Raw genomic sequence first — 57307 nt, 5'->3', positions numbered from 1 at the left:
GATCATCCGACGCGCCGTGCGACTTCATCCAGAAGAAGGTCGATAGCGTATAGAGCACGAGCGCAGCGCCGACGAACAGGATGCGCCAGATGCCGAAACGCGTGACGATCGGCCGGTCGATTGCGCGCGGCGAGCGGCGCATCACGTCGGCCTCGTGCGGCTCGAACGAGATGGTTAGGCCGAGCGCGACCGAAGTCACCATGTTGACCCACAGGATCTGCGGCGCCGTGATCGGCAGCGTGAAGGCAAACAGGATTGCCACCGCGATCACCGCGCCTTGCGCGATGTTGGTCGGCAGCATGAACAGCATCGCCTTCTCGATGTTGTTGTAGACCGTGCGCCCCTCCTTCACCGCCGCGGAAATCGACGCGAAATTGTCGTCGGCGAGGATCATCCCCGCCGCCTCTTTCGTCACCTCGGTACCCTTGATCCCCATCGCGACGCCGATGTCTGCCTTCTTCAGTGCGGGCGCGTCGTTGACGCCGTCGCCCGTCATCGCGACGATCTGCCGATTCGCCTGGATCGCCTTGACGAGCCGCAGCTTGTGCTCGGGACTCGCGCGCGCGAACACGTCGACGCTGCGCACGCATTCCTGCAGCGCCGCGTCGTTCATCGCCTCGATCTCGGTGCCCGACACCGCAGTCTTGCCGTCGCCGATGCCCAGCATTCTTGCGATTGCCGCCGCCGTGATCTTGTGGTCGCCCGTGATCATCGTCACGCGGATGCCCCCGCCGTGGCATTCGCGCACGGCCTCGATCGCCTCTTTGCGCGGCGGGTCCATCAGGCCCACGAGGCCGAGCAATACGAGGGTGCGCGGCAGGTCCTGCGGCCCGAGCGTCCCTGTGCGCAGGCCCGGGTCCGGCAGCCACGCGAGCCCGAGCACGCGCTCGCCTTGCGCGGCGAGCCGGTCGCCCTCTCTTGCGAAATGCTCGCGATCGAGCGGCATCGGCCCTTGCGCCGTCTGCTGCCGGTCGCAATGATCGATGATCACCTCCGGCGCGCCTTTGACCAGCAGCATCTCGCCGTCGGCCGAGCGGTTCAGCGTCGCCATGAACTTGTGCTCGGACTCGAAGGGAATCACGTTGACCCTCGGCGCGGCCGCGGTCTCGGCCGCACGGTCCATCCCCAGCTTGGAGGCGAACGGATAGAGCGCGCCCTCGGTCGGGTCACCCTCCACTTTCCATTTCCCTTCTTCCTCGAAAAGCTCCGCGTCGTTGCACAACAGCGACACGCGGCCCATCAGCTTCAGCACGTCCGGCGCGGCGCCGAGCGGCTTGCCATCGGCGCTGACCTGTCCTTCGCTGGCGTAGCCGTCGCCGGTGACGGAATAGCCCGCTTCCGCCGTCACGGCGGAGGTCACCATCATCTCCATCAGGGTCAGCGTGCCCGTCTTGTCCGAGCAGATGCGCGACACGGCGCCCAGTGTTTCGACCGCCGGCAGGCGGCGAATAATGGCGTTGCGCTGCGCCATCCGCTGCACGCCGATGGCGAGCGTGATGGTGATCAGCGCCGGCAGGCCTTCCGGGATCACCGACACCGCAATCCCCACGATGGCCTGGAACAGCTCGACGAACGTCATGTGTCCGAGCCAATGCCCATAGGAGAACAGCAGCACGCTGACAACGGCGATCACTGCCGTGATCACATAGCCGAATTTCTTGATCTGGCGCAGCAGCGGCGTCTCGAGCGCGCTGACTTCGGCGAGCATCTGGTTGATCCGGCCGAGCTCCGTCTGGCTGCCGGTCGTCACCACGACGCCGGTTGCCCGGCCCGACAGGACCATCGTGCCGCAGAACGCCATGTTCTCGCGGTCGCCGACCGTCGCTTTGGCCGGCACCGGCGCGGTGCTCTTCTCGGCCGGGAGGGATTCGCCCGTGAGAGCCGCTTCTTCCGTGTGCAGATTCCTCGCGTCGACGAGACGCATGTCCGCCGGGATTTTGTCGCCCGATTCCAGTAGCACGATGTCGCCAGGAACAAGTTCATCGGCGGGGATCAAGCGAACCGCTCCACCACGCATCACACGCGCCTCGGCGGACAGCATGTTGCGAATCGAATCGAGCGCCTTCTCGGCGCGTCCTTCCTGAATGAAGCCGAGCAGCGAGTTGAGAATCACGACGGCCAGAATGACCGTGCCATCGAGCCACAGGCCCATCATGAACTTGATGAAACCGGCCACCAGCAGCACGTAGATCAGGATATTGTGGAACTGCATCAGGAAGCGTACGACCGGCCCTCTCTTCTTGCCCTGCGGCAGGCGGTTCGGCCCATAGGTGGCGAGCCGCCCGGCCGCTTCCGCGGCATCCAGGCCCTGCGCGGGATCGACGTTGAACTGCCGTTCGATGTCACCGGCCGGCATCGCATGCCACGGCGTCGCACTCTCAACTGAGCTCATCCTCGTGTCTCCCGGTTCCAGTGATTTCGGGTCAGGGGGCCGCTCTCAATGATCTGAATCGTCCCCGGGTTGATCGGGTCTCGTCTCGTCCACCACTTCAGCGCCGAGTTCCTCCCTCGCGGCGGCGAGATCCTTCATCTGCTCTGGCGTCGCTTTCGGATAGGCGAGGTCGAGCTTCTCGACGGCCTCGACGATCGCGGCCGCGACGATGAGGCGCGTGAAAGGCTTGTTGTCGGCGGGCACGACGTACCACGGAGCCGCTTCGGAGGCCGTCGCGCGGATGGCCTCTTCATAGGCGCGCATATAGTCGTTCCAGTAGCGACGCTCGCGAACGTCGGATGCGGAAAACTTCCAGTTCTTGTCGGGATTGTCGAGGCGTTCCATGAATCGCTTCTTCTGCTCCCCGTACGACAGGTTCAGATAGAACTTGACTATGACCACGCCCTGGCGCGTCAGATAGTCTTCGAAGCGCGCGATGTCGGCGAGCCGCTCGTCCCATATGTCGTTGCCGACCCGTACCGGCGGAATCTTCTGCGCACGCAGCAGATGCTGATGCACGCGCACCACCAGCGCCTCTTCATAGTACGAGCGGTTGAAAATACCGATGTGCCCGCGCTCGGGCACTTTCCTCGAATAGCGCCAAAGGAAGTCGTGCGAGAGTTCCTCATCCGACGGCTGCTTGAACGAGATGACATCGCACCCTTGCGGATTGACGCGCGACATCACGTGCTTGATCGTCCCATCCTTTCCGGCGGCGTCCATGGCCTGGAATACCAGCAGCACGGCCCAGGAATCCTGCGCGTAGAGGATCTCCTGCTCCATCGCGAGCCATTTCGATCCGCGCTGGAGCAGTTGCTGCGCCTCTTCCTTATGCATTTTGAGTCCCAGCGTCTCGCCGGGATCGAAATTCTTCAGGAAGAAATCTTTGCCGCTCGTGACGCGAAACGGATCGGTGTATGCCCGCAGCGCGTTGAGTATTTCCGTGCGAACCATCGCTTGTTTCCCCACGACACCTGCAATCAGTTGCATCGCAACCGCGGTCGTACTGGTCACAACTCTTTCTGATAATAGGTCACACAAGCGGAAAACGTGCTCATCCGCAACGACGCTGCGCATTTGCATCGCGACGGAAAACGCGCGTCTTAATGCTGCAACATTCCGGACATCCGGGCCGGTCGATCACCCCCTGCCGATCCCGTCGGCCCCAGTCACGACAAGGCCGGCAGACGATAGGCATTACCTGTGCTTGTCCTTTACCGGACCGGACCCACAAAAAATGGACGAGCACGATGTCGAGCCACGAACACGAACACGGGGAACAGCGCGGTAGCGAGCGTTACCTGATCCGATACCTGAGCGGCTGGGCCCTCGTGGCTCTCGTCACCGCGCTCGACGGGTTCTGGGTCGCCGGCAACGGCTACACCGTGCCGGGCGACGGCGTCGCCAATCTCGCGCAAGCCGCCGCAATCTCGATGTTCATCGTGATCGGACTGCTCGCGTTCGCACAACTGCGCCGCTACGCGCCATTGACCCGAACGCTGCGCTGCCGTGAAATGGCAGTCACACTCGCCTGGCTCACCCTGCTGCTGACCTTCGTCGCCGCTTTCGACCTGCTGCAGTACCTGTGCGCAACCGTCGACGCGCCGCTCATCGACGAGCGTCTTCTGGCATTCGACAGCGCCTTCGGCTTTCACTGGCTGCGCGTTTATTCATGGGTGCGCTCGCATCCGGCGCTTCAACACATTCTTGAGATCGCCTACGCAAGCATGCTCGCGCAAGGGCTTGCGATTCCCATCATTCTCGGGCTTGCAGGCCGACGCGACGAACTGTCGGAGTTCGTGCTGCTCTTCATGCTGTCGGGCCTTCTGCTGCTTCTGATTGCGACTCCGCTTCCCGCCTCGAGCGCATTTCTGCATTTCGGCATTGCGGATCCCAACACGTCGGCTACCGTCTCGGACTTTTATCCACTGCGCGACGGCACGCTGCGGACATTCATCATGGTGCCAGCGCAAGGTATGGTGTCGATGCCGTCATTTCACACGACGCTCGGTATTGTCTTTATCTATGCGCTGCGTCGCATCCCGCGGTTATTGCTGTTTGCGGTTCCGCTCAACCTGACGATGATCCTGTCGACACCGACCCAAGGCGGTCACTATCTCGCCGATGTGATTGCGGGTCTGCTACTCAGTGCGCTTTCGATCGCAGCGCTCAAAGGCTGCATGCACCTGCTGGCGACGCGCAAATCCGCGGATGTCGTCAAGCGCGCCGTCTATTCCGGCGTCGCGCCGATCGATTCGCTTCCCTGATGCGCATAGCCCGGCAGCGCGCGGATCGCGCAAATGTCGCATCGACTGATGGAAAAGCGGCGCCCGGAAGAACGGGGCGCCGCCGTTTGAAACGCTGGAAGGAAGCGCCTTAGCCCGGCGCCCGCCCCAACACCTGCGAATCCGACGATGCCGCCGTCGACGGCTCGTCATGTCCGTGCCCATGCCCCGTCGTCGTGACCGCATTGGTGCCGCCGGGCCGACGCACGGACTTCGCATGCCGCTCGATCAACCGTTGCAGCAAACAGAACGCGCACAGCAGCGCGCCGATCACGATCCGCGTCCACCACGAACTGAGCGTGCCGTCGAACGTAATCAGCGTCTGGATGGTGCCGAGAATGCCGACGCCGAACAGCGAGCCGACCACATAACCGACACCACCGGTCAGCAGCGTGCCGCCGATCACCGTCGCTGCAATCGCATCGAGCTCCATGCCTTGCCCTTGCAGCCCATAACCCGACAGCACATAGAACGTGAACACCGCGCCGCCAAGCGCCGAACAGAAGCCACTCAGCGCATACACGCCGACCCGCGTGCGCGCGACCGGCAGCCCCATCAGCAGCGCCGAGCGCGGATTGCCGCCGACCGCATACACGTTGCGTCCGAAGCGCGTGAAATGGGCGACATAGATCGCGGCCGCCAGCGCCACGAGCGCGATCAGCACGTTCGCCGATACCGAACCGACGCCAACGTTGAGACGGAACGCGGAGATCGCCTTGAACGTCGGATCGGTGATCGTGATCGACTGCGTCGTGATCAGAAAGCACAGGCCACGCGCGAAGAACATCCCCGCCAGCGTCACGATGAACGCCTGCAGGCGGAAGTAGTGGATCAGCGCGCCCTGCACCGCGCCGAACACCGTGCCCATCAATAGCACGAGCGGAATGATCAGCCACACCGAAACGTGCATGTGCTCGGACAGCACGGCTGCGACGATCGTCGTCAGCGCGACGATCGAGCCCACCGACAGGTCGATGCCGCCCGACACGATGACGAACGTCATGCCGATCGCGACGATCAGCAGGAACGCGTTGTCGACGAGCAGATCGAGCAGCACCTGCCATGAGAAGAAGCCGGTGTACATCACCGAACCGAAGCCGAAAAGCGCGCAGAACAACAGGACCGTCACCGCGATCGGCAGCGTGCGCGGATCGACCACGCGGGCGAGTGCTTCGAGAAAGCGCGTCATCGTGCCACCCCGCGCGATTTGACCAGCGACGCGCCGAACGACACGGCGAGCGCGCGCGCCGCCGGCGACTGGATCACGCTGACCGCGAGCACGACGGCCGCCTTGACGACGAGTGTCGCTTCCGGCGGCACGCCGATCGAATAGGTCGTGTACGTGAGCGTCTGGATGATCAGCGCACCGAGCACCGTGCCCGCGAAGCTGAAGCGGCCGCCGAGCAGCGACGTGCCGCCGAGCGTCACCGCGAGAATCGCGTCGAGTTCGAGCAGCAGGCCCGCGTTGTTGCCGTCCGCGCTGCGCACGTTCGAACTGATCAGAATGCCGGCCAACGCCGCGGTCAAACCGGAGAAGCTGTACACCGCGAACACGATCGCCTTCGAGCGCAAGCCGACGAGCCGCGTCGCAACCGGGTTCACGCCGATCGCGCGAATGAACAGGCCAAGCGCCGTGCCCTCCACCAAAGCGGCGGTCGCCAGCACGGCTACCGCCGCGATCCATACCGAGCACGGCACGCCGAGCCAGTAGCCGCCGCCGACGAACAGATAGCCGGGCGCGCCGATCGGGATGATCTGCCCGGCGGTCAGAAGTTGCGCGATGCCACGGCCGGCGACCATCAGGATCAGCGTCGCGATGATCGGCTGCATGCCGACGAACGCGACGAGCACTCCGTTCCACATGCCGCTCAAAATGCCGACGACGAGCGCGGCCAACAGCGCCTGCACGATCAGCGCACCGCTCGGCACGGCCTGGGTCGCGAGTATCGTCGCGGCCGCGGCGCCGGCGATCGCGACCACCGCACCGACCGAGATGTCGATGCCGCGCGTCGCGATCACGAGCGTCATGCCGATCGCGACCAGCACGAGCGGCGCCGCGCGATTGAGGATGTCGATCGGCGCGCCGAACAGGTGACCGTCGAGCATGCGCAGCGCGAGAAAATGCGGATTGACCAGCAGGTTCAGTCCGCACAGCAATACCAGCGTCACGCATGGCCACACCAGCGGACGTTCGACGCCGTCGCGCGCGAACCAGTTCGATAGCTTCATTCGCCGCTCCCTGCGATGAGTCGGTAGATGTTGTCTTCGTTCGATGCCTTACCGGCCACCTCGGCGATCTTGCGGCGATCGCGCAGCACCGCGACGCGATGGCTGACGCGCAGCACCTCGCTGATCTCCGACGAGATGAACAGGATGGACAGGCCGTTCGCGCACAACGCGAGCAGCCGGTCCATGATGTCGAACTTGGCGGCGACGTCGATACCGCGGGTCGGCTCGTCGAGGATCAGCAGTTTGGGATCGGTTGCGAGCCAGCGCGCGAGCAGAGCCTTCTGCTGGTTGCCGCCGGACAGGAGCGCGATCGGCTGCTCGGCATCGGACGCCTTGATGCCGAGCCGCTCGATCCACATATCGGCGAGTTCGCGCGCGCGTTGCCGGCTGATCTTGCGCCACCAGCCGCGCCGCGCCTGCAACGCGAGCATGATGTTTTCGCGGATCGACAGCTCGGCGACGATGCCTTCCTTCTTGCGGTCTTCCGCGCAATAGCCGATGCCGTGGCGCACCGCGTCGTGCGGCGTGCGCAGCCGCACGGGACGCCCTTCGACGAGGATCGTGCCGCTGTCCGCGCGATCCGCGCCGAACAGCAGACGCGCGGTTTCGGTGCGCCCCGAGCCGAGCAGTCCCGCGAGGCCGAGTATCTTGCCGGCGTGCACTTCGAGATCGATCGGCTGTAGCGTGCCGCGACGGCCGACGCCGCGCAGTTCGATGAACGGCTGCGTGGCCGTTGCTTCTTCCGGGTGATCGTGCGCGACTTCCTGCAGATCGTCGGCGGCCTGCCCTTCGTGGGCTGCTTCGCGCAGACGCGCGCTCATGCGCTCGTGGCCGACCATCTTCGCGACCAGCTGATCCGCGGACAGATCGCGCGCCAGATATTCGCCTTCGCGCTCGCCGTTGCGCATCACCGTGATGCGATCGGAGATCGCATAGGTCTGTTCGATGAAATGCGTGACGAACAGGATCGCGATGCCCGATCGCTTGAGATGGCGAAGGATTTTGAATAGCTGCGCGACTTCGCTGTCGTCGAGGCTCGAAGTCGGCTCGTCGAGAATCAGCACGCGCGCATCGACGGACAACGCTCGCGCGATCGCGACCATCTGCTGCACGGCGATCGGATAGGCGTCGAGCGAGCGCGTGACGTCAAGCGACACGTCGAGGCGCGCGAGCGCTTCCTGCGCGCGGCGCTTGATGTCGGGCCAGTCGATCGCGCCGAAGCGGCGCGGCTGCCGGCCCGCGAAGATGTTCTCCGCGACCGACAGATTCGGGCACAGGTTCACTTCCTGGTACAGCGTGCGCACGCCGGCCGCCTCGGCTTCCTGCGGCGACGCGAATGCGACCACCTCGCCGCCGAGGCGGATCGTGCCCGCATCGGGTGCGAGCACGCCGGTGAGCACGTTGATCAACGTGGATTTGCCGGCGCCGTTCTGGCCCATCAGCGTATGGACCTCGCCGGGAAACAGGCGGAAGTCGACGTGTTGCAACGCCTTCACGCCCGGAAATGTCTTGCTGACGCCGGAAGTCGCCAGGATCGGTTCGCGCGCGCTCATGTCATTCTGTTGGCTTCGCGCACCCGGTGGCGTGCCGCGCTGCGGCTGGTCCGGCTGAGTCGGTTCGGTAGCGGATTGGGTCATGGACCTCGCTCGATCGGCTATGCATGGTTCGGCAGGCCCCAGCGGCATGCTCCCGCGGACGCAGGCTCCTGAAAAGAGACCGCCCGCTGCAGAAGGAAGCAGCCCGGGCGGTCAGGCACCACTGGAGAAACCTGTTCGATGCGTCCGTACTGCACATCTCCTTCGCGCCGCGGGCCGCGTCGGCCCAGGCGCCTGAACACCGCACACGCCGCGGCACTCGCGCGAGCGATGCCGCGGCGATGTTGCGCGTCGCGTCAGTACTTACGCGACGGCAAAGTTTGCGCAGCGACGCTCATCGGGAAGACAGTCTCCTGAGTCAGGATGCGCTTCGGCAGCGGCTTGCCAGCCACCACGTCTTTCACCGCCGTCATCAGCTGCGGTCCGAGCAGCGGGCTGCACTCGACGTCGACGTTGATCTTGCCAGCGGCCATCGCCTGGAAGCCGCCCTTGGTTGCGTCGAACGAAACCACCACGACGTCCTTGCCCGGATGCATGCCGGCTTCTTCCATCGCCTGGATCGCGCCGAGGGCCATGTCGTCGTTATGAGCATAGACAACGTTGATCTTGTTGCCGTAGGTCTTGATGAACGCTTCCATCACCTGCTTGCCGCCGGCAAGCGTGAAGTCGCCGCTTTGCGACGCGATGATCTTGAACTTCGGATCGCTCTTGATCACTTCGACCAGACCCGCGTGGCGGTCATTCGCCGGCGCGGAGCCGACCGTGCCTTGCAGCTCGGCGATGTTGATCGGGCCTTTATCGTTCTTGTAGTTCTCCGCGAGCCACTTGCCGCCGCGTCGTCCTTCTTCGAGGAAGTCCGAGCCGATCATCGTCACGTACAGCGACGGGGCCTTCACGTCGATGTTGCGGTCGGTCAGGATCACCGGAATCTTCGCGGCCTTGGCTTCGAGCAGCACCGGTTCCCAGCCCGATTCGACGACCGGCGAGAACGCGATCACGTCGACCTTCTGAGCGATATACGAGCGGATCGCCTTGATCTGGTTTTCCTGCTTCTGCTGCCCGTCGGAGAATTTGAGGTTGATACCGGCATCCGCCGCCGCCGACTTCACCGATTCGGTATTCGCGGTGCGCCATGCACTTTCCGCACCGACCTGCGCAAAACCGAGCGTTATTTTCTTGTCCTCGGCATGCGCGCCTGGGGTGGCCAGCGTTAGCACTCCGAGACTCGCGGAAAGCGCGAGCGCGCCCAGAGCGCGACACGCGGCACGTCGTGAATTCGCCATGACAGTCTCCAATCGTTGTTGTGTAGACGACCCAGCGGTCAGCCCGGCCCTCGTGGCCCTCACGGCGCATGGATCGTGATGTAGCGTACTGTGCGACGCGTTAACCGTCCAATCATATGATTCGCGCCCTCGATATCAATTTTGGTATAGCGCGTCGATCAGAGCATTGCCGCTCGGTGAGTCAGGTCGGCGTCACTCTCGGGGTGACCCAGCGAAACGTCAGATTGATGCGCTCGCCGCTCACGCGCGGCTCCTTCGGCACCCGATGACGCCACTGCGCCTGGGTGTCGCCCTTCATCACGAGCAGGCTGCCGCCCTTTAGCGAGAACGATTGCACGACGCCGCTGCGGTTGTGCTGCAGATCGAACCTGCGCGCGACACCGAGACTCACCGACGCGATCACCGGTTGCTTGCCGAGTTCGGGCTCGCGGTCCGCATGCCAGCCCATGCTGTCGGCGCCGCTGCGGTAACGATTCAGCAGCACGCTGTTAAAACGCGCGCCGCTGGTCGCCTCGGCGGCGGCCTTCAGTTCAGCGACGGCGGGCGTCCACGGTTGCGGCACGTTGCGGATACCGGAGTAGACATACACCGCATCCGGCTCGCCCTGCCAGGCGGTCAGACGCGGCAGTGCAACACGGCCCCCAGGCGTGCCCATCATGTCCTGGCGCCATTGCACTTCGTCGATCAGGCGGGCGAGCAGGCGTTCGGCGTCGGCCGTTGCGAGCCAGTCGGGATACCAGTCGACGTCGGGGGTCGGCAGGTCGTTGAAAAGATCGGTGTTCATCGGAATGCCTGGATGCAAGCGGACGAGTAAAAACCTTGGCTATTATGGCGACGACGGCTCACGCGCTGATTCACGCGCATTGCTCTTTCATTCGACGCGGCTCCGCGCGTTCCCTCCATTCTTTTGCAGGGATCACTTCCATGACACTTTCCGATCAGGCGCTCGCACAGCTCTTTCGCGATGCGCGTACGCACAACGGCTGGCAGAACAAACCGATCGACGACGCCGTGCTGCGCGAGTTGATGGAACTCGTCCTGCTCGGCCCGACCTCGGCCAATTCGAGTCCGGGCCGCTTCGTGTTCGTCAGGACGCCGGAGGGCAAGGAGAAACTGCGCCCGGCGCTGTCGGCCGGCAATCTCGAGAAAACGATGGCAGCGCCGGTCACGGTGATCGTCGCCATGGACATGGCCTTCTACGAGCATCTGCCGAAACTGTTTCCGCATGCGGATGCGCGCAGCTGGTTCGTCGGCAACGAGCGGTTGATCGCGGACACGGCGTTTCGGAATTCGACGCTGCAAGGCGGCTATCTGATTCTCGCGGCGCGTGCGCTCGGTCTCGACACCGGGCCGATGTCGGGCTTCGATCAGGCCAAGGTCGACGCAGCGTTCTTTACAGGTACGACGGTGAAGTCGAACTTCCTGATCAATCTTGGCTATGGCGATCCGTCGAAGCTGTTTCCTCGCAGCCCGCGTTTTTCGTTCGACGAAGCGGCGCGGATAGCGTGACGGTGCGTTGATGATGGATGGCGCGGCGGGTGTCGTGCCACCCGTTGAATCGAATCGCGTCAGGTTAGCAGCGCGATATAAAACACCACGGTGCCGATCAACGCGCCGACGAAGCAGAAGCCCTCTTCGGCTTCGTCGCCATTCGAGCGCAGCCACGCGCCGACCGCGCCGAACAGCCCCGCGATGCCGAGCGCGACGCACACCATCACGACATCGAACAACGCGCTTTTGCCGAGCTCGGAAAAATCGAAGCCGCGCACGGCGATGTAAAGCGCAATCGCCATCAGCGAGATGCCGACGAGCGGCAACATCACATGGCTACCCTCGTATCCGACATGATGCGGATGATGAGCATGATGCACGTCGTCCGCGTGATGCCACAGGTGGCCCGATTTGAGCAGCTTCATGGTGTGCCTCCCCCCGCCGATCTTTCCCGGCGACAGAACCAGTCATGGCCGAAGCGCCCTGCGCTGCCCCGGCAACAAGCTGTTTGCTTTCAAGCATACTCCACACATGGACACAATTCAAAGCCCATTTAATTCGTTTGCATAGGCATTAAATGCGTCGCGCGTGCTCTTGTAAGTATCTGCTGAGCACGGAACGCGCCTGCCCCGGCGAAGCCGTGTCGTGGCTCGTCCCGGCGCCTTCCGGCGGGCGTGCCGTGCGGTGCCGGAGCACGAATTTTGCAGCCACGGCAAGGGACCGAACATGTCGGTAGAATGATTCGCCGCGTTCGCTAACCGTCGCGCACGCAAGCACTGCCCGCCAATGGATCGCCGCCGCGCTGTCGCTGTGATGCCGGCCCTTTGGCCCCCTTCCCGTCCTGATCCTCTTTATGCGACGTTCATCGTTTCTTGTGCGCATCATCCTGATTGGCATCCTGCTGCATATCTACGTTGGTTTGCGCCTGATTCCAGACATGCCGACCGACTCGGCCGGCCGCGGACTGTGCGTGCTGTGGCTCGTGCTGTCGATCTACCTGATCCCGGTCGGCATGATGGCGCGCGGCTTCAAGCGCCAGCCGCTCGGCGACCGGCTCGCATGGGTCGGCCTGCTCGCGATGGGCTTTTTCTCGTCGCTGCTGGTGCTGACGTTCGCGCGCGACCTGATGCTGGCGTCGCTGCTGACGATCGACGCGATCTGGCCGAACACGCTTACGATCGCGCATTGGCGCACCGGGTCGGCGGCGGCCGTGCCGCTGCTCGCGCTGCTGTCGACGCTGATCGGCCTGTTCAACGCGCGCCGTCGCGCGCGCGTCGTCACGATCGAAGTACCGATCGACGATCTGCCTGCCGAACTCGCCGGCTTCACGATCGTGCAGATCAGCGACATCCACGTCGGCCCGACGATCAAGGGCCGCTATGTCGACGCGATCGTCGACGCGGTGAACCGGCTCGAGCCGGATCTGATCGCGGTGACGGGCGATGTCGTCGACGGCAGCGTGCCGCAGTTGAGCCGGCATACGCAGCCGCTGTCGCGGCTCGCCGCGCGGCACGGTGCGTTTCTCGTGACCGGCAATCACGAGTACTACTCCGGCGCGAACTCGTGGATCGCCGAATTCCGCCGGCTCGGCTTGCGGGTGCTGCTGAACGAACACGTGATCGTCGATCATGACGGCGCGCGCGCCGTGATCGCCGGCGTCACCGATTACTCGGCGGGTCATCATGACCCCGCGCACCGCAGCGACCCGGTTGCGGCGCTCGCCGGCGCGCCGGGGGACGTGCTGATCAGGGTGCTGCTCGCGCATCAGCCGCGCTCGGCCGAAGCGGCCGCGGCGGCCGGCTTCACGCTGCAGTTGTCGGGTCATACGCACGGTGGTCAGTTCTTTCCGTGGAATTTCTTCGTGCGGCTGCAGCAGCCGTTTACGGCGGGCCTCGCGCGTCTGGACGGACTATGGGTTTATACGAGTCGCGGCACGGGCTATTGGGGACCGCCCAAACGACTCGGCGCGCCTTCGGAGATCACACGGTTGAGACTCGTACCGGGCGAACCCGATTGAACTCAACATTCGCAGTCCGGAGCAATTAATTGCAGCCTTTCAGCATTAGGGCTATGGCAACACTAAATGCACACTCCGTGCCGCTCGCGGCTTGACTGATCTTTGCGCAGCCCCCTAAAATTCGCGCAATTCTTCTAACCGGAATCACGATCTTGGACAGTAGCAGCTGTACGAGCCGAGTATCGATTTGCCCGCTCGCCTGAGCCGCAGGATTTCCGCGTCAGTCTTTTCTGTCGCCGTCCTGCCCTCGGGCTCGATGGCGCACGTCGCTCCCATTTCATTGTCATTCGCGTACTGCCGGTAAAGCACCGCGTGGCGCGATGCCATGCCGATACCGCACGCTCCGGCCGCTGCACGCGTGTGCGCGCGTATTTCGTCCCGCCCGCATGAACTTGCCCTGCACGAGGTAGACGATCTGATGTTCTCACGCGTAGGCTTCACACTGCGACAGCGCCCACGCCAACCTTTCTGAACGATGACACTCGAATTCTTCCTGCGTCTGATGACCGCTTTTGCTTGCGGCGTCGCGATCGGCCTCGAACGACAGATCCGCCAGCGCACTGCCGGCCTGCGCACGATCACGCTCGTGGCAAGCGGCGCGTGCCTGTTCGTCACGCTCGGCGTGCTGACCGGCAACGGCGTCAGCGGCATTACGCAGATTGCGGCCTATGTGGTGTCCGGCGTCGGCTTTCTTGGCGGCGGCGTCATCATGCGCGACAAGGGCTCGATCCAGGGGATCAACACCGCGGCGACGCTGTGGTGCTCGGCGGCCGTGGGTGTATTGAGCGGCGCGGGACATTACGGACCGGCGCTCGCCGGCACCGCGGTCGTGCTGCTGGCCAACACCGTACTGCGTGAAGTGAGCCGGATGATCAACCAGACGCCGGTTTCAAACGCCGACCTCGTGCGCGAGTACGTGCTGACGATCGTCTGCCGCGAAGCCGACGAGATCCACATTCGCACCGCGATTTCCAACTCGATGTACTCGGCGCCGCTGTCGTTCCAGAGCCTGACGAGCGAGGATGTCGAGGACGAGCCGGCGCGCATTCGCGTGACGGCGACGCTGACGATGCATCCGAAAGATCAATCGAAGCTCGAACAGATGGCGAGCCGCCTGAGCATGGAAAAGAGCGTGTCCAGCGTCAGTTGGACCGCGCGGGAAGCGGAACCGACACCCGAGTGAAGCGCTGTGCGCAAGTCTCCTCTGTTCGCGCGCATCGTCTACACTTAGCTTGCAGCAGATTCAGATAGTGTCAATTCCGCGTCCCGAACGCGGACCGTCCCATAACCTTCGACTAAGCTCTGTCACCGTGATTTGTTCACACTCAACCAGGGAGTCTCGAATATGGAACACGGCATCATTGCATGGCTCATCATCGGCGCGATCGCTGGCTGGCTCGCGGGCGTATTGGTCAAGGGTGGCGGCTTCGGCCTGATCGTCGACATCATCGTCGGGATCATCGGGGCGTTCATCGGCGGCTGGCTCGCGGGCGTGTTGCATATCTCTATTGGCAGCGGCTGGATCGCCTCGATCATCACCGCGGTGATCGGCGCGGTCATTCTGCTGTTTATTATCCGGCTCGTGCGACGAGGCTCCTGAGCGCAGCGTCCGATTTCATCAAGCGCCAGCGGGCTCGTGCCGCTGGCGCTTTTTTGTTGCCTGTTTCTGCTGTGTTGATCGCAGCGATTGCGGGTGCCGCGGGCGTTGCAGATCAGCCCGGCAGCATCGAGCCCGTCTCGCGCAGCCGCGTATGCCATGCAAATGCCTGATCGAGGCAATGCGGCGTCTGCCCTCCCCAACGCAACGCATCGCGGTAGTAGTCGCGCAACAGTTCGCGATACCGCGGGTGTACGCAATGCTCGATGATCAGCGTCGCACGTTCGCGCGGCGCGAGGCCGCGCAGATCGGCGAGACCTTGCTCGGTGACGACGACGTCGACGTCGTGCTCGTTGTGGTCGCAATGCGGCACCATCGGCACGATGCTCGAAATGCGGTCGCCTTTCGCGGTCGACTTGGTCGCGAACACCGCGCACGACGCATTACGCGCAAAGTCGCCCGAGCCGCCAATGCCGTTCATCATGTGCGTGCCGCCGACATGCGTCGAATTGACGTTACCGTAGATATCGAATTCGAGCGCGGTATTGAGCGCGATCAGACCGAGCCGCCGAATCACCTCCGGATGGTTGCTGACTTCCTGCGGACGCAGCACGAGCCGGTCGCGATAGCGCTCGATATCGCCGAACACCTGCGCCTGCCGCGCGGCCGACAGCGTGATCGACGCGCCGGACGCAAACGCGACCTTGCCGGCGTCCATCAGATCGAACGTCGAATCCTGCAAGACTTCTGAATAGATTTCGAACACATCGAACGGCGAATCGACGAAGCCCGCCAGCACCGCGTTGGCGATCGTACCGATACCGGCCTGCAGCGGCGGCAACTGCTTCGGCATACGGCCACGCGTGACTTCGTGCTGGAAAAATTCGATCAGGTGTCCGGCGATCAACGCGGTTTCCCGATCCGCGGGGAGCACCGTGGACGGGCTGTCGGCCATGTCCGTGATCACGATCGCCGCGATTTTCTCGGGCGGAATCTCGATAGCGGGAGTGCCGACGCGATCCTGCGCGCGCACGATCGGCAGCGGCTCGCGATGCGGCCGGCGCCCCGGAATCCAGATGTCGTGCAAGCCTTCGAGCTCGAGCGGCTGCGCAAGATTGATCTCGACGATGACCTTGTCCGCGAGAATCGCGAAGCTGGCCGAATTGCCGACTGAAGTTGTCGGCACGATACCGCCGCTCTCCGTGATCGCGGCGGCTTCGATGATCGCGACATCGAGCTTGCCGAGCTGGTTCGCGCGCAGCATCTCGACGGTCTCGGACAGATGCTGGTCGACGAACATCACTTCGCCGCGATTGATTGCGTCGCGCAGCGTCTTGTCCACCTGAAACGGCAGACGGCGCGCGAGCACGTGCGCCTCGGTCAGCATGCGGTCGACGTCATGACCGAGCGAGGCGCCCGTCATCAGCGTGATGCGCAGCGGCTCGCCCAACTGGCGCGCACGCTCGGCAAGCGCGACCGGCACCGCCTTCGCGTCGCCCGCGCGCGTGAAGCCGCTTGCGCCAACGCGCATGCCGTCGTGAATCAGAAGCGCCGCGTCGGCGGCCTTGGTGATTTTTTCGCGCAGCGCGGCGCAGCGAATTCGGTCTTCGTACATGAAAGGGAGTCTCTCCATAGTCGCCAGCTCCGTCTACTGGTGCGCACGTCTGCGGTGTGCTTCGCTCAATAGGCGGTTGCCGCACCCGCTGCGGCGTCTCGATCGGACGGCGTCGCGAGCAGGTGTTGGGTCGCGTGACAGGGTCCGCGACAGGTTGTTGCGCGTGAAGCAGCCGGACTCAGCTGCCGAAGAAGATGTTGCAGAAGCTCATCGGCCCAACGCATTCGTCGGCTTTCGCTTTCGGCGCTTCCGCATGCTTGCGCGCGGCACCCTTATCGGCGCGCTGGCTATCCGCCTGCGCAACCTGCTGGTCCGGCGCGGCCGGCGCCGTCTGTGCATAGGCGGCGGCAGCGGTGGACAAAGAACAGGCGATCAGGACCAACTTCAACACTTTCATCTCACTCTCCAGGACTTACGGCTACTGCGACCACTACTGCGAAGCAGTGACGCAACTATATGACCGTCACCTAAGCGGATTAACGGGGCCGCCTGGAAGGGATCTTTCCATCTGGCAGAAAGATCCACGAAGCATGGCTCAGCGACGATTGAACGGCGCGTCTTTGTCGAGCAACGCGCTACGAATGAAGTGCAGACAGCTCAGGATGCGCTGCAGATTGTGACGCCGGTCGCGCTCGGCATGCACGGTCCGCAGCATGTCTTGCGCGAGCCAGGTTGCCGAGCGCACGGCGACCAGTGCGCGTTCGAGCGAACCGGGATCGGGGCGTTCGAAGAGCCGGGCGAGATCGTCGCAGGTGTGTTCGATCACGCTGCGCCAGCGCGGCTGAAGCATGTCGGCATATTCGGCGCGCGCGGCTTCGTTGCGCAGGTCGATGACGGCGTGACCTACTTCGATCGTCGCGAGCATCCAGCGAAGCGCGTCGCGCCGTCGTCGCGAACGGTGCGTCAGCAGCACGCGCAGTTGTGAAGTCAGATCGTGCGTGCCCGCCTGGAAACGTCGGTTCAGACCCGGCAGGGCCTCCTTGCATGCCGATACCGTTTGCGCTCTCAGGTCGCCCATGATCCGGTCGATCAGCCAGCGCATATCGGCGGGAAAGACCACCGCGAATCCAACTGCCGCGAGCGACATCGACGCGGTCAGCGCGATGCCGTTGTTGATCAGCAGATCAGGCACGTAGCTGACGATGTTATCCGGCCCGGCCAGCAGACAGAAGAACACCGAAAAGCCGATGCCGAACCCCGACGCGCCGCGACGTGTCGCGATGAATGCGCCTAGTGCGAGCACCGGCGCGAGTGCCGCGCAAAGCAGCGGGAAACCATCGATGTTGGGATACACGTAGCACATGAACACGTAGCCTGTCAGCGTCGCGAGCACCGCGCCGATCGCCATCTGCATGGCCATCCTGGTAGCGCTTGGCGCGGTGGACGTCAACGCACAGACCAGCGTTGCGCCGATCACGGCAAGGCCGCCGCTCGGCCAGTTGGTCGCGATCCAGAACGCGCCGGCGATCCCGATGACGACAGCCGAGCGCAGAAACGTGAACAATACGGCGAAGTGGTTTGTGCGGCTGACAGGTCTGCTCGGGGAGTGGCTCCTTTGTGGGCTCGAGCTGCGTCGCAGGCTTTGCTGCGGGCTTTCTGTTTTGCGCCACAAGCTTGAATACGTTTGCGAATAATTCATCCATTCGCCCACGAATCGATACAGCAATTCGGCTGCCGTGTCGAAGTCCGCAAGCGATTCCGCGGACGCGGCTTCGAGTGGCCGCCTCGTTTCACGTACCCGGCGTGGCAGGTTCGCTCGAAAGAGCCGCAGATCGGCTGCTGCGTGCGAGGCTTCGACGCCTGCTTCAACTTGTGCTTGTGCTTCGAACAAGGCTCCCAGTTCGTCGAGGTATGGACCGATGGCCGCGAGTATCGACACTGCGCCGCTCGCCCACAACCGTTTGAGCAACTGATTTAGCGCATGCAGACGCGCGCATGCATCCATGAATTCGCTATTCAGACGCGCCAGATGCGCACTGCGCGAGCGCATCGCCGGGTCTTCGAATGCGACGAACGTACGCGTTGCTTCGAAGCCCGCGATTTCGTCGACGAAGTCCGCGAAACGCCGTTCGAACTGATGGCGCTCGAGCCCGCCTGCGAACACATCGACAGCAAAGGCAGTAAAATTCGCGTTCCTGATCCGAAGGTTACGTCGTAGCGCAAGGCTCGAGCGCTGCGGCAGCAGCAATGCGCTGACCGCGCTCGAACACACGATGCCAACCGCCACTTCCGCCGCGCGCGCGAGTGCGGCGAGGAACAGTCCCTCGGGCGTCATCACGTTCGGAATGCCGATCAGCGCGGCGGTGTAACCCGCGAGCACGAAACCGTACCATCTGAAATGCCGATACCGCACCGCCGCAGCAATACAGGCGCTCACCCATGCGATCATGCCGAGCATGTACAGTTCGGGCTGCTGGGCGAACAGCCCGCCGAGCACGAGCGCGGCCACGGTCCCTCCCGCAGTTCCGAGAATCCGGTAGAAGCTCTTCGCGAGCACCATGCCGCTGAACGGTTGCATCAACACGAAAACCGTGGTCATCGCAATGCGCGGCTGCTGCAGATCGAGCAGCATCGCGATGCCCAGCGCCAGCAGACCGGCGGTTACCGTCTTCAGCAGATGAAGCCAGGTCAGACCGTCGCTGCTGGCCCAGTCGCGCACGACCCGATTGAGTTTGGCTCGACCGAGTCGTCGCCGCATGACACCGCGCGGACCGAATAAATCCGACGACGGCTCGATCGCATGATCGGGTTTCATCTGAAAACAGTGCACCCCTCGTGGTCGCTGAGAGAGCCTCCGGGCAGAATCACTGACACCGACAGGCGAGGCGCCGATTGTAGGAGTCCCCGTTGCACGCATTAAGACGACGAGTGCAAAACATCTGTTCTAGAACGGACAACAATAGTGCCTCGGGACTGACGGAAAATATGACCTTGGTCATGAAACAGAAGATTTGATGGACACGCTACAAAATATGCGAGTGTTCGTGCGCGTGGTTGAAGCCGGTAGCTTCACCGCGGCCGCGCAATCGCTCAATTCAACGACCGGCGCGATGTCTCGCGCGGTCTCGGAACTTGAAGCACATCTGCGCACGCGCCTGCTGAATCGATCGACGCGTCGGCTTGCGTTGACCACCGCCGGCGAGCGCTATCTGAAGCGATCGCAGCAGATCCTCGCGGATGTGGATATTGCGGAAGAAGAAGCCAGTTGCGCACACGAGCGACCAACCGGCGCGCTGCGCATGCATAGCTTTGCGAGCATCGGCCAGCACTACGTACTGCCGGCTATTTCGCGTTATCGCGAGCTTTATCCTGATGTGACCGTCGAGTTGACGCTGTCACAGCGCATGCCCGATCTGTTCGAAGGCAGCGCCGATGTGGCCGTGATCGGCGCATCGATGCTGCCTAATTCGGACCTCGTGTCGTTTCCGCTGGGGACGACGTTCAGCATCCTGTGCGCATCGCCGGCTTACGTGCGCGCGCACGGCGCGCCCCAACAACCGGCTGACCTTGCGCATCACGAATGTCTGATCCTTCATACGCCGGCGTTCCCGCCACATGAATGGACGCTCGACGGCCCGAACGGCAGTGAGTTGATGGAAGTCGATGGACCAGTGCATGTGAACATCGCCGAATCGCTGATTGTGGCGATCCGCGAAGGCATGGGCATCGGCATGGTGCCGCTCTACGCAGCCATTTCCGGGTTACGCGATGGCACGTTGGTGCGCGTTTTGCCGGAATATACGCTGCAGAAGACGACTGTTTATGCGCTCTATCCGTCGCGCAAATTCATCGATGCAAAGACTCGCACGTGGGTCGAATTCTTGCGCTCGCATCTGCCCAAGGTGATCGCGCGCGACGAAGCGTTGCTTGCCGAGGTCGGGCAAATGGGATGCGTGGATGACCCAGTGCAGATGGGTAGAGTTGTCGTCCCCGTCACTCAGGATATGCGGACACCGTTAGGTCTGTGAACTCGCTGCAGCACGCCTGAACTCGCGCAGCTAGCGGTATTTCAGGGCTCGGTGCGGGTGGCGCTCGTTGAAGTGTTCAAAACACGAGAGCACCCTTGGCGCGTCAGGCTTGGCCATATGGGCGACGTAATGGTCGCCGTCGATAAACAGGCTGCTTTCGCCAGTGGACGGCAACGGCTTCCGGCCACGCTTATTGTTTGCTCTCGGTCGAGGATCTTGCTTTTGATTTCGGTCGCGTAAACGCAAAAACCCCACCGCTGGGGGTGGGGTTTCTGGCTTGTGGGGGAGCCTGACGATTACCTACTTTCACACGGGCAATCCGCACTATCATCGGCGTGGAGTCGTTTCACGGTCCTGTTCGGGATGGGAAGGGGTGGGACCGACTCGCTATGGTCATCAGGCATGACGGGTTGCTGCGTCGCTGTCAGGTTGAGGTCAACCTGGCGCCACAGCCAATCGGGAAGAAGCGTAAAGGATTCGTGTGTGGGTTGTGTTGTTTCTGGCGCAACACTGATCTCTCAACCGTGTGGGCTGGTGACTCCTGCGGGAGTTCCAGCGCATCCCTTTCGGGGATCGGACAGTCGCAAGCGCTAAAGCGCTAACTCATGTCGAAACACACCTGTTATAGGATCAAGCCTTACGGGCAATTAGTATCAGTTAGCTCAGTACATTACTGTACGTGCACACCTGACCTATCAACGTCCTGGTCTTGAACGACCCTTCAAGGGGCTCAAAGCCCCGGGGATATCTCATCTTAAGGCGAGTTTCCCGCTTAGATGCTTTCAGCGGTTATCTCTTCCGAACATAGCTACCCGGCGATGCCACTGGCGTGACAACCGGTACACCAGAGGTTCGTCCACTCCGGTCCTCTCGTACTAGGAGCAGCCCCCTTCAAATATCCAGCGCCCACGGCAGATAGGGACCAAACTGTCTCACGACGTTTTAAACCCAGCTCACGTACCTCTTTAAATGGCGAACAGCCATACCCTTGGGACCGGCTACAGCCCCAGGATGAGATGAGCCGACATCGAGGTGCCAAACACCGCCGTCGATATGAACTCTTGGGCGGTATCAGCCTGTTATCCCCAGAGTACCTTTTATCCGTTGAGCGATGGCCCTTCCATACAGAACCACCGGATCACTATGACCTGCTTTCGCACCTGTTCGACTTGTCAGTCTCACAGTCAAGCACGCTTATGCCATTGCACTATCAGCACGATTTCCGACCGTACCTAGCGTACCTTCGTACTCCTCCGTTACACTTTGGGAGGAGACCGCCCCAGTCAAACTGCCTACCATGCACTGTCCCCGATCCGGATCACGGACCAAGGTTAGAACCTCAAACAGATCAGGGTGGTATTTCAAGGACGGCTCCACGCAGACTGGCGTCCACGCTTCATAGCCTCCCACCTATCCTACACAGACCGGTTCAAAGTCCAATGCAAAGCTACAGTAAAGGTTCATGGGGTCTTTCCGTCTAGCCGCGGGGAGATTGCATCATCACAAACACTTCAACTTCGCTGAGTCTCGGGAGGAGACAGTGTGGCCATCGTTACGCCATTCGTGCAGGTCGGAACTTACCCGACAAGGAATTTCGCTACCTTAGGACCGTTATAGTTACGGCCGCCGTTTACCGGGACTTCAATCAGGAGCTTGCACCCCATCATTTAATCTTCCGGCACCGGGCAGGCGTCACACCCTATACGTCCACTTTCGTGTTTGCAGAGTGCTGTGTTTTTATTAAACAGTCGCAGCCACCAGTTTATTGCAACCCCTTCACCCTTCTGGCGCAGGCCAGTCAAGCTACCGGGGCGTACCTTATCCCGAAGTTACGGTACCAATTTGCCGAGTTCCTTCTCCCGAGTTCTCTCAAGCGCCTTAGAATACTCATCTCGCCCACCTGTGTCGGTTTGCGGTACGGTCACTGTGAAACTGAAGCTTAGAGGCTTTTCCTGGAACCCCTTCCAGTTGCTTCGCTTCCGAAGAAGCTCGCGCCACACCCTTGAGTCCTGTGCCCGGATTTGCCAGGGCACCCTCTCCAATGCAGCGACCGGGACTTCCAACACCCGGACAACCTTCCGCGATCCGTCCCCCCATCGCATTTCACAATGGTGCAGAAATATTAATCTGCTTCCCATCAGCTACGCATTTCTGCCTCGCCTTAGGGGCCGACTCACCCTACGCCGATGAACGTTGCGTAGGAAACCTTGGGCTTACGGCGAGGGGGCCTTTCACCCCCTTTATCGCTACTCATGTCAGCATTCGCACTTCCGATACCTCCAGCACACTTTCCAGTGCACCTTCGCAGGCTTACGGAACGCTCTCCTACCATGCACATAAATGTGCATCCGCAGCTTCGGTATATGGCTTAGCCCCGTTACATCTTCCGCGCAGGACGACTCGATCAGTGAGCTATTACGCTTTCTTTAAAGGGTGGCTGCTTCTAAGCCAACCTCCTGACTGTTTTAGCCTTCCCACTTCGTTTCCCACTTAGCCATATTTGGGGACCTTAGCTGGCGGTCTGGGTTGTTTCCCTCTTGACACCGGACGTTAGCACCCGATGTCTGTCTCCCGTGATTGCACTCTTCGGTATTCGGAGTTTGCTATGGCGAAGTAATCCGCAATGGACCCCACAACCATGACAGTGCTCTACCCCCGAAGGTGATACACGAGGCACTACCTAAATAGTTTTCGGAGAGAACCAGCTATTTCCAGGTTTGTTTAGCCTTTCACCCCTATCCACAGCTCATCCCCTAACTTTTCAACGTTAGTGGGTTCGGTCCTCCAGCACGTGTTACCGTGCCTTCAACCTGGCCATGGATAGATCACCTGGTTTCGGGTCTACACCCAGCGACTGGACGCCCTGTTCGGACTCGCTTTCGCTACGCCTGCCCTAATCGGTTAAGCTCGCCACTGAATGTAAGTCGCTGACCCATTATACAAAAGGTACGCCGTCACCCCTTGCGAGGCTCCGACTGTTTGTATGCATGCGGTTTCAGGATCTGTTTCACTCCCCTCCCGGGGTTCTTTTCGCCTTTCCCTCACGGTACTGGTTCACTATCGGTCGATCACGAGTATTTAGCCTTGGAGGATGGTCCCCCCATCTTCAGACAGGATTTCACGTGTCCCGCCCTACTTGTCGTACACCCAGTTCTTTCACAATGTTTTCGCCTACGGGGCTATCACCCGCTATGGCCGCACTTTCCAGAGCGTTCGGCTAACACTGCAAATAAAGAGTACAGGCTGATCCCATTTCGCTCGCCACTACTTTGGGAATCTCGGTTGATTTCTTTTCCTGCGGTTACTTAGATGTTTCAGTTCACCGCGTTCGCTTCACGCAGCCTATGGATTCAGCTACGGATACTCCATTAGGAGTGGGTTTCCCCATTCGGACATCTCCGGATCAAAGCTTGTTTGCCAGCTCCCCGGAGCTTTTCGCAGGCTACCGCGTCCTTCATCGCCTGTGATCGCCAAGGCATTCACCACATGCACTTGTTCGCTTGACCCTATAACGGGTGTGTCTCAGTTCAGACGCACGCGCTACAGGTTGAGTATTCGTGTTGCGCCGTATTCCAAAGCGATCTCTCGATCACTTATAAAATACATCGATACAATCACAACCCTGATTCACCTACTCACGCACCCATCTCCAGGTCCGCTTTCGTGAATCTCTTTACTACTTCTTCCTGATTGTTAAAGAACGACAGCCGATCATGAGTTGCCTCACATCGCGCTGACTGGCTCAATCGCCAATGCGCAACGCTCTGCATGTGTGCAGAACCCTGCGCATTGAGGATTGGTGGAGGATGACGGGATCGAACCGACGACCCCCTGCTTGCAAAGCAGGTGCTCTCCCAGCTGAGCTAATCCCCCAGTCATACAGCACACACTCCAGAGGGGCTCACCCGACCAGCTCACCAGACAAGACAGTGGTGGGTCTGGATGGATTCGAACCATCGACCCCCGCCTTATCAAGACGGTGCTCTAACCGACTGAGCTACAGACCCCTGAGTCTGTCTGCGTTGCTTCTCTAAACCACAGCCGATAAGCGTGAGCACTTGAATGCACTGAATGCATAGCTCTGGAAAGGAGGTGATCCAGCCGCACCTTCCGATACGGCTACCTTGTTACGACTTCACCCCAGTCATGAATCCTACCGTGGTGACCGTCCTCCTTGCGGTTAGACTAGCCACTTCTGGTAAAACCCACTCCCATGGTGTGACGGGCGGTGTGTACAAGACCCGGGAACGTATTCACCGCGGCATGCTGATCCGCGATTACTAGCGATTCCAGCTTCACGCACTCGAGTTGCAGAGTGCGATCCGGACTACGATCGGTTTTCTGGGATTGGCTCCACCTCGCGGCTTGGCAACCCTCTGTTCCGACCATTGTATGACGTGTGAAGCCCTACCCATAAGGGCCATGAGGACTTGACGTCATCCCCACCTTCCTCCGGTTTGTCACCGGCAGTCTCCCTGGAGTGCTCTTGCGTAGCAACTAGGGACAAGGGTTGCGCTCGTTGCGGGACTTAACCCAACATCTCACGACACGAGCTGACGACAGCCATGCAGCACCTGTGTGATGGCTCCCTTTCGGGCACTCCCGCCTCTCAGCAGGATTCCATCCATGTCAAGGGTAGGTAAGGTTTTTCGCGTTGCATCGAATTAATCCACATCATCCACCGCTTGTGCGGGTCCCCGTCAATTCCTTTGAGTTTTAATCTTGCGACCGTACTCCCCAGGCGGTCAACTTCACGCGTTAGCTACGTTACCAAGCCAATGAAGGCCCGACAACCAGTTGACATCGTTTAGGGCGTGGACTACCAGGGTATCTAATCCTGTTTGCTCCCCACGCTTTCGTGCATGAGCGTCAGTATTGGCCCAGGGGGCTGCCTTCGCCATCGGTGTTCCTCCACATCTCTACGCATTTCACTGCTACACGTGGAATTCCACCCCCCTCTGCCATACTCCAGCGCTGCAGTCACCAATGCAGTTCCCAGGTTAAGCCCGGGGATTTCACATCGGTCTTACAGCACCGCCTGCGCACGCTTTACGCCCAGTAATTCCGATTAACGCTCGCACCCTACGTATTACCGCGGCTGCTGGCACGTAGTTAGCCGGTGCTTATTCTTCCGGTACCGTCATCCCTCATGGATATTAGCCACGAGGTTTTCTTTCCGGACAAAAGTGCTTTACAACCCGAAGGCCTTCTTCACACACGCGGCATTGCTGGATCAGGCTTGCGCCCATTGTCCAAAATTCCCCACTGCTGCCTCCCGTAGGAGTCTGGGCCGTGTCTCAGTCCCAGTGTGGCTGGTCGTCCTCTCAGACCAGCTACAGATCGTCGGCTTGGTAGGCCTTTACCCCACCAACTACCTAATCTGCCATCGGCCGCCCCTTGAGCGCGAGGTCCCGAAAGATCCCCCGCTTTCCTCCACAGAGCGTATGCGGTATTAATCCGGCTTTCGCCGGGCTATCCCCCACTCCAGGACACGTTCCGATGTATTACTCACCCGTTCGCCACTCGCCACCAGACCGAAGTCCGTGCTGCCGTTCGACTTGCATGTGTAAGGCATGCCGCCAGCGTTCAATCTGAGCCAGGATCAAACTCTTCAGTTCAAACCTGTTACTGTTTTCGGTTTCGTCAGAAACCGGTCGCTCACTCAACGTACTGACGATGATCAATCCGTCTTTCGACAGATAAACCTTCCTCTAATACTGTGTGAGGCTTTCTGATACTTTTTGCCTTGCAGCAGATCCACAAGAATCCGCCGCCGCATTCCGCATCAAGCGCCCACACTTATCGGCTGTTAGTTTTTAAAGATCGATCCGCCCAACCCGCCGCGCCTGAACCACCACTACCCGGCACCGCTTCGTTTGCGTCGCTGCGTCTGCAGCAGAGAAACGAGATTATGGAGAACTTCCGCCGGATCGTCAACAGGTTTTTATCACCCGCTTAACCTGCTCACGCCGCTAAAGCCCTCGCCATAAAGGCTTCCCGCTTCCCCGCGCTCCGGTGTCCGGAGCACGAAAGAGCGGAATTCTAGTCGCCGCCAATGCGACTTGCAAGCGATATTTTCACGCTCCACCCGCAACCTGCCGCGCCCCCAAAAACACCTCGCCTCACGCAGTCGCATGCGCGCGCATCGCCCGTTCGACGACGGCCAAATAATGGTCGATCCCCGGCGTCGCGCGATCCCTCTCTTTCGCGCGATCGTCCCATCGGCGCAAACGCATCGCGTCTTCCGCGTACGGCTTCTGCATAAATGCCTGCGCCTCTTCCCTGCTAAAGATCCCGCCCTGCAATTGCAAGCTGCGCACCGAATCGGCGGAAAGCTGGCCGAAATACGCGGCGTCGATCGCGCACAGGCAGCGCTTTGCGTCGACGTGCAGACGAATCGGCTCCAGCACGGCATCTGACAACGCCGGCCGCAAAAACGGCAAGGCGAAATACTGATGCAGATCGTCGACACCCCGTTCCGTCGGCGTCTCCCCTTGCAGGTTCAGCAGATGTCCGAGGTCATGCAAAAACGCCGCGGCGACCAGTTCGTCGCTCGCGCCTTCCGCCTCGGCCAGCGCGCCGCTCTGCAACGCGTGCTCCAGCTGCGTCACCGGTTCGCCGCTATATGCGAGGCTGCCGTGCCGCTCGAAAAGCGCACGGATATCGTCGAGACTCAATGCCACGGGTCACTCCCAAGGTAATGAAAACGTCTTCAGATTGGTAAAGCTCTTCATCGCTTCCTGAACGCCTTCCTTGTAACCAAGCCCGGAATCCTTGATGCCGCCGAATGGCGTCAGCTCGATCCGGTAGCCCGGCACTTCCCAGACGTTGACGGTCCCCACGCGCAGCTCGTTAATGAAACGCGTGATCGCGTCCTGCCGGTTCGTACACACGCCCGACGACAGCCCGAACGGCGTCCCGTTGCTGATGCGAATCGCGTCGTCGAGCGTATCGAACGCGATGATCGGCGACACCGGCCCGAAGGTTTCCTCGCGCACGAGCGTCATCGACGGATCGACGTTGTCGAGCACCGTCGGCGCATACAGCGCGCCGCTGCGCTCGTTGCCAATGCGCAGGCGCGCGCCCGCGGCCACCGCCTCGTTCACGCGCGCCTCGAACAGTTGTGCGGCGGCGGCGTCGATCACGGTGCCCATCTGGTTCGACGCATCGAACGGATCACCGAACGTCCACGCGCGCGTCTTCTCGACGACCCGCTCCGTGAACTCCGCCGCGACGCGCTGTTGCACGAGCATCCGCTTGACCGCCGTGCAGCGCTGCCCCGAGTTCTTGTACGACCCTTGCACCGCAAGGGTCGCCGCCCGCTCGAGATCCGCGTCGTCGAGCACGATCAGCGGGTCGTTGCCGCCCAGCTCCAGCACGACGCGCCGATATCCGGCCTTCGTCGCAATGTATTTGCCGATCGCGACACCGCCGGTAAACGTGACGAGTTCGACCGACGCGTGCGTAATGAACTCGTCGGCGATTTCGCGCGGGTCGCCGGTCAGCACCTGCAGCATCGGCGCGGGTAGCCCCGCCTCATACAGCAGATCGGCCAGATAAAGCGCCGACAGCGGCACCTTCTCCGACGGCTTCACCACCACGCGGTTATTCGTCGCGATGGCCGGCGCGATCTTGTGCGCGACCTGGTTCATCGGATGATTGAACGGCGTGATCGCGACGATCACGCCCGCGAGCGGTTCGCGTTGCGAGAACACGCGACGCTTCTTGCCATGCGGCGTCAGATCGCACGAGAAGCTCTGACCGTCGTCGCGCAACGCCTCGAATGACGCAAAGCGGAACACGTCGGCAACGCGGCCGATCTCATAGCGCGAATCCTGCTTCGACAGCCCCGACTCCAGAGAGATCAGATCCGACGCCTGTTCGATGCGCTCGCGCAGCAGCACCGCCGCGCGCTCCAGAATCTGCGAACGCTCGTAGCGCGACAGCGTCGGCCGATACGCGAGCGCGTAGTCGAACGCGGCGCGCACGTCGTCGATGCTGGCGAGCGGCACGGTACCGACGCGCATGCCGGTATAGGGATCGAATACGTCGAGCGTGCGGGCGCGCGTCGCGCGCTCGCCGCCCAGCCGCAGCGCTTCGGCGCGGAACCCCGGATGGTCCCGCAGCACCGGGTTCATGATGTCGACAAGCGATTGAGCGCAACGTCGAAGATATCGAAGTTGCGCAGCCGCTTGCCTTCGCCGCCACTGGCCGCTGGCTGAACACGCCGGTTGAACAGCAGCGGCACTTCCTGCTCGGAAATCCCGCCATGCGAGCGCAGCGGCACGGTGAGCCCGGACAGGTCGTGCTCGTCGCGCCGCGTGCCGAGCACGACATGCTTCGTGCCGATCACGACCAGATCGCCGATACGATCCTCGGGCAGCCCGAAGCGCACGCACGCTGCGTTTCGGTCGAGCACGACTTCGATTCCCGGCAGGCGGCCGATCCGCGCAATCACGGATGCTGCATCCAGCTCGCGCGGCAGATAGACGGTCGCGAACGAACCCAGCGCGCCATGATGCACGACGTACGGATCGGTGATCGGCAGAATCACGCGCGTCGTCGATGCGCCGAGCCAGTCGTCGAGCAAGTCCTGCAGATAGATCACGTTCGGCTCGCCGGTTTGCGGATCGTGCTTCGCGTTCATGCCGTGGTCGGCGGTGAGGCCGATCACCCAGCCGAGCGCGTCGAGCTTCGCGAGATAGTCGTCCATCATCGCGTAGAAGGCGTTCGCGCCTTCGGTGCCGGGCGCCCATTTGTGCTGGATATAGTCGGTGGTCGACAGATACATCAGGTCGAGCTTGCGCGTTTGCGCGAGCCGCACGCCGGCCGCGAACACGAATTCCGACAACCCCGCGCTATACACGTCCGGCAACGGCAGACCGACCAGATCGAGCACGTCGTCGATGCCGTTTTCCTCGACCGTCACCTTGTCGGCTTTCTCCGCCGAAAAACAGATGCCCTTCAACTGCGAGCCGAGCAGCCCGCGCAGTTTGTCCTTCGCGGTGACGACGGCGACCGCGGCGCCCGCGTCGGCGGCGGCCGCGAGCAGCGTGGGCGCGCGCAGGTAGGCGGGGTCGTTCATCATCACCGCCGCGCCCGCGCCGTTGTTCGCGTTGGTGTCCCAGAAGTAGTTGCCGCAGATCCCATGCACGGACGGCAGCACGCCGGTCACGATTGACAGGTTGTTCGGGTTCGTGAACGACGGAATCACGCAGTCGCCGCGAAACGCCGCACCGCCTTCGAGCATCGAGCCGATGAAAGGCGCCACACCGGCCGCGACCGACGCTTCCAGATACTCGAACTCGCAGCCGTCGACACAGACGACGACCGTCGGTTGCGAAGGCAGCCGATAGCTCCGGCCGTTGACTTCGATCGTGCGCTGCTCGGGGTGTGTCATCGCGTGGTTTTCCATTCCAGGGGTGGTCATTGCCAAGGCCTCATCGCCCGCGCGAGCCGGCCGCGCCCGCGGTTGCCGGGAGGCGCTGTTCGTGCGCCGCATCGCACGCCGCATGGGCGCGCTGCAAGCCGCCCTGCACATGCGCGCGCATCAACTGCGCGGCCTGCTCGGCATCGCGTGATGCGAGCGCGGTCAGAATCGCGCGGTGCTCGGCGAGTGAGCGCGCCATCGCATCGCCTTGCACGACCAGCGCCGCTCGCCGAAACAGGCTCAACTCGCTGACGAGCCTGCGATATGTGTCGTACAACTTCGTGTTACCCGCCGCCGCGACCAGCGCATCGTGAAACGCGACGTTCGCGCGCGCATACCCATCGTGATCGTGCGATGCGAGCGCGGCGCGCATCGCATCGACGCAATCGCGCAGCACCGCGAGCTTGCCCGCGTCGATGCTGACCGCGAGCATCCGGCACGCCGCCTCTTCGAGCACCGCGCGCACCGCGTAAATCTCGTCCGCTTCCGCGAGCGACACCGTCCGCACGAACACACCGCGATTTTTCTCGGTACGCACGAGCCCCGCCTGCTCCAGCGCGCGAAACGCCTCGCGCACCGGCCCGCGCGACACCTGCAAGCGCGCCGCCCAATCGGCTTCGTTGAGCTTGTCGCCCGGCGCCAGCGTGCCGTCGACGATATGCCGCTCGATCTCGTCGCGCACCAGCGTCGTCAGCGAATGGCGGCGCACGACCTCGATTGGATCGACGGAAGCAGATTGCATATATTCGGTCACTCTGACAAATTTTGCCACACCGACATCGAATGCCCACCGGCAGTGTGCATGCTTCAGGTCAAGCAAATCGCCCGCGAATCAGCCGTGTCAGCCAGGTCAGTCGATCCGCCGACGCGGAGCGCGCGCCGCGATCAACAGCAGCGCGACCAGCGAGACCAGCAGCAGAATCAGCGACAGCGCCGAAGCCGGCAGGTAATAGCCGCGCTCCACCTGCCCGACGACAACGATCGGCACCGTCGCGAAGCCCGGCGGATACACGGTCAGCGTCGCGCCGAGTTCGCCGAGCGACAGCGCAAAACCGAGCGCGAGACTCGCGCGGATCGCCGGCACCAGTTGCGGCAACACGACACGGCGCAGCACCATCGACGGCGGCGCTCCGAGGCTCGCGGCCGCTTCGCGCAGCACGGTCAGCTCCGGGCGCAGCGCGGCGGCCGCGCAGCGGTAGCAGAACGGCAGCACCAGCGCGAGCTGCACGAACACGACGATCGCCGCCGAGCTCGACAGATCGAGCGGCCGCTTGTGATAAGCGATCAGCACCGCGAGACCGAGCACCACGCTCGGCACGCCGTTGGGCATCATCGCGATCGTGTCGACGATGGCGCCGAGGCCGCGCCGGTCGCGTCCTTCGAGCGCGAGCGCGAGCCACAAACCGAGGATCGTGCCGAGCACCGCGACGCCCATGCCGACTTCGAGGCTCGTGGTCAGCGCGTCGAAGTCGCTCGAACCGAGGCGCTCGAACCAGCGCATGCTGAAGCCGTCGGGCAGGATCGTGCCGGACCAGTGCGACGCGACGCTCGATAGCGCGACGACCAGCACCGGCAGCACGAACAGCCAGAAGCACAGCAGCGCGGCGAAGCCGAGAAAAAGACCGCCGAACAGTCGCACGACGAGACTGTGCCGCACCGGCCGGCCCTTCTTGTGCATGACCGGCAGCACGGTCGGATCGAGTTCAACGGCCATGACCGGCTCCTTTCACCTTGCGACTATTGACGCGCCGGTACAACGCGTACAGCGACAACGACATCAGCAGCATCACGACCGCGCCGGCGGCTGCGGTCGGCAGATCGAGATCGACGGTAGCGGCGCTATAGATCGCGACCGGCAGCGTGATCAGATGGGCGCTGCCGAGCACCAGCAGAATGCCGAACTCGTTCAACGTCAGCAGAAAACACAGGATCGTGCCCGCTGCAATACCCGGCCACGCGAGCGGCAGGATCACCTTGAACGCGACCATCAGGCCGTTCGCGCCGAGGCTGCGCGCGGCTTCGATCAGCCGCTGGTCGAGCAGCGCGAACGAGGCCAGCGTCGGACGCACGACGAACGGCGTATAGAACACCACTTCCGCGAGAATCACGCCGCCGATGCCGAACAGAAAGTCGAGCGGCGGCGCCTGCAGATTGAACAGCCGCTGCAGCCCGATGCTGACCGAGCCCTGCGAGCCGTACAGAAAGATCAGCGTGAAGGCGACCAGAAACGAAGGGAACGCGACGAACAGTTCGAGAAAGCGCGTGACCATGCGCGCGCCGGGAAACGGCTTGAAGAACAGCAGCGACGCGAGCGCCACGCCGAGCAGCGACGCGAGGCTCGCGCTCGCGAACAGGATGCCGAGCGTGGTGCCGATCACGCCACGCGTTTCGGGGTTGCCGAAGAACGTCACGTACGCGTGACCCGACAGGCCGTGCGTGCCGGTCAGACTCAGCATCACGAGCCGCACCAGCGGATAGATGACGAGCGGTCCGAGCACCACGACCGCAATGAACAGCAGATGCCATTGCGCGAGACGCTCGCGCCGCTTCACCGCGGCCGCATGCGCCGCGGCGCTCGCGAGACGGCGTGCGGCGGCGGCTTCGACTTCCGCTTGCGCGGCGAGGTCGAGCGGATTGGACGTATCAGGGCTTGATAAGGACGACATCGCCAGCCTCATAACGCAGGGAAACGCGCGCGCCCTTCTCCGGCGTCAGGCCGAGGCCGCGCTGCATCGTGACGAGCACGGGATCGTTCGGCAGCGCATCGAGCACGACCGATACCGACAAGGCCGCGCCATACCACTCGACCGACGCGATCGCGCCGTGCAGTTGCCCCTCGCCGAGCGGCACGATGCGCAGCGCCTCCGGACGCAGACACGCGACACGTTCGCGCTCGTTGTGGCGCGCGTCGTCCATGCCGAACGCGACCTGCGGCGGCAGCAGATTGGCCGCGCCGAGGTAGCGCGCGACGAAGCCGTCGACCGGCGTGTCGTACAGCTGCTGCGGGGTGCCGAGCTGCGCGATATGGCCGTCGCGCATCAGCAGCGTACGGTCGGACAGCACGAGCGCATCGTCCTGATCGTGCGTCACGCAGACGATCGTCAGATTCGGCAGACGCTCGTGCAGCGCTTTCAGTTCTGAACGCACGGACGCGCGCAGATTGGCGTCGAGCGCGGACAACGGTTCGTCGAGCAGCAGCACGTCGGGCTCGATCACGAGCGCGCGGGCGAGCGCCACGCGCTGCTGCATGCCGCCCGACAGTTGCGCCGGCATCACGTGACCGGCATCGCCGAGCTGCACGAGCTTCAGCGCCTCGGCGACACGGCGTGCGACGTCGCGCGCCGGAATCCGCCGTGCGCGCAAACCGAACGCGACGTTCTCGAATACCGTCAGATGCGGAAACAGCGCGTAGCTCTGGAACAGCAGACCGAGGTTGCGCTTGTGCGGCGGCACGTGCGTCAGATCGCGGCCGGCCACCGTCAGCGTGCCGGCCAGACCGTCGGCCTCGATGAAGCCCGCGATGAAGCGCAGCAAGGTCGTCTTGCCGCAGCCGCTGCGGCCGAGCACGGTGAGCAACTCGCCGCGCTGGATGGTCAACGACAGATCGTCGAGCACCGTGCGCGCGCCGAAGCGCACCGTCAGGTGATCGATCTGCACGCCGCCCGGCGCGTCCAAACGCGCGGCGTCGAGCGCATCCAGCGGAGCGCCTGGCGCGGCGGGGTGAGCGAGACTGGCCGTATTCACCGGGGTCGTCCTCCAACAGAATTAATGCTGATGCGGCGCCGCGCAGTAGCTGCGAAGCGCCGCCTGGACCGACAACGTCAGACGTTGCTTATCTGAGTCACTTACTTCGGCTTGACCACTTCGGTCTCTTTGCCCGAGGAACCGATCACGTCGCTCTTCCAGCGCGCGGTCCAGTCGGCCTTCTTCGCCATCACGTGATTCCAGTCGACCGGAATCAGCTTGACGCCGCTGATCGCCTGCTTGACCGTTTCGCCGTTCTTGCCCGCGAGCGGCACGTCGCTGCGCGCCGGAATGCCGAAGACGTCCGGCACCTTCGACTGCACTTCCGTCGACATCAGATAGTCGATCAGCTTCTTGCCCTCGGCCTGGTTCGGACCGTTCTTGATCAACGCGATCGCGTACGGCAGCTGGAACGTGGTCGGCTGGCCGCCGGGCGTAGCGGCGAGGAACACCGGCTTCAGAGACAGGCCGCCGTTGGCCGCGTCGTCGAGATCCATCTGCAGATCGCCGTTGGCGACCGCGATCTCGTTACGCGATAGCAGCACGTCGAGATAGCCCGTGCCCTTGGTGTGGAACTTGGCGCTCTGCTCGAGCTTCTTCAGATAGTCGAACGCCTTGTCTTCGCCCATCAGCGACGAGGTCAGAATGATCACCGCCATGCCGTCGCCGGCGGTCGCCGGATTGGAATAGGCGACCTTGCCGGTGAAGTCCGGGTGCAGCAGGTCCGCGAACGTCTTCGGCTGGTTTTTCGTGACTTCGGGGTTGATCGCGAACGAGAAGTAGTTGTTCACGAAGGTGGCCCATGCGCCGTTCGGCGCCTTCGCGATGGCCGGCACGTTCTTGTAGTTGGCACTCTGGTACGCCTGCAGCAGACCGCTCTGGTCGGCCTGCTGGATGAACGGCGGCAGCGTCACGAGCACATCGGCCTTCGGCTGATCCTTCTCGATGGTCGCGCGGTTCACGACTTCGCCGCTACCCGCCGTGACGATATTGACCTTCACGCCTTCCTTCTTTTCGAAGGCAGGCAGCACATCCTTGTACAGATTTTCGAGGCCGTCGGCCGTGTACAGCACGACGGCGTCGGCCGCATGAGCCTGCATCGCGGCACCGCCGAACGCTGCGGCGGCGACCAGCGCCGGCAGCAGTTTGCGCGCGAGACCGGCCGCGGCGTGAAGGGAATTCGTCTTTTTCATGTCGCTCTCTCCGAAAGGCTAAAAACCAGACGGTCGGGATAACCCCATACCTGTAGTGATTGAACGGCGGCACGCGCCGCCTGGCGTTGCCCGCTGCGGTTGCCGCGCCGGTCTGTCGTGGATTGCAGATTGCCGACAACTTTGCCGCTTCTCGCCCAGCCTGACTGACAGCCCGTCTCCGACACCCGCGCTGCCTGCCGCGCCTGAGCGGGCACGGGAAGAATCACAGGTTTCGATGACAGGGCCGTGACGATTTTGCCGAATTCCAAAAAAAGACACAAATTGCCAATTCAAGCCAACCGAAGGAATTCGTCGCGCCGCCCAAAATGAAACCCCGCGCGCCGATCCCGTGTGGATCGTACATGGCGAAAATGACGATGTATGCACGATGCATCGACAAAATTGCGAAGGTGCGGGGCTGCTCGCGGACGCGGTGCTCGCACGGCGCGCTGGCCGTGCGCGTCGCGGGCCCGGCGGTTGCCTCGGCTGCGGTGGACGCGCTCCTGACAACGGCGCGTATTGTGCCCGGCCGTTCCAATTTCTGGAGCGAATCCCGCGGCTTTCCTGAGAAACTCTTCAGCATCAGGTCGCCTTCGCCTGGAGAATATAACCCAGCGATTCGGCCCGGCGTGTCAGGTTGTTCAGGACCCGCTGCCGATAACGCTCTTCATAATAGGTGGCGCCTGGATCGACGTATTCGATGCCGTATCGCAGCGTGTTGTAAAACAGTACCGCGATCTTGCGGGCCGTGGCGGTAATCGCCTTTGCCTTGCCGATGCGGGCAGACAGTCGCCGGTAAAAACCGCCCAGGGCCGTGTCGGTTCGGCCGATCGCGACGGCAGCAAGACGCAGGGCCGCCGCCGCCTTGCTGGACGACCGGCGTGTTTTTGAGGAAAGGATCTTGCCGCCCGAGATCTTGTTGCCCGGTGCGAGGCACAGCCATGACGTGAAGTGCTTCGCGCTCGGCCAGCGGGACATGTCGTTGCCACATTCGGCTATGAGCTTGAGCGCCACGTAGGGTCCCAGGCCGTGGATCTGCGTCAGGTCGATACCGAGCATCCGGTACAGCGCCGCACGCACGTCGAATGAGAAATCGTTCGATTGTTTGCCTCGGTGTCGGGCCGCCGGCAGTGGCGCGGCGACGGGTTCGACGCCAGCCTGCAGTTGTTTGAGCGCGACCTCGATCCGCTGATCGCATTGCGCTACCTGGGTCTGGTAAAAGTCGTACAAGGCCACGGCCTGACTGAGTTCGAACACGTGTTCGGGCTGGTAATGACCGCCCAGCGCTTCACGGATTGTCTCGACGGAGGCTTTGCAACGCCTGTCGCGATGCTGTGCGAGGACATCGGTGTCGCGCTCACCCGCGACGATCGCCCGGATGATCTTCATGCCGGTGACGCCTGTGATGTCCTCGACGACGTGATGCAGCTGTACATTCATCTGCATGAGTGCCTTCTGCATATGCTGGATATGGGACGCCGCATATTCCAGCAGGCGCTCCCGCTGCCGCAGATAGGATCGTAGCGTGGCCACGTCCTGGCGGGGGCGGAAGCTGGCGCGCAGGAGTCCGTACCGGTGCAGCTTCTGCAGCCACTGGGCATCGTTCACGTCGCTCTTGCGTCCCGGCACGCTCTTCGCCTCCCGGGCGTTGACGAGCAATACCTCGAAACCATAAGACTCAAGGATTTCGAACACGGGAAGCCAGTAAATCCCGGTCGACTCCATCACGACAGTCGTGACCTTGACCTGAGTGAGCCACCGGGCAAGTTCGTGAAGATCGGCGGTGAAGCTACGGAAGGACCGCACTGACTCATCGGCGCATTCGGGTCCAACCGCGACAACATGAAACTGTGCGCCAATGTCGATGCCTGCGGCGTGCGGATTGACAACGGACATGTCGGTGTGGCGATCGACGGTCCGCTTCGATTTGGGCTGTGCCATGTCTGGCCCTCCAGGTTAATGGAAGTGCCAAAGGGCGGGACTGCGGTATCTATCACTTTCCTGAACGGGATCGCCTCACGGTGTCACCAATGCCGGGGCCGCATCAGTCCCTGGACCATGTTTTTTAACGGGATACATCACCAATAAGCAGACGGCCGCTCCCTTCAGCGTGGCCAGTCTAGCCCTCGCCCGGAGTTTCTGCCCCCTGGGAAGGGCATGGCCCTTCGGATGTTTTTTAGTTAGATTTTGGCGGGTGAGGAATGGCGTTCAGCGCGAGTAGCCGTCTCACGCGATCAGAATCTCCGGACCATGCGCGGTGATCGCCTTCGCCAGCGCGCGCTCGGGCGCCAGTTCAGTGACCAGATACCGCGCCGACTCGATACCGTTGATGCGCACCGGCGTCACGCGTCCGAACTTCGAATGATCGGCGACGACCACCACCAGGTCGGCCGCGGCGATCATGCGGCTGCGCACTTCGGCCGCCATGCGGCTGTAGTCGGTCAGATAGCCGTCCGGGGAAATCCCGCCCGCGCCGATGAACGCGAAATCGGCGTGGTACTGCGTGACCTGGTGGACCGTGTCGAGTCCGAAGGTCGCGTCCTCGATATCGGACAACTCGCCGCCGAGCAGCGTCACACGATTGTCGTTGCGTCGGCCGAGCAGCAGCGCGATGCGCCAGTCGTTCGTGTAGACCGTCAGCCGATGCCGGTCGAGCAGCGCCCGCGCGACGGCCTGCGTGGTACTGCCGGAATCGATGATCAGCGACGCGCCGTCCGGCACGAACTCGGCCGCGCGCTCGCCGATCGCACGCTTGGCGCCTGCGTTCTCCGCTTCGCGCGTATCGAGATCAGGCTCGCGCCGATCGCTCGACAACGCGCCGCCGTGGGTCGTCACGAGCAGGCCGCGGCCGGCCAGTGCGTTGAGGTCGCGACGGATCGTTTCGCGCGATACGTTCAGTTCGCGCACCAGTTCAGCGACCGACAGCGCGCCGTTCTTTGCGACTTGCGCGAGGATGTATTGATGACGTTGTTCTGCGAGCATCTGTGCGCCGTGGTTGAGGAAGGCCGCCGTATTGTATTACGCGTACTGTGCGTTGTTGGTGCGGGCGCGCAGGTTGCGCTGATGGCGCACTCATCGCGCGCTCAGGTTGCGACGAGCCGCCCCTGCACGCGAACACGCCCGCCACCGCGCCGACCTGCTAACCTTGACGGCTGGACTCTTCGGCCATGCGGGCAACACCACGCCGCTGCCCGGCCGAGTCCCACGCACAACGCCTCGCCCGTCAACCGAACCGCCGATGCCGCCACTGTTTCGCCGTCTACTGCTGCTGTTCCATGCGCTACGTTACGGCGCGCGCCTGATCTGGCTCGCCGCCCCGCCCGACCACAAGCTGCATTGGATGATCGAGCTGATCGGCCGCGTGCATGCGTCCGAGCGCAGCGGCGCGCAGTTGCATGGCCTGCTGCCGGCGCTCGGTCCGCTCGCGAGCCGCTTCGCGCAGACGCTCGCCACTCGCCCCGAGCTCGCGAGCGGCACGCTGCACGACGCGCTGGACGCCATCGATCACATGGAAGCGCCGCTGTCGCCGGACGACTCCGCGCTGGCCTTGACGCGCGCGTTCAACCGGCCGCTCGGCGAGCTGTTCAGCGCGGTCGACCTCGTGCCGGTGCGCAGCGGCTTCGCCGAGCAGACCCATTTCGCGCGGCTCGCGGTGCCGGTCAAAGGTCACTACGAGGTCGCCGTCAAGCTCGTGCGCGCGCAACAGTTGCAACAGATCGGCGATGAGCTCGCGCTATTGCGCTGGGTCGCGCGCTGGCTCGAAAAGCTGTCGCGCGTCGCGCGCCGGATGAAGTTGCGCGCGCTCGCGCAAACCTTCACCGACGACATCCTGCGCCGCTTCGACCTGCGCGCCGAAGCCGCGAACCTGAGCCAGACCGGCCACCATTTCGACGGCGACAAGCGCATCGTCGTGCCGGACGTGATCTGGGAGCTGTGCACCGATCACACGCTGACGATGCAGCGCGTCAATACGCTGCCCGCGAGCGACCTGCCCGGCCTGCACGCGCACGGCATCAAGCTGGCGCCGCTCGCCGCGCATATCGTCGAGGTGGTCACCGAGCAGGCATTCGAGCATGGCTTCTTCCACGCGACGCTCGATGCGCGCCGCGTGCGCGTCAGCATCGAGCCCGACACGCTCGGGCGCCTCGTGCTCGCCGAGTTCTCGATCATGGCGACGCTGTCGAGCGGCGAGCGCGAGTTCTTCGTGCACGGCGCGACCGCGTTGTTCGACCAGGACTACGCGCGGCTCGCCGACATGCATCGCGAGGCCGGCCACGTGCCGGACGACACGCGCCCCGAGATGCTCGAAGCCGAACTGCGCACGCGCGCCGAAGCGCACTTCGCGGCGGCGCCCGAGGATCGCTCGGCGGGTTCGCTGTTTCATCATCTGCTGCACGGCGTGCAACCGTTCGACGGCCAGGTGTCGGGCCAGCTCGCGACCGCGCAGCGCTCGTTCCAGCAGGCGGAGATGCTCGCGCGAACACTGCATCCGGGCGTCGATACGTGGAACATCGCACGTGGCGTGCTTGCCGATATCGCGCGACGCGATCTCGATCATCGCGGCTGGCTCAAGCGGCTGTCACACGAGCTGCCGCATCTCGCGCATATGCTGCCGCGCGTGCCGCAACTGGCGGTGCGCTATCTGCAGCAGCACGATCGCGCGGGTACGCCGCAGCAGAACGCGCAACTGCTCGCGGATCTCGCGCGCGAATACCGGCGCACGCGTTGGCTGTTGTGGGCGTGCGTGGTCTGCGGCGGCGCGCTCGGAGCGGGGATGACGCTGATCGCGTGGTGACGGTCCCGCGCGCATTGCAGCTTTGAACAAGACGCGCGCCGCGCATGGGGCCAACATGGCGGCTTTTTTAACCTCCTGCCGCCCCGATGCTCGCCACCTTTGTTGCCGCCGTGTTCGTCGTGCTGTGGTCGACCGGTTTCGTGGTCGCCCGCGCGATCACGCCTTACGCCGATCCCAATCTGTTTCTGCTGGCCCGTTTCGGCGGCACCGCGCTGATCTTCGCGCTGGCCGCGCTCGCCGCGCGCTCGGCATGGCCGACCGGACGTAACCTGGGCAAGCACCTGACCGCCGGCGCACTGCTGCAAGGGGTCTATCTCGGCGCCGGCTACTGGGCCGTCGCGCAAGGTCTCAGCGCGGGCGTGATGGCCTTGCTCGGCGCGCTGCAGCCGCTCGCGACGGCCGCCGTCGCCGCGCCGCTGTTCGGCGAGCGCTTGTCGCGGCGCGGCTGGTGCGGCATGGCGGTCGGCCTCGCCGGCGTCGTGCTGGTGCTCGCGCCGAAGCTCGCTGCCGCGACGCCGCCCACGCACGGCAACGCACCGGCGTGGCTGGTCGTGCTGATATCGATCGTCGCGGTGGGGGCGATCACGGCGGGCACGCTGTTCCAGAAGACCTCGCTCGCCAAGGCCGATATTCGCAGCGCAAGCGCGGTGCAGAACGTCGGCGCGGCTGTCGTCGCGGGGGTGCTGGCGCTCGCGCTCGGCGAGCATCGCTGGATCGCGTCGCCGACGCTGTGGGGATCGCTCGCATGGGGCATCGTGATGCTGTCCGGCATCAGCGTCACGTTGCTCGTCTGGATGGTCCGGCGCGGGGATGCTTCGCGCGCGACCGCGCTGCTGTTTCTCGCGCCGCCGCTTGCGGCGCTCGAAGGCTATCTCGGGTTCGGCGAGACGCTGCTGCCCGTGCAAATTGCCGGGTTCGCGGTCGCGCTGGCTGGCGTGTTGTTGGCGAGGTCGTGAGGGGCGCCCCGCGCTGGTATTGCGACAAGGACAAGGCGCCAGTCAGTCCGCCGTATCCGCGTGCGCGGGCATCTTTGCGCGCGCGACCGCGCCGGGGACTGGCGACCACGCTGGCCGGCTCTTGCGCTGCGAATCGACGACGACGATAAAACGCCCCGCCCACGGCATGATCTGCCGATCGCTTTTCAGCACCCACAACGACTGGCCCGAATCAATGAGCTGCTGGTATTCCGCGTCGAGAATCCCGTAGTGATCGAGAAACGTGTTCAGCGACGCGGGAATTCGCACGCAGCCCTTCGAATGGCGAATACCGAGCAGTGGTTCTAGCCGATCGGGGTCGGTCGCGTGCATCTGGAAACGCATCTGCGACATGCCGCCCTTGCCCCAGCCGCGTTCCCCCTGGGCCCAGCCGAGGTCGAAGATACGCATATCGCGCCGGCCATAACCGCGAATGTGGTTTTCGTTCTCTGTGCCCTCGGAGCGGAAATCCATATTGTCGGGCGTATGTTCGAACACGCCGAGCGGCGTAATGAAGTGGTCGTACTCGCCTGGCCGTCCGGTGGATACCGGCGATGCGCCTATCATCTGCCAGTCGTCGGCGGGCACCGCGCGGAAGTAAATCAGGAGCGCCTGCACGTTCGCGTTGCGATCGACGAGCACTACGTACTCGCCCGACACATTGCCAAGCTCGTTCTCGTTGAGCGCCGTCTCCAGACGGTCGGCGTACGCACGCTGCTCCGCGGCGGGCAGTCTGAGCCGGCGCGTCACATCCTGCGCGAAGACGTCGCGCAGCAGAAACGCGCGACGCGGATCGACGATGCCGGCCGCGTCGGGCGCGGCGACGGTGGCGGCGTCGATCGTGCCTAACGGCTGACTCACGCCATTCCACGCTTGCGCCGAAGTGGTCGCATTCACCGTATGCACCGCCGATGTTGCGGATGCGGGCAACTGAGCAGTACCGGTCACCGCTGCATGAACCTGCGCCGCTATCGCGCCGGCACCTGCCGATATGACGATTGCGCACATCCAAGCGCAAATCCTCAGGTGGTTCAATCCAGGCTGGCCACGCCGATCTGGGTATCTCATCGCGTCCTGAAACAAACATGATTATTATTGATTGACACGCCGGATCCCTGTGGCGTTCGGTACGATCGATGTTACTCAGCGAATTGACGCGTGTCGATGAATATACCCTCTAACTTGCGACCTCTTCAAATCGATGGCTATTTCCCCGCAATCGACGCATTAGTGAAATGCAATTAATTCGCAATTAAATCGGTCATCGGAAAATCAGGCCACGAAAGCGAAGGACGATTTCATTTTCGGACGAAAGATCGCCCGAATACGGTGGTAGATCCCGATACTCAAACGGTTTTTCAGCCGGCTTTCAATCTGTTTCACGCCGTTTCAACCGCTTTTTCTCCCGCGAGGACAACAACGATCATGGCTCCATCCGATCCCGCCGCCCGCCAGGCCCGCATCGCGGCCGAAATGCACGTCACCGCTAAATTCGACGCAAGCCGCGAAATCGAGCGCCGGGTCGATTTTCTGGCGAACTATCTGCGCAACAGCCACCTGAGAACTTATGTGCTCGGCATTAGCGGCGGCGTCGATTCGACGACGGCCGGGCGTCTCGCGCAACTCGCGGTCGAGCGTTTACGGGCGAACCATTACGACGCGCGTTTCGTCGCGGTCCGTCTGCCTTACGGCAAACAGCGCGATGAAGCGGATGCGCTGGAGGCATTACGTTTCATTCGCGCCGACGAAAATCTGACTATCGATATCAACCCCCCCGCCGATGCGATGCTCGAGTCGCTCGATAAAAGCGGCGTGTCGTTCAAGGACGAATCACAGCGGGATTTCGTGCACGGCAATATCAAGGCGCGCCAGCGGATGATCGCGCAATACGCGGTGGCGGGTGCGCGCGCCGGTGTCGTGATCGGCACGGACCACGCGGCTGAATCGGTGATGGGCTTCTTTACGAAGTTCGGCGACGGCGGCGCCGACGTGCTGCCGCTCGCCGGGCTCAGCAAGCGCCGCGTGCGCGCGCTCGCACATACGCTCGGCGCGCCCGACTCGTTGGCGCACAAGGTGCCGACCGCCGACCTCGAGATGCTGCGGCCGCTTCGTCCCGACGAAGACGCGTACGGCATCCCGTACGACGCGATCGACGATTTCCTCGAAGGCAAGCCGGTCAGCGATACCGTGCGTGACGTGGTGCTGCAGTTTTACAACGCGACGCGTCACAAGCGGGCGCTGCCGTACACCCCATTCGACTGGCAGGCGTCGCCGGATGGGCAATGATGACGCAGCGCAAGCGGCTCTCAAACGAATAAAGGCGGTGGACCGGCGCGCAACGTTGCGCAGGTCCACCGCCTTCGAAAAGAATCGGCCTTACTGAACCGCCTACGGCGCTCGCTGCTCCGGCGGCGGGTCGTCGCTGAACAGATCGGCGCTCGCTTCGAGCGCTTGGCCGCCCAGATGCTTGCCGTGAATCTGCCGCGCGATCACGTCGCCGACATACGGCACGCTCGCGTCGAGTTCCACCGTCGCGTAGGCGTTGGGCTTGCCGGCGTCCACCACCTCGACGTGTTTCGCGTAGTGGCCGAGTTCGCGCTTCAAAAATTCCCGCACGTCCTGCTCGCTGCACGATTCGGCGATATTGCGCACGGTCAGGTTCATGCGGACTACCCTCGCCGTGCCTGCCGGTCAGCCCGTCGGTCTGAGCTGGCGATACGCACCGGTCGCAGCGCGACACGCTGCTTCGTCTGAGCCGCGGCCAGTGCGCGAAGTGCGACGACGCCGGTCGCGCCGGCCAACCCCATAGCGAGCAATGACAAAAAGAAGGCCATCGTTCCAATCTCCTGTGCAAGTTTCATCCTGTTGTCAGGATAGCCCGCTTCGACAGCGAACACACTGTGACGCAGTGTCGTAGGCAACGGCGAAACAACCCCCGTCAATGCACTGTACCTGAATCAGTCGCGCCGATCCCGGAAAACATCGGCTGCTTCAGCAGCTTGCATGCCCGGCACGCGAGACGCATCGAAGTGAGCAAAGGCGGCCTGATCGCGCCGATCAGTCGGCCGCTTGCACGTTCTCCGCGCTCACCCACCAAGCATTCTTACCGTGCGGCAGTCGGACCAGCACCGCGGAAGGATCGTCGACGCCGTCGTCGGCGATCTGACATACCGGCTGGCCGTCGGGCAGACGCTTCACTTCGCCGGCGGCCTCGAACAGCGCGATTCGCCGCGCATCCAGCGGGCGCAGCTGCCGATATACGTCGAAGCTGAGCGCCGCGGGCACGTCGCCGCGAATCTCGAGCTCATTGGCGCGCGCGCAATGCGCGGGCGCGGCGGCAACCGCAGCAACCGCGGCTGCGCTGCCGCTCAGGCAACCGATCGTCAGCGCAACGGCGGCGAGACGGAAATAGGTCATCGTGTTTCTCCGAAAAAAATGAGAGGGCAGCGAACCGTGGCTCCGCGACGACTGCGCAAGCGCGGACGCGCTCAACGCCCGCGCTCGTGCGCGTCGCCGCGCCGGCTGTCTTCGCTGTCGACGCCGTCGTCGTCGTCAGTCGAGACGTCTAGGCGGCTCACGTCGCACGAGGCCTGGCCGAAACCCGCGTACACCGCCGACCAGTTGCCGACGATCGCCGCTTGCGCCTGCGCGAGACTCAGCTTGCCTTCGCAGACGCAGCGCTTGAGCATCGCCGCCGCGCGAGCCTTGCGGCGCTCGCCCTGCGGGCCGGCCCACGGCAATAGATCGAGATTGGCCGGCGCATCGGGCGAGCCGCCGAGCATGATCGGCACGTGCCGGTCGAGCGCAAACGCGGCGCTGTCATCCACATCGATGCCGCGCGCGGCAAGCATGCGGTCCTTGTGCGCCATCAGTTCGTCGAACGGCGGCGCAACGGTTTCCGCATAGCCGGGGCGACAAATCGTCCGGCCGATCGACTGCTGGGTCACGCGGTCGTCGAGGACGGCGCGCGGTTGCGCGGTGGCTTCTCCGATGCGCAGCGCCAGCAGTGCGCCGACGATAACGAGCAGCGCACGTTGCGTGATGCGCACGCGCGAGCGAAGAACGCTCTTGCGCCCGAGCCGCGGCGCGTTGGCCGGGTCATTGCTGCTGGTGGTGTCGCGGGGAAGACCGCGCCGATGCGTGTCTGCGATGCCTGCGTTCATTCGTGTGCGCGCCGGCGGCGGCACGCGGTAGTTCAACTCGCAAGGCAATTAAAACATATTCAATCTGGATGAGTATAAAAGCCCGACATGGCGGCGCGCCGTTTGCCGGCTCGCGGCAGCCGCCGCGAGCCAGAGCAGACCAGCACGACGCGACGTCGCGATGAGCCGCGACGCCCCACCACCTCCGCTACTTCGCCACCCGCGCCTGCAACGCGCGGATCCGCCCGAGCGCCTGTGCGTTCGACACCGTCTCTTCGTACATCTTTGCGAGGTCGGCTTTCAGCGCGGTGCGCGAACCGCCGTCGAGATACACCATATGCCCCGATGGATAGAACCGCGCCGACAGGTTCTGCCGCACCTGCTGACTGACCAGCGGCATCTGCTGCAGGTCGAGCACGGTCTGATAGAACGGCGTGACGAAATCGAAAAAGCCGTTCGCCGACAGCACCTTCAGGTCGGGATTGAGCGCCATCACGGCCGCAAGATCGCCGGCCGTGTACAGAATGATGTTGCCTTTCGAGTCGACGCCCTTCTGCGCGCCGGTCGGATCGATATGGCTGAAATCCCAGTACTTGAACGCCTGATCGTTGAGGTCGGTGAACGACGAATTCGACGTGTACTTCAACTGCTCGTTCAGATACACGTTCCACATCGTCGTGTAGACGCCGCTGACCGCGGTCATCGTCGGATCGTTGCCGCCGGAGTTCGGGTCGATCTTGCCGGCGATGCCGGTGTCGATCGCGGTCACGCGGCCGTCGTAGGCGCCGAGCGCGAGGCCTTGCGACTTCAGCAAGGTGGTCAGGAACAGCGAATTGCCGCGGCTGTCGTAGCCCGCGATGTCGAGGCTCCACGCGAGCAGTGTCGTTTTGTCGATACCGGTGTATTCGCTGAGTTTTTCGACGGTCGCGGTGTCGGTGGTCGGGAACTTGCGCAGCGCGGCCAGGTAGTCGGTGCGTGCGAACTGCGCGACCTCCTCGGCGAACGTGCCGAGATCGGTCGGCCGCGGCGCGACGCCGAGCTTCTTGTGATACCACGCGTCCGCGGCCGCCGTGGGCAGCGCGCCAACCGGGTTGCCCGACTGCGTGTAATCGAGAATCGACGACTGCAGCGTCACCCCGTTCAGATCGACGCCATCCTCGTGCAGCCGGTACGCGAGCACGCAGCTGCGCGCCGTGCCGTAGGACTCGCCGAACAGATACTTCGGCGAATTCCAGCGGTTGTTCTTGGTCAGAAACCGCTTGATGAACTGCTTGATCGAGTCCGCGTCCTGATCGACGCCCCAGAAGTCGCGATTCTTCTTCGGCGCGATCGCCGCCGAGTAGCCGGTGCCGACCGGGTTGATGAATACGAGGTCGCTTTTGTCGAGCAGGCTGTCCGGATTGTCTTCGAGCGAATATGGCGCCGGCGGCGTGAAGCCCGGCATCGACGTCTTGATGCGGCGCGGCGCGAACGAGCCGAGCAACACGAACACCGACGACGATCCCGGCCCGCCGTTATAGAAGAACGTGACCGGCCGCGTCTCTTCCTTCTGGTTGTCCTGCGTGAACGCGACGTAGAACATCCTCGCCGACGGCTGCGAACTGCTCGGATCGACGATCACCAGGTGGCCCGCCGTTGCCGTGTAGTTGATGTTGTGCCCCCCGATGGTCACCGAATGATGCGTGATCGCGGCCGTCTCGACCGTATCGGTAACCGAATCGTCCGGGCCGTTGCCATAGGCGACCGGGTCGAAGAACGGCTGGTCGCCGGCTTTGTGCGGCGTGCTCGTGGCGGTGGACGCGCCAGCCGAGGCCGTGGCATGCGTGTTGTGCGGCGAATGCTGGCTACCGGAAGCTGATTCTGTATTCGTCATGATCGCTCCAAGGGTTCGTTTTATTGCCGTGCGTCCTCGTTCTTACGTCTTGTTGTTGTGTTATGCGCTGTGTTGCAGACTATAGTGCGCCCGCCACCTTCCCGCCATTGGGGCTGCCCAGGCCCGTGCAGGCGTCCCACCCCTTCGACGCCGCAAAACTGCCGTTGTTGCCCTGGGTGATGTCGTTGCAGACGCCCGCCGCCTTGTACAGTTTCGCGTTGACGAAGCCGACCGGCTGTCCCTTCGCCGCGTTGATGCGCGCGATCAGCGCCGCCCACAGCGGCGCGACCGCGCTGGTGCCCCCCACCACCGTTTGCGTTCCGTCGACCAGCACGTCGTAGCCGGTCAAGGGCGAGGCATCGCCCGCGACGTCCGGCACGCCGCGCCCGCTGAGCGGCTGGCTGCCGCCGCCCGTCATCGTGGCCGACAAACCCTGCTGCCACGCCGGCAACTCAAACGCGGCGCTGACGCCGCCGCCGCTCGCACCGCCCTGTGCACCGTCGTTCCACACGACCTCACGCGTGATCGCCGAACCGGACGCGCTCAGGTGCGTGCCGCCGCAGGCGAGCACGTATGGGCTCGATGCCGGGAAGTCGACCTGGTCGCCGCCGCCCGAGCCGTCGCTCGACCCGCTGTCCCCGGAAGCCGCACAGATTGTCACGCCGAGCGCCGCCGCCGATTGCAGCACGCTGTTAAGCGCATTCATCGACTGGCTGGTCCACACCGACTCCGGCGCGCCCCAGCTGATCGAAATGACCGACGGCTTGTGGGTCGTGTCGTGCACCGCGCGGCTCACCGCGTCGATGAAGCCGGCGTCGCTGTTCGGCGTGAAGTACACGGCGATGGTTGCGCGCGGCACGATCGCACCGACGATCTCGATGTCGAGCGTGACCTCGCCGTCCGGCCCGTTCGGGTCGCCGCTCGGTTTGTTGCCGGCCTGATCGACGCTGACCGCGGTCACGGTCGGCTCGCTGACGCCGAGGCTCGAGAAATAGGTCTTCAGGTCCGACGTGTTGTAGCCGCCGCCGAGCTCGATGATGCCGACGCACTGGCCGCCGCCGTCGCCTTGCGGAAACTGGTAGAGCGACGCCAGCTGCGGCGGCGTGAACGACTCCTGCTGCGCGCGCGCCGCCACGAACGGCGGCCGGATACGAAAGTGCGGTCGCGCCTGCGGCCGGTTGTCGAGCCCGAGCACCGCCTCGACGACGCCACGCAGGTCGTCCGGCACGCTGATGGTGCCGGTGCGGCCACGGAACTGGCCAGCCGAGTGGTGCTGGTAGCGTTCGAGCTTCACCTCGAACGCGCTCTGGAATTGCGCGATCGTGCCGCTCAGCACCACCGAGCGCGCCGCCGGGTCCTCGCGCACGACGGTGAGCCCATGCGCGGCAGCGAACGCGCGGACTTTCGCGATGTCATCGGGCGCGGCGCCGTAGTCCTGGGCAAGCGCCTCGCGCGACAGCGGCTTCACGCTCGCGTCGCCGGCCTGGATGCGTTTCATCAACGCGTCGAACTGCGCCTGCTGCTGGCGGCGCAGCATCACGAAAACCTCGATCCGCTCGGCGGGATCGCATTGCCCGATGACCGTGGTGCCCTGCGCGACCTTACGCTCGCTGCCCGGCAATGGATGCTTGCTGACCATGGTGTCGACTCTCCTGTTAGCGTGGCTTCGCACACGGTCATGCACGACCGCGCGGCCCGGCGGGGGCAAGCACGCCACGCGCCTGCACGAAGCGCATCGTTTGCGCGATACGCGGCAGGGGTTGTTCAAGAACTTCGTCCAAGCGTCCGACCCAGGTATTCGAACACAGTTCCGACGCGCGCGGCAGTCGTCCGGATGGCTAATGCGCGGCGCGGATGCGACACGCTATGATGCTGGAGCGGCATTCCCGCCGTTTCATTGCCGCGCGCGCCGCCTGCGCGCACGATCGAGAAATCAGAGGAACCCATGTCAATTTCGATGTATCAAGCATCACTGCCAGTGCTGATTCGCGGCCTCACCAACCTGCAGGCCATCCTCGGCAAGGCCGAGGCGCATGCCGCCGCGAAGCAGATCGAACCGTCGGTGTTCACTAATGCCCGGCTCGCGCCGGACATGCTGCCGCTCGTGCGCCAGGTGTATATCGCGAGCGATACCGCGAAGGGCTGCGCAGCGCGCCTCGCCGGCGTCGAGCCGCCGAAGTTCGAGGACGTCGAGCAGACTTTCGATGAACTGCGGGCCCGTATCCAGAAGACGATCGATTACCTGAAGGAATTCAACGCGGCGCAGATCGACGGCTCGGAGAGCCGCACCATCACGCTGAAATTGCGGCCGGGGCCGATCGAGTTCACGGGAGCGTCGTATCTGTTCGGTTTCGTGCTGCCGAACTTCTTTTTCCACGTGACGACCGCGTACGACATCCTGCGTCATAACGGGGTCGAGCTCGGTAAGCTCGATTATCTGGGCGGGATGCAGCAGTAAAGGGAGCGGGTGGGTCGTCGATCGCGGCGCCCCGCTCACACGTGCAGGCGCGGCTGGAATGCGATCACCGCCATGCCGGCCAGCGTCAGCGCGGCGCCTGCCGTGTCCCATAGCGTGGGCCGCACCTCGTCCACGACCCACAGCCACGCAATCGCCACCGCCACGTACACGCCGCCATAGGCCGCATACACGCGGCCCGCGGCGGTGCCATGCAGCGTCAGCAGCCAGGCGAACAGCGCGAGGCTTGCCGCGCCGGGCAGCAACAGCCACGCCGAGCCGCCCTCCTTTAGCCAACGCCAGGGCAGGTAACAGCCGAGGATCTCGGCAATAGCGGTCACGACATACAGCAGGAAAGTTTTCATCGACGAACGTGAGAAGGTGATTGTGTCGCCGCGCGTGCGCGCGGCGGCTGCGCTATCGGCTTTATTAACACAATCACTTGGCATCGTGCGCGCTGCACGTGCGACAGTCGCGCCACTTCAACTCGAACGGCCACCGGTCATGAGCATCGCATCACCCTGTGTCGATATCTGCAAGTTCGACGACAAAACCGGCCTTTGCATCGGCTGTATGCGCACGCGCGACGAATGCAAAAGCTGGAAAAAAATGAAGGACAAGCATCGCAAGAAAATTATCGAGGACCGGCCGCGGCGCGAGCGCAAGCTGAAGAAGTGAGCGGCGGACATCGCCGCTCGGCCGCTCACGCAATCTGACGCCAGCCTCGAGGGTCAATCCAGCGAAAGCCGCAGCGCGAAGCCGATCAACGCAGCCGAAAACGTCCAACGTTGCAGCGTTTGCGCCAGAGGATGGGCGCGCATCCAGTTGGCGATGCGCGCGGCGCCGATCGCATACAACGCGTCGAAGCATGCGCCGATCGCGAGCAGCACGACACCGAGCTCGATCATCTGCCACGCCACCGGCCCCGCTTCCGGCCGCACGAATTGCGGCAACAGCACCGAGCAGAACAGCAGCGCCTTCGGGTTCAGCAGATTGGTCAGCAGACCTTTGACGAACGCGGTCCGCAACGGCCGCGCCCCTCTATCCGCATCGTTCGAAGGAGTGGATTCCACTCGCGACGCGCCGGCCGCTTGTTTGTCACGTGCACCGGCGGGCAGTGCGAACCCGGGCGAGCGGAAAATCTGAATCCCGATCCACGCGAGATAGACCGCGCCGGCATAACGCACCGCGTCGTACAGCCACGGCGCGTTGCGCAGCAGCGCCGCCATGCCGCACGCCGACAGCGTCACGTGCGTCGCGCGCGACACGCCGAGCCCCGCGGCGGCAGCGAAGCCGCTGCGCACGCCGCGCGCGATGCTGGTTTGCAGGATCAGCGCCATGTCCGGCCCGGGCACCGCATAAACGACGATCAATGCCGCCACGTAGACGGCCAGCAGGTGAGCGGAAATCATCGGAGCCTCCTTGTTGTTCGAGGCTCCATCTTGCTATCGGAGACGGAGGGTTTGCTGGCGATTTTCGGCCAAGACTAATCCAAAAATAGCGGAATGCGCTAATATTTTCCTACGCAATGGCGCCTTCCACCAACCACCAGAAACCAGCTCCCCACCATGTCCGCCGACGATCTCGACAAAACCGACCGCGCGATTCTCGCCGCGCTGCAAAACGACGGCCGCATGTCGGTTGCGCGTCTCGCCGACATGGTCGGCCTCAGCGAGACGCCGTGCGCGCGCCGTCTGAAACGTCTGGAGAACGATGGTTACATCGACCGTTACCGCGCAGTGCTGTCGCGCGCTGGGCTCGGTCTGGGCGTGGTCGCCTTCGTGCTGGTGCGCTTCGCGGTGCACGACCGCGTGGTGGCGACGCGCTTCGAGCGCGAGGTGCAGGCGATCCCGCGTATCCTGTCGTGCCATAACGTGTCAGGCAGCGCCGACTACATCCTGCAGATCGTCGCGCGCGACCTCGACGACTACGGCACCTTCATGCGCGATGAACTGCGCAGCCTGCCGGGCGTGACGTCGGTGGAATCGGCCTTGTCATTGCGCGAAGTGAAAGCGTTCGGCGGTCTGCCGCTGTCCTGAACGCGAACGTGGCATAGTCACCCCTTTAGTCCCCTTTTGGAGCGGCGCGAGCCGTTCCGACGCAACCCGACGACCCCGGAGTTCTCATGGATCACGACAAGGCGCGAGCCGAAGAAACCGCCGCAATGGAACGCGTGTTGACCGCCACCAAGCGTGTGCAGACGGCGTTCGCGTCGCTGCAATCGCAATTCCCGCCGGCAGGCAGCGGCAAACCCTCGCAATTTGCGTTGCAGACTTTCGACGCCGCGCTGCAGGAACTCGAAGACGCGCAAGCCGCGTTCGACGAACTGCTCGGCGATCTGCTCGACGGCAATCGTTGAGCGCTAGCGAGCGTCTGACCGGCGCCCCACTCTCCAGCCGGCTCGCATGCCAGGCGCCGCCGCCCGCGCCTCAACGTGCATCCGTCTCCACCACCGCTTCACAGAGAATCGGAAAGTTGACCGAGTTCGCGATGTAGCACTTCTGATGCGCGACGTGATGCAGATGCATGGCCTGCTCGACGTCGCCGCCCGCGCGGATCGTCACGCGCGGGCGCAGCACGATCTGCGAAAAGCGGCCTTCGTGAGGGGAATCGAGCATCGTGCCTTCGGCGTCGTCGCGATAGTCGAGCACCACGATGCCCGCGTCCGAGCACAGATGCAGGTACCAAAGCTTGTGACACGCGCTCGCCGACGCGACCAGCAGGTCCTCGGGATTCCAGCGCGTCGCGTCGCCGAGAAACGCCGCGTCCGATGAACCCGGAATGTCGGGCTTGCCGTCGGAAGAAATCACGTGATCGCGGCCGTAGTCGCGGTAGCCGGAGGTGCCGCTGCCGCGGTTGCCGGTCCATTGCACCGATACGTGGTACTTGTGCTCGCCGTGTGCCATTCGCTTCCCCTGTGGTCGGATCGGATCTGCATTCTATACGCCGCCCCTAGCGCGGCGGCGCCGCGCGGCCGGTCACGTTCGGCGCGCGCGGGTCGGGACTCATGTAGAGCGCCGTACCGTTCGCGCGCATGTTGTTGAGCGCGCCGCCCGAGCCGGTCGCGCCACCGGAGCCGAGCCCATACGAGCCACCGGCCGACATGCCGGGCCCCGGCATCGCACTCGGACTGACGCCGGTACCGATGCCCATTGCACCGCCGGCAGCCGCATTGCCGCTGCCCGCGCCGGAGCCCGCACGGGCTCCGGTTTGGCTGCCGCCAGGACTGCCCAATTGCTGAGCCTCGACCGTCCCTGCGCCCCCCGCCGTCAACAGCGTCACGAGCAACGCCGACCACACGATCCCACCTGTTGCTGTCTTCATAGCTCCCCCTAGCGCATCGATCCGCCGAGCCACGATATCTATTCTGAGCCGATCGTCCGACCGCTGCAGAAGCGCCTCCGCCCGCGCCCACCGTTTGCCCGTGCGCGTTATGATCGGTCGTCTCGCCCAAACGGCCGATCGCGCACGATGGAGCACGCCTACAGCCAACTTTTGCATCTGCTCGCCGGCCACTCGACGTGGATGCTCGCGGTCGTGTTCCTCGCCGCTTTTTTCGAATCCATCGCCGTCATCGGCACCTTCGTTCCAGGCAGTACCGCGATGTTCCTCGCCGGCGCGCTGACCGGCACCGGCTCGCTGAGCCTTGCCTGGGTCTTCGTGTGGGCGATCGTCGGCGCGGTCGCCGGCGACGGCGCCAGCTTCTGGCTCGGCGATCGCTACAAGGAGCGTATCGTCACGCTGTGGCCGTTCCGCGCACACCCCGGCGTGCTCGACGCGGGCCAGCGCTTCTTTCTGAAGCATGGCGCGAAGAGCGTCGTGCTCGCCCGCTTCATCGGCCCATTGCGGGCGATCGTGCCGGTCGTCGCGGGCATGATGGGCATGCGGCCGCTGCGCTTCCTCGCGATCAACGTGCTGTCCGCGTTGTTGTGGGCACCCGCGCACATCCTGCCCGGCGTCGTGTTCGGCGCGTCGGTGCTGCTCGCGGGCGCGGTGTCGTTCCGTCTCGTCGTGATCATCGCGATGCTGGTGTGCATCGTGTGGCTCAGCTTTCGCGGCGCGGGATTCCTCGTATCGCACGCGAATGCATGGTCGAGCGCGGCGGGCCGTCATCTCGGCAGCTGGGCATGCCGACATCCGGGGCCGCTCGGCCGCATCGCGCGCCGCATGCTCGACCCCGACACGCCCGATGCGACCCATCTGCTCGTGACGTCGCTGATCGTGCTGGTGGCCGGCGCGCTTTTCTTCGGCGTCCTTGAAGACGTCGTCAGCGGCGATCCGTTGACCACCGTCGATCTGTCCGTCTATCACTTTCTGCAATCGGTGCGCACGCCGTGGGGCGACACGGTACTCGCGGCGCTCGGGACGCTCGGCAGCGGCATCACGCTGCTCGCGCTGGTCGTCACGGTCGCGCTGTGGATGGTATGGGAGAGGCGCTGGCGCACGATCACCTACTGGCTGGCCGCGGTCGTATTTTCGCAGTTGCTGATTCTCGGCCTGCAACTCGCGATGCGCCGCGCCCCGCCCAATGAGTTGATGGCAGGCCACTTCGTGTTTCCGAGCAATCACGTCGCCGCGACGGTGATCGTCTACGGCTTTCTCGCGTTTCTGCTCGCGCGTCGCGTCGACAAGCTCGAAGGCGTGCTGGTTGCCGGTGCGAGCATCATCGTCGTGATCGTGGTCGCGCTTGCGGGCGTGTACTTCGGCCGCTACTGGGTGTCCGACGCGATCGGCGGCGCGGCGCTCGCGTATGTGTGGGTCGCGCTGATCGCGCTTACGGCGATCTGGCGGCATCCGCGGCCGCCGCCGCCGCGCCGTTTCATGCCGCTCGTGGTGCTCGCGGTGGTGGTGCTCAGCGTCGGCCTGCAGCTCGGCGTCGCCATGCCGGCGCCGCCGAACAGCGCGCCGCAACCACCACCGGTGCAGTTCACGCAGGCGCAGTGGGAGCGCTCCGAGTGGCGGCGGCTGCCGTGCTATCGCTCCGACATGGGCGGCGATCGCAAGGAGCCGCTGACGTTGCAATGGGTCTCCGAACCCGCTTCGATCCGCGAGCTACTGCGCGCGCGGGGCTGGGTCGAGGGCACCGACGTGTCCGCGCACAGCCTGCTGTCGCTCGCCTCGCCCGATGTCGCGGCGGCGGCGCTGCCGGTACTGCCGAAGCTGAACAATGGCGTGCCGTCGTCGCTGGTCTTCATGCGGCCTGGCGAATCGCGCGAGGAACGTTACGTGCTTCGCTTCTGGCCGAGCGGTTACGCGGTCGGCAACGGCACTTCCGCGGCGCCGCTGTGGGTCGGCGCGTTCGCGCACGAGCGGCTGAGCCGGCCGTCCTGGCCGCTGAACATTCTGCGCATCGACCGCAATGGAACGCCGATCGACTCGCGCGCCAGGTTGGGCGAAGAGCTCGGCGCGACGGTCCTCGCGCAAGTCGATTGTCACGGCGTGCCGGTGTCGCTGCTCGTCTCGCCGAGGGAATGAGCGTCATATGCAGGCTACTCAGGCAACCCCCGACTCAACGATTCGATAAAGGAGACAACCGTGGGCCGCTTTTCGACCGAACAACTCGACGACTACGCAGCGACCTTCGAACGCGACGGCATGGTCGTTCTGCGCCAGCACTTCCCTAAGGCGACGCTGCTCGCATGGCGCGACGCGTTCGCGCCATTGCTGCAACAGCAGATCGCCGCGCAGGCGACCGCCGTGCGCGGCGAAAGCCGGCACTACGTCACGCTGCCTTTCACGGGGGTATTCGCCGATCAGTCGATCTTCTGTGATCCGGACGTGCTCGGCATCGTCGAGCGCGTGGCCGGCGACGACCCCGTGATGTGCCAACTAGCCACCGACACGCCGTTGAACGGCTCGACGTATCAGGAGATTCATCGCGACACACCCGCGCTGTTCGACGGCGAAGCGGAGACCCCGTCGTTCCAGCTCGCGGTCAGCTTTCCGTTATGTGACGTCACGCTCGAGAACGGCCCCTTCGAAACGACGCTGGGTACGCATCGGATGCGCGCCGAAGACGCGCTGAACGCGTGGCGCGACGGCCGCCTGCCGTTGCATGCGATCACGATGGAACTCGGCGACGTGATGATTCGCGACGTGCGCGCGCTCCATCGCGGCACGCCGAACCGCACCGAGCTGCCGCGTCCGATGGTCGTGATCGGCTATAGCCGCAGCTGGTATTTCCGACCGGAAGTCCGCATCGACGTACCCGACTCCGTCTATCAGCAATTGGCACCACGCGCGAAACGCCTGCTGCGCCATATGCCGCGCGTAGGCGAACTCGACAATGCGTTCGCGCCGGAGCAATACCGGAAATTCGCCTATTGAAGTAAGTATTCATTCGCCGCATTGACCGCGCAACGAATTATCACGAAAGCGAATCGCCAATTGACGCGCAATTACATCGGATTGCGAGTGACACGCGATTTGACATTTAAACCTTCGTTGCGCAAATGCAACGACACGCCCGCATCATCCGCACTTCTGCCGCGCTATTTGCACCCATAGCGCTCCTAATTCATTTTTCCACTCACGCAATCCGAAATAGCGCTGGCAGAATAGGCAAAAAAACAGTTAGCGGGAATCGGCATGCACCGCCGTTCCCGCAACGAGACACGCGGACCCTGATTTTCTACCCAAATTCATGCTTTAACGCTATCGTCTTATTGCGACCTGAACTCGTAGACCACCAGGAGCTCCGTGTGCGGAATCGATCGATACCTCGCGTGAAGAAAGACCGCCAGTCCGCCATACGCAGCAGCCGCTCGCGTGGTTCCCGATTATCGTCAAGTCCGCTTTACGGCTCGCTTTCCCGCTCGTTGTCCAGGCTTCTTCCCCGGTTATCGCTTTGCATGAGCGCGCTGGTGCTCGCCGGCTACTGCGCGTATAGCTTCGCTGGCGTTTCCGTATTGCGTCCGCCGCGCGAAGCGCTATCGAGCAGTCCGCTCGAAGTGACGATCGTCTATGCCGGCGATCTGCCCGGCGGCACCGAAGTAGACGTGCCGGCGCAATTGAACATCGCGATCAGCAATACCGAGTTGATACCGCGCCGGTTGGCGCTCGCGCTCACGCGCGAGAGCGGCGCACCCGAGCACCTGAAGCTCGCCGCCGGCGAACTGAAGGCAGTGCGCTATACCGGCACCTGGCCCGAATGGGCGCGCGGCGCGATGCAGATCGACGTGCCGGATCTCGACGTGTCGCCATCGTACGTGTTGCTGACGCATCCGCCGCGCTCCGGCAAGGAAGCGGCGCTCGCGTCGGCCGGGGGCGCAAATGCAACGACGGGAACGACGGCGGCTGGCACCATGAGCGGCGCACCGTCGTCGTCGAGCCTGATCGCGTCGTCGCCCGCACCGTCGCGGCCGGATGCGCCGGTGCCGCAAATCAACACTTTCCTGAGCCGCTTCTCCGCCTACGAGCCGATGTACTTCGCCGATGGCTGGGGCCAGGATGGCGACAATCTCGCGAAATTCCAGCTGAGCTTCAAGTTCCGCCTCGTCATTCCAGACGACCCGCGCTCGCGTAGATTCGTGGACAACCTGTACTTCGGCTATACACAAACCTCGCTGTGGGCTATCGAGGAGTACTCGTCGCCGTTCCGCGACACGAGTTATTTGCCCGCCCTCTTCTACTACCTCGAAGACACCGGCTGGAAGAGCAAGTGGTGGAGCAGAATGGGCGTGATGGCCGGCTACGAGCACGAATCGAATGGACGCGACGGTCCGGAATCGCGCGGCGTCGACTATGTGTTCCTGAAGCCGATCTGGGATTTCGGCGACATCAACGGCTACCATCTGACCATCGAGCCGAAGATTTATTACTATACGCACATCGCCGGCGAGAACCATGACATCGCCGACTACCGCGGCTACGTGGATCTGCGGTTCATCTACGGCAGCCCCGATGGCGCGCAACTGGACACGACGCTGCGCAAAGGAACGAAAGGCGGCAAAGGCAGCATCGATACGCAGTTCACCTATCCATTGGCGAAGCTGATCAACAGCCGCTGGGGCGGTTACGTATGGCTCGGCTTCTTTAGCGGTTATGGCGAGGACATTCTCGACTACAACCAGCATCGCTGGATTGCGCGAATCGGCTATAGCATCACACGCTAATCCGGAATTCGCCGGAGATGCAAGCAAAGGGCCGCCGAGCGGCCCTTTTGCCATTCGAGGACGGCGCACGACGTGC

At 63.4% G+C, this 57307-nt stretch carries 48 protein-coding genes, 2 tRNA genes and 3 rRNA genes (1 of these 53 only partly in view); 16 read left to right on the top strand and 37 right to left on the bottom strand.

Translation table 11 applies throughout. The features are described from left to right. Both QFZ94_RS13745 and QFZ94_RS13740 read right to left on the bottom strand, forming a co-directional pair. On the bottom strand, positions 1–2392 hold the 5' portion of the coding sequence (locus QFZ94_RS13745; protein WP_410849961.1) for an HAD-IC family P-type ATPase. 365 nt of this gene lie to the left of the window's left edge; the window shows 2392 of its 2757 coding nt (coding positions 1–2392); its start codon is at positions 2390–2392; the stop codon falls past the left edge of the window. A gap of 45 nt (positions 2393–2437) precedes the next feature. Beyond that, the gene (locus tag QFZ94_RS13740) at positions 2438–3385 is read right to left on the bottom strand and encodes a polyphosphate kinase 2 family protein (RefSeq protein WP_429457782.1); all 948 of its coding nucleotides are present in this window, start codon (positions 3383–3385) and stop codon (positions 2438–2440) included. A gap of 296 nt (positions 3386–3681) precedes the next feature. Here QFZ94_RS13740 and QFZ94_RS13735 point away from each other — a divergent pair, with 296 nt between their 5' ends. After that, positions 3682–4698: a phosphatase PAP2 family protein gene (locus QFZ94_RS13735; protein ID WP_429457493.1), complete on the top strand. Its 1017-nt coding sequence runs from the start codon at positions 3682–3684 to the stop codon at positions 4696–4698. A gap of 109 nt (positions 4699–4807) precedes the next feature. Here QFZ94_RS13735 and yjfF read toward each other — a convergent pair whose 3' ends face one another. The 5 genes from yjfF to QFZ94_RS13710 form a co-directional block, all read right to left on the bottom strand. Beyond that, positions 4808–5905: a galactofuranose ABC transporter, permease protein YjfF gene (yjfF, locus tag QFZ94_RS13730; RefSeq protein ID WP_410849964.1), complete on the bottom strand. Its 1098-nt coding sequence runs from the start codon at positions 5903–5905 to the stop codon at positions 4808–4810. Beyond that, entirely contained in the window at positions 5902–6945 is a 1044-nt protein-coding gene (locus QFZ94_RS13725; RefSeq protein ID WP_429457491.1) for an ABC transporter permease, read from the bottom strand. Before QFZ94_RS13725 ends, yjfF begins: the two co-directional genes overlap by 4 nt. Beyond that, positions 6942–8582 (bottom strand): sugar ABC transporter ATP-binding protein, encoded by a 1641-nt coding sequence (locus tag QFZ94_RS13720; RefSeq protein ID WP_368587476.1) that lies wholly within the window; start codon positions 8580–8582, stop codon positions 6942–6944. The genes QFZ94_RS13725 and QFZ94_RS13720 overlap by 4 nt, the downstream gene beginning before the upstream one ends. A gap of 254 nt (positions 8583–8836) precedes the next feature. After that, positions 8837–9823: an ABC transporter substrate-binding protein gene (locus QFZ94_RS13715; protein WP_429457488.1), complete on the bottom strand. Its 987-nt coding sequence runs from the start codon at positions 9821–9823 to the stop codon at positions 8837–8839. Positions 9824–10004: 181 nt separating this feature from the next. Beyond that, entirely contained in the window at positions 10005–10607 is a 603-nt protein-coding gene (locus tag QFZ94_RS13710; RefSeq protein ID WP_429457486.1) for an alpha-ketoglutarate-dependent dioxygenase AlkB family protein, read from the bottom strand. A 140-nt stretch (positions 10608–10747) separates the two neighbouring features. Here QFZ94_RS13710 and QFZ94_RS13705 point away from each other — a divergent pair, with 140 nt between their 5' ends. Further along, positions 10748–11332 (top strand): malonic semialdehyde reductase, encoded by a 585-nt coding sequence (locus QFZ94_RS13705; protein WP_429457484.1) that lies wholly within the window; start codon positions 10748–10750, stop codon positions 11330–11332. 59 nt (positions 11333–11391) lie between these two features. Here QFZ94_RS13705 and QFZ94_RS13700 read toward each other — a convergent pair whose 3' ends face one another. Further along, complete coding sequence (locus QFZ94_RS13700) at positions 11392–11739, bottom strand: hypothetical protein (RefSeq protein WP_368587480.1); 348 nt, start codon at positions 11737–11739, stop codon at positions 11392–11394. Between the two features lie 428 nt (positions 11740–12167). On the opposite strand from QFZ94_RS13700, the gene QFZ94_RS13695 reads away from it, so the two are divergent. From QFZ94_RS13695 to QFZ94_RS13685, 3 genes are all read left to right on the top strand, one after another. Next, positions 12168–13331: a metallophosphoesterase gene (locus QFZ94_RS13695; protein ID WP_368587481.1), complete on the top strand. Its 1164-nt coding sequence runs from the start codon at positions 12168–12170 to the stop codon at positions 13329–13331. A gap of 475 nt (positions 13332–13806) precedes the next feature. Beyond that, a complete protein-coding gene (locus tag QFZ94_RS13690; RefSeq protein ID WP_410849968.1) occupies positions 13807–14514 on the top strand; it encodes an MgtC/SapB family protein in 708 nt (235 codons plus the stop codon). Between the two features lie 162 nt (positions 14515–14676). Beyond that, positions 14677–14931 carry a GlsB/YeaQ/YmgE family stress response membrane protein gene (locus tag QFZ94_RS13685; RefSeq protein ID WP_176105653.1) on the top strand — a complete coding sequence of 85 codons (255 nt, stop codon included), beginning with the start codon at positions 14677–14679 and terminating at the stop codon, positions 14929–14931. Between the two features lie 112 nt (positions 14932–15043). Here QFZ94_RS13685 and QFZ94_RS13680 read toward each other — a convergent pair whose 3' ends face one another. The 3 genes from QFZ94_RS13680 to QFZ94_RS13670 form a co-directional block, all read right to left on the bottom strand. Beyond that, the gene (locus QFZ94_RS13680; RefSeq protein WP_429457481.1) at positions 15044–16543 is read right to left on the bottom strand and encodes an acetyl-CoA hydrolase/transferase family protein; all 1500 of its coding nucleotides are present in this window, start codon (positions 16541–16543) and stop codon (positions 15044–15046) included. Positions 16544–16721: 178 nt separating this feature from the next. After that, the gene (locus QFZ94_RS13675; RefSeq protein ID WP_152853807.1) at positions 16722–16940 is read right to left on the bottom strand and encodes a hypothetical protein; all 219 of its coding nucleotides are present in this window, start codon (positions 16938–16940) and stop codon (positions 16722–16724) included. Between the two features lie 138 nt (positions 16941–17078). After that, the gene (locus QFZ94_RS13670; RefSeq protein WP_429457479.1) at positions 17079–19298 is read right to left on the bottom strand and encodes an FUSC family protein; all 2220 of its coding nucleotides are present in this window, start codon (positions 19296–19298) and stop codon (positions 17079–17081) included. A 199-nt stretch (positions 19299–19497) separates the two neighbouring features. Here QFZ94_RS13670 and QFZ94_RS13665 point away from each other — a divergent pair, with 199 nt between their 5' ends. Beyond that, positions 19498–20511, top strand: coding sequence for a LysR family transcriptional regulator (locus QFZ94_RS13665; RefSeq protein ID WP_368587484.1), 1014 nt, complete (start codon positions 19498–19500; stop codon positions 20509–20511). 287 nt (positions 20512–20798) lie between these two features. On the opposite strand, the gene rrf is transcribed toward QFZ94_RS13665, so the two are convergent. The 16 genes from rrf to QFZ94_RS13585 form a co-directional block, all read right to left on the bottom strand. Further along, positions 20799–20912: ribosomal RNA gene (gene rrf, locus QFZ94_RS13660) — 5S ribosomal RNA — on the bottom strand. A 225-nt stretch (positions 20913–21137) separates the two neighbouring features. After that, positions 21138–24017: ribosomal RNA gene (locus QFZ94_RS13655) — 23S ribosomal RNA — on the bottom strand. A 291-nt stretch (positions 24018–24308) separates the two neighbouring features. Then, positions 24309–24384, bottom strand: a tRNA-Ala gene (locus tag QFZ94_RS13650). Between the two features lie 57 nt (positions 24385–24441). Further along, a tRNA-Ile gene (locus tag QFZ94_RS13645) sits at positions 24442–24518 on the bottom strand. 78 nt (positions 24519–24596) lie between these two features. Then, positions 24597–26129, bottom strand: a 16S ribosomal RNA gene (locus tag QFZ94_RS13640). The 16S, 23S and 5S rRNA genes sit together here with 2 tRNA genes alongside, the layout of an rRNA operon. Before the next feature lie 504 nt (positions 26130–26633). Then, entirely contained in the window at positions 26634–27194 is a 561-nt protein-coding gene (locus QFZ94_RS13635) for a phosphonate degradation HD-domain oxygenase (RefSeq protein ID WP_368586041.1), read from the bottom strand. A gap of 3 nt (positions 27195–27197) precedes the next feature. Beyond that, entirely contained in the window at positions 27198–28649 is a 1452-nt protein-coding gene (gene phnY / locus QFZ94_RS13630) for a phosphonoacetaldehyde dehydrogenase (protein ID WP_429457476.1), read from the bottom strand. After that, on the bottom strand, positions 28646–29926 hold the full coding sequence (gene phnA / locus QFZ94_RS13625) for a phosphonoacetate hydrolase (protein WP_429457780.1): 1281 nt from the start codon (positions 29924–29926) through the stop codon (positions 28646–28648). The genes phnY and phnA overlap by 4 nt, the downstream gene beginning before the upstream one ends. Positions 29927–29951: 25 nt before the next feature. Further along, the gene (locus QFZ94_RS13620) at positions 29952–30683 is read right to left on the bottom strand and encodes a phosphonate utilization associated transcriptional regulator (protein WP_429457474.1); all 732 of its coding nucleotides are present in this window, start codon (positions 30681–30683) and stop codon (positions 29952–29954) included. Between the two features lie 108 nt (positions 30684–30791). Further along, positions 30792–31655 carry a 2-aminoethylphosphonate ABC transport system, membrane component PhnV gene (gene phnV, locus QFZ94_RS13615; RefSeq protein ID WP_368586038.1) on the bottom strand — a complete coding sequence of 288 codons (864 nt, stop codon included), beginning with the start codon at positions 31653–31655 and terminating at the stop codon, positions 30792–30794. Beyond that, positions 31645–32607 carry a 2-aminoethylphosphonate ABC transporter permease subunit gene (locus tag QFZ94_RS13610; protein WP_368586037.1) on the bottom strand — a complete coding sequence of 321 codons (963 nt, stop codon included), beginning with the start codon at positions 32605–32607 and terminating at the stop codon, positions 31645–31647. Before QFZ94_RS13610 ends, phnV begins: the two co-directional genes overlap by 11 nt. Then, positions 32585–33685: a 2-aminoethylphosphonate ABC transport system ATP-binding subunit PhnT gene (gene phnT / locus QFZ94_RS13605; protein WP_368586036.1), complete on the bottom strand. Its 1101-nt coding sequence runs from the start codon at positions 33683–33685 to the stop codon at positions 32585–32587. The genes QFZ94_RS13610 and phnT overlap by 23 nt, the downstream gene beginning before the upstream one ends. A 101-nt stretch (positions 33686–33786) precedes the next feature. Beyond that, complete coding sequence (gene phnS / locus QFZ94_RS13600) at positions 33787–34878, bottom strand: 2-aminoethylphosphonate ABC transporter substrate-binding protein (RefSeq protein WP_368586035.1); 1092 nt, start codon at positions 34876–34878, stop codon at positions 33787–33789. A gap of 223 nt (positions 34879–35101) precedes the next feature. Next, positions 35102–35461 (bottom strand): hypothetical protein, encoded by a 360-nt coding sequence (locus QFZ94_RS13595; protein ID WP_429457471.1) that lies wholly within the window; start codon positions 35459–35461, stop codon positions 35102–35104. Beyond that, entirely contained in the window at positions 35461–36819 is a 1359-nt protein-coding gene (locus tag QFZ94_RS13590) for an IS110 family transposase (RefSeq protein ID WP_429457469.1), read from the bottom strand. The genes QFZ94_RS13595 and QFZ94_RS13590 overlap by 1 nt, the downstream gene beginning before the upstream one ends. Before the next feature lie 285 nt (positions 36820–37104). Then, positions 37105–37860 (bottom strand): DeoR/GlpR family DNA-binding transcription regulator, encoded by a 756-nt coding sequence (locus tag QFZ94_RS13585; RefSeq protein WP_368586034.1) that lies wholly within the window; start codon positions 37858–37860, stop codon positions 37105–37107. Between the two features lie 256 nt (positions 37861–38116). Here QFZ94_RS13585 and QFZ94_RS13580 point away from each other — a divergent pair, with 256 nt between their 5' ends. Together QFZ94_RS13580 and QFZ94_RS13575 are read left to right on the top strand one after the other, a co-directional pair. Beyond that, complete coding sequence (locus QFZ94_RS13580; protein WP_429457467.1) at positions 38117–39673, top strand: ABC1 kinase family protein; 1557 nt, start codon at positions 38117–38119, stop codon at positions 39671–39673. Between the two features lie 86 nt (positions 39674–39759). After that, positions 39760–40629: a DMT family transporter gene (locus QFZ94_RS13575; protein WP_368586032.1), complete on the top strand. Its 870-nt coding sequence runs from the start codon at positions 39760–39762 to the stop codon at positions 40627–40629. A 42-nt stretch (positions 40630–40671) separates the two neighbouring features. Here QFZ94_RS13575 and QFZ94_RS13570 read toward each other — a convergent pair whose 3' ends face one another. Continuing rightward, complete coding sequence (locus QFZ94_RS13570) at positions 40672–41655, bottom strand: L,D-transpeptidase (protein ID WP_429457464.1); 984 nt, start codon at positions 41653–41655, stop codon at positions 40672–40674. Positions 41656–42072: 417 nt separating this feature from the next. Here QFZ94_RS13570 and nadE point away from each other — a divergent pair, with 417 nt between their 5' ends. Further along, positions 42073–42933, top strand: coding sequence for an ammonia-dependent NAD(+) synthetase (nadE, locus tag QFZ94_RS13565; protein WP_429457462.1), 861 nt, complete (start codon positions 42073–42075; stop codon positions 42931–42933). A gap of 102 nt (positions 42934–43035) precedes the next feature. Here nadE and QFZ94_RS13560 read toward each other — a convergent pair whose 3' ends face one another. The 5 genes from QFZ94_RS13560 to QFZ94_RS13540 all read right to left on the bottom strand — a co-directional run bounded on the left by QFZ94_RS13560 (position 43036) and on the right by QFZ94_RS13540 (position 48301). Next, complete coding sequence (locus tag QFZ94_RS13560; RefSeq protein WP_368586029.1) at positions 43036–43311, bottom strand: RNA-binding protein; 276 nt, start codon at positions 43309–43311, stop codon at positions 43036–43038. 393 nt (positions 43312–43704) lie between these two features. Next, entirely contained in the window at positions 43705–44064 is a 360-nt protein-coding gene (locus QFZ94_RS13555; RefSeq protein ID WP_429457460.1) for a hypothetical protein, read from the bottom strand. Between the two features lie 71 nt (positions 44065–44135). Beyond that, positions 44136–44810, bottom strand: coding sequence for a hypothetical protein (locus QFZ94_RS13550; RefSeq protein WP_429457458.1), 675 nt, complete (start codon positions 44808–44810; stop codon positions 44136–44138). Positions 44811–44997: 187 nt separating this feature from the next. After that, positions 44998–46662 carry a S10 family peptidase gene (locus QFZ94_RS13545; protein ID WP_410852254.1) on the bottom strand — a complete coding sequence of 555 codons (1665 nt, stop codon included), beginning with the start codon at positions 46660–46662 and terminating at the stop codon, positions 44998–45000. A 79-nt stretch (positions 46663–46741) separates the two neighbouring features. Further along, positions 46742–48301 carry a S53 family peptidase gene (locus tag QFZ94_RS13540; protein WP_429457456.1) on the bottom strand — a complete coding sequence of 520 codons (1560 nt, stop codon included), beginning with the start codon at positions 48299–48301 and terminating at the stop codon, positions 46742–46744. 306 nt (positions 48302–48607) lie between these two features. Between QFZ94_RS13540 and QFZ94_RS13535 the strand changes: the two genes are divergently transcribed. Next, entirely contained in the window at positions 48608–49120 is a 513-nt protein-coding gene (locus QFZ94_RS13535) for a DUF1993 domain-containing protein (protein WP_410852253.1), read from the top strand. A 35-nt stretch (positions 49121–49155) separates the two neighbouring features. On the opposite strand, the gene QFZ94_RS13530 is transcribed toward QFZ94_RS13535, so the two are convergent. Beyond that, complete coding sequence (locus QFZ94_RS13530; RefSeq protein ID WP_368586024.1) at positions 49156–49482, bottom strand: YnfA family protein; 327 nt, start codon at positions 49480–49482, stop codon at positions 49156–49158. 139 nt (positions 49483–49621) lie between these two features. On the opposite strand from QFZ94_RS13530, the gene QFZ94_RS13525 reads away from it, so the two are divergent. Beyond that, complete coding sequence (locus tag QFZ94_RS13525) at positions 49622–49795, top strand: DUF1289 domain-containing protein (RefSeq protein WP_013091438.1); 174 nt, start codon at positions 49622–49624, stop codon at positions 49793–49795. Positions 49796–49848: 53 nt separating this feature from the next. On the opposite strand, the gene QFZ94_RS13520 is transcribed toward QFZ94_RS13525, so the two are convergent. Continuing rightward, a complete protein-coding gene (locus tag QFZ94_RS13520; protein WP_410852252.1) occupies positions 49849–50529 on the bottom strand; it encodes a LysE family translocator in 681 nt (226 codons plus the stop codon). A gap of 156 nt (positions 50530–50685) precedes the next feature. Here QFZ94_RS13520 and QFZ94_RS13515 point away from each other — a divergent pair, with 156 nt between their 5' ends. Together QFZ94_RS13515 and QFZ94_RS13510 are read left to right on the top strand one after the other, a co-directional pair. Next, positions 50686–51156 carry an Lrp/AsnC family transcriptional regulator gene (locus QFZ94_RS13515; RefSeq protein WP_368586022.1) on the top strand — a complete coding sequence of 157 codons (471 nt, stop codon included), beginning with the start codon at positions 50686–50688 and terminating at the stop codon, positions 51154–51156. Positions 51157–51242: 86 nt separating this feature from the next. After that, positions 51243–51476, top strand: a complete 234-nt coding sequence (locus tag QFZ94_RS13510) for a hypothetical protein (RefSeq protein ID WP_013091435.1) — start codon at positions 51243–51245, stop codon at positions 51474–51476. A 70-nt stretch (positions 51477–51546) separates the two neighbouring features. Here the strand turns inward: QFZ94_RS13510 and QFZ94_RS13505 are convergent, their stop codons facing one another. Continuing rightward, the gene (locus QFZ94_RS13505; RefSeq protein ID WP_429457452.1) at positions 51547–52023 is read right to left on the bottom strand and encodes an OsmC family protein; all 477 of its coding nucleotides are present in this window, start codon (positions 52021–52023) and stop codon (positions 51547–51549) included. A gap of 46 nt (positions 52024–52069) precedes the next feature. Beyond that, on the bottom strand, positions 52070–52441 hold the full coding sequence (locus tag QFZ94_RS13500) for a hypothetical protein (protein WP_429457450.1): 372 nt from the start codon (positions 52439–52441) through the stop codon (positions 52070–52072). 147 nt (positions 52442–52588) lie between these two features. On the opposite strand from QFZ94_RS13500, the gene QFZ94_RS13495 reads away from it, so the two are divergent. From QFZ94_RS13495 to QFZ94_RS13485, 3 genes are all read left to right on the top strand, one after another. Continuing rightward, positions 52589–54592, top strand: a complete 2004-nt coding sequence (locus tag QFZ94_RS13495) for a VTT domain-containing protein (RefSeq protein ID WP_429457448.1) — start codon at positions 52589–52591, stop codon at positions 54590–54592. A gap of 60 nt (positions 54593–54652) precedes the next feature. Then, positions 54653–55444: a phytanoyl-CoA dioxygenase family protein gene (locus tag QFZ94_RS13490; protein ID WP_429457446.1), complete on the top strand. Its 792-nt coding sequence runs from the start codon at positions 54653–54655 to the stop codon at positions 55442–55444. Positions 55445–55968: 524 nt separating this feature from the next. Then, positions 55969–57231: a phospholipase A gene (locus tag QFZ94_RS13485; protein ID WP_429457444.1), complete on the top strand. Its 1263-nt coding sequence runs from the start codon at positions 55969–55971 to the stop codon at positions 57229–57231. Positions 57232–57307: the final 76 nt, after the last annotated feature.

Origin of the sequence: Paraburkholderia sp. JPY465, from assembly GCF_050436725.1 — a bacterium.
GTDB lineage: Bacteria > Pseudomonadota > Gammaproteobacteria > Burkholderiales > Burkholderiaceae > Paraburkholderia > Paraburkholderia youngii.
The sequence above is the reverse complement of the archived record's forward strand: the minus strand, read 5'-3'. Positions and strand labels throughout refer to the sequence as shown.

Bases quoted from the DNA above. Each gene is read 5' to 3' on its own strand.
- nadE (WP_429457462.1), top strand. From the start codon at position 42,073: ATGGCTCCATCCGATCCCGCCGCCCGCCAGGCCCGCATCGCGGCCGAA.
- QFZ94_RS13495 (WP_429457448.1), top strand. From the start codon at position 52,589: ATGGAGCACGCCTACAGCCAACTTTTGCATCTGCTCGCCGGCCACTCG.
- QFZ94_RS13670 (WP_429457479.1), bottom strand. From the start codon at position 19,298: ATGAAACCCGATCATGCGATCGAGCCGTCGTCGGATTTATTCGGTCCG.
- phnV (WP_368586038.1), bottom strand. From the start codon at position 31,655: ATGGCCGTTGAACTCGATCCGACCGTGCTGCCGGTCATGCACAAGAAG.
- QFZ94_RS13510 (WP_013091435.1), top strand. From the start codon at position 51,243: ATGGATCACGACAAGGCGCGAGCCGAAGAAACCGCCGCAATGGAACGC.
- QFZ94_RS13675 (WP_152853807.1), bottom strand. From the start codon at position 16,940: ATGAAAGTGTTGAAGTTGGTCCTGATCGCCTGTTCTTTGTCCACCGCT.
- QFZ94_RS13585 (WP_368586034.1), bottom strand. From the start codon at position 37,860: ATGCTCGCAGAACAACGTCATCAATACATCCTCGCGCAAGTCGCAAAG.
- QFZ94_RS13500 (WP_429457450.1), bottom strand. From the start codon at position 52,441: ATGAAGACAGCAACAGGTGGGATCGTGTGGTCGGCGTTGCTCGTGACG.
- QFZ94_RS13570 (WP_429457464.1), bottom strand. From the start codon at position 41,655: ATGTGCGCAATCGTCATATCGGCAGGTGCCGGCGCGATAGCGGCGCAG.
- QFZ94_RS13740 (WP_429457782.1), bottom strand. From the start codon at position 3,385: ATGGTTCGCACGGAAATACTCAACGCGCTGCGGGCATACACCGATCCG.
- QFZ94_RS13505 (WP_429457452.1), bottom strand. From the start codon at position 52,023: ATGGCACACGGCGAGCACAAGTACCACGTATCGGTGCAATGGACCGGC.
- QFZ94_RS13580 (WP_429457467.1), top strand. From the start codon at position 38,117: ATGCCGCCACTGTTTCGCCGTCTACTGCTGCTGTTCCATGCGCTACGT.
- yjfF (WP_410849964.1), bottom strand. From the start codon at position 5,905: ATGACGCGCTTTCTCGAAGCACTCGCCCGCGTGGTCGATCCGCGCACG.
- QFZ94_RS13555 (WP_429457460.1), bottom strand. From the start codon at position 44,064: ATGACCTATTTCCGTCTCGCCGCCGTTGCGCTGACGATCGGTTGCCTG.
- QFZ94_RS13530 (WP_368586024.1), bottom strand. From the start codon at position 49,482: ATGAAAACTTTCCTGCTGTATGTCGTGACCGCTATTGCCGAGATCCTC.
- QFZ94_RS13595 (WP_429457471.1), bottom strand. From the start codon at position 35,461: ATGCTGAAGAGTTTCTCAGGAAAGCCGCGGGATTCGCTCCAGAAATTG.
- QFZ94_RS13575 (WP_368586032.1), top strand. From the start codon at position 39,760: ATGCTCGCCACCTTTGTTGCCGCCGTGTTCGTCGTGCTGTGGTCGACC.
- QFZ94_RS13545 (WP_410852254.1), bottom strand. From the start codon at position 46,662: ATGACGAATACAGAATCAGCTTCCGGTAGCCAGCATTCGCCGCACAAC.
- QFZ94_RS13550 (WP_429457458.1), bottom strand. From the start codon at position 44,810: ATGAACGCAGGCATCGCAGACACGCATCGGCGCGGTCTTCCCCGCGAC.
- QFZ94_RS13535 (WP_410852253.1), top strand. From the start codon at position 48,608: ATGTCAATTTCGATGTATCAAGCATCACTGCCAGTGCTGATTCGCGGC.
- QFZ94_RS13525 (WP_013091438.1), top strand. From the start codon at position 49,622: ATGAGCATCGCATCACCCTGTGTCGATATCTGCAAGTTCGACGACAAA.
- QFZ94_RS13485 (WP_429457444.1), top strand. From the start codon at position 55,969: ATGAGCGCGCTGGTGCTCGCCGGCTACTGCGCGTATAGCTTCGCTGGC.
- QFZ94_RS13700 (WP_368587480.1), bottom strand. From the start codon at position 11,739: ATGAAGCTGCTCAAATCGGGCCACCTGTGGCATCACGCGGACGACGTG.
- QFZ94_RS13725 (WP_429457491.1), bottom strand. From the start codon at position 6,945: ATGAAGCTATCGAACTGGTTCGCGCGCGACGGCGTCGAACGTCCGCTG.
- QFZ94_RS13715 (WP_429457488.1), bottom strand. From the start codon at position 9,823: ATGGCGAATTCACGACGTGCCGCGTGTCGCGCTCTGGGCGCGCTCGCG.
- QFZ94_RS13690 (WP_410849968.1), top strand. From the start codon at position 13,807: ATGACACTCGAATTCTTCCTGCGTCTGATGACCGCTTTTGCTTGCGGC.
- QFZ94_RS13590 (WP_429457469.1), bottom strand. From the start codon at position 36,819: ATGGCACAGCCCAAATCGAAGCGGACCGTCGATCGCCACACCGACATG.
- phnS (WP_368586035.1), bottom strand. From the start codon at position 34,878: ATGAAAAAGACGAATTCCCTTCACGCCGCGGCCGGTCTCGCGCGCAAA.
- QFZ94_RS13610 (WP_368586037.1), bottom strand. From the start codon at position 32,607: ATGTCGTCCTTATCAAGCCCTGATACGTCCAATCCGCTCGACCTCGCC.
- QFZ94_RS13665 (WP_368587484.1), top strand. From the start codon at position 19,498: ATGGACACGCTACAAAATATGCGAGTGTTCGTGCGCGTGGTTGAAGCC.
- phnY (WP_429457476.1), bottom strand. From the start codon at position 28,649: ATGAACCCGGTGCTGCGGGACCATCCGGGGTTCCGCGCCGAAGCGCTG.
- QFZ94_RS13680 (WP_429457481.1), bottom strand. From the start codon at position 16,543: ATGTACGAAGACCGAATTCGCTGCGCCGCGCTGCGCGAAAAAATCACC.
- QFZ94_RS13705 (WP_429457484.1), top strand. From the start codon at position 10,748: ATGACACTTTCCGATCAGGCGCTCGCACAGCTCTTTCGCGATGCGCGT.
- QFZ94_RS13515 (WP_368586022.1), top strand. From the start codon at position 50,686: ATGTCCGCCGACGATCTCGACAAAACCGACCGCGCGATTCTCGCCGCG.
- QFZ94_RS13735 (WP_429457493.1), top strand. From the start codon at position 3,682: ATGTCGAGCCACGAACACGAACACGGGGAACAGCGCGGTAGCGAGCGT.
- QFZ94_RS13710 (WP_429457486.1), bottom strand. From the start codon at position 10,607: ATGAACACCGATCTTTTCAACGACCTGCCGACCCCCGACGTCGACTGG.
- QFZ94_RS13540 (WP_429457456.1), bottom strand. From the start codon at position 48,301: ATGGTCAGCAAGCATCCATTGCCGGGCAGCGAGCGTAAGGTCGCGCAG.
- QFZ94_RS13520 (WP_410852252.1), bottom strand. From the start codon at position 50,529: ATGATTTCCGCTCACCTGCTGGCCGTCTACGTGGCGGCATTGATCGTC.
- QFZ94_RS13560 (WP_368586029.1), bottom strand. From the start codon at position 43,311: ATGAACCTGACCGTGCGCAATATCGCCGAATCGTGCAGCGAGCAGGAC.
- QFZ94_RS13720 (WP_368587476.1), bottom strand. From the start codon at position 8,582: ATGACCCAATCCGCTACCGAACCGACTCAGCCGGACCAGCCGCAGCGC.
- QFZ94_RS13695 (WP_368587481.1), top strand. From the start codon at position 12,168: ATGCGACGTTCATCGTTTCTTGTGCGCATCATCCTGATTGGCATCCTG.
- QFZ94_RS13620 (WP_429457474.1), bottom strand. From the start codon at position 30,683: ATGCAATCTGCTTCCGTCGATCCAATCGAGGTCGTGCGCCGCCATTCG.
- QFZ94_RS13685 (WP_176105653.1), top strand. From the start codon at position 14,677: ATGGAACACGGCATCATTGCATGGCTCATCATCGGCGCGATCGCTGGC.
- phnA (WP_429457780.1), bottom strand. From the start codon at position 29,926: ATGGAAAACCACGCGATGACACACCCCGAGCAGCGCACGATCGAAGTC.